The sequence below is a fragment of the Schaedlerella sp. genome, from assembly GCF_056796775.1.
The window spans coordinates 1-57671 of the sequence record NZ_JBQIKP010000020.1; the positions used below are offsets into that span (position 1 = coordinate 1).

52 protein-coding genes (1 of these 52 running past the window's edge) are annotated in these 57671 nt (G+C 51.0%); 21 read left to right on the forward strand and 31 right to left on the reverse strand.

Annotated elements, in window-relative coordinates; genetic code table 11:
• Window positions 1-148: 148 nt before the first annotated feature.
• The gene (locus tag ACTOY7_RS10540; RefSeq protein WP_482670525.1) at window positions 149-805 is read left to right on the forward strand and encodes a substrate-binding domain-containing protein; all 657 of its coding nucleotides are present in this window, start codon (window positions 149-151) and stop codon (window positions 803-805) included.
• A gap of 15 nt (window positions 806-820) precedes the next feature.
• On the opposite strand, the gene ACTOY7_RS10545 is transcribed toward ACTOY7_RS10540, so the two are convergent.
• The 3 genes from ACTOY7_RS10545 to ACTOY7_RS10555 all read right to left on the reverse strand — a co-directional run bounded on the left by ACTOY7_RS10545 (window position 821) and on the right by ACTOY7_RS10555 (window position 2118).
• A complete protein-coding gene (locus ACTOY7_RS10545) occupies window positions 821-1057 on the reverse strand; it encodes a hypothetical protein (protein ID WP_482670526.1) in 237 nt (78 codons plus the stop codon).
• A gap of 30 nt (window positions 1058-1087) precedes the next feature.
• Window positions 1088-1639, reverse strand: a complete 552-nt coding sequence (locus ACTOY7_RS10550; RefSeq protein ID WP_482670527.1) for a GNAT family N-acetyltransferase — start codon at window positions 1637-1639, stop codon at window positions 1088-1090.
• A 296-nt stretch (window positions 1640-1935) separates the two neighbouring features.
• A complete protein-coding gene (locus tag ACTOY7_RS10555; RefSeq protein ID WP_160284409.1) occupies window positions 1936-2118 on the reverse strand; it encodes a hypothetical protein in 183 nt (60 codons plus the stop codon).
• Window positions 2119-2445: 327 nt separating this feature from the next.
• Here ACTOY7_RS10555 and ACTOY7_RS10560 point away from each other — a divergent pair, with 327 nt between their 5' ends.
• The 3 genes from ACTOY7_RS10560 (at window position 2446) to ACTOY7_RS10570 (ending at window position 5866) form a co-directional block, all read left to right on the forward strand.
• The gene (locus tag ACTOY7_RS10560; protein WP_160284408.1) at window positions 2446-3741 is read left to right on the forward strand and encodes a sensor histidine kinase; all 1296 of its coding nucleotides are present in this window, start codon (window positions 2446-2448) and stop codon (window positions 3739-3741) included.
• Between the two features lie 105 nt (window positions 3742-3846).
• Window positions 3847-4566: a LytR/AlgR family response regulator transcription factor gene (locus tag ACTOY7_RS10565; RefSeq protein ID WP_160284407.1), complete on the forward strand. Its 720-nt coding sequence runs from the start codon at window positions 3847-3849 to the stop codon at window positions 4564-4566.
• 310 nt (window positions 4567-4876) lie between these two features.
• Window positions 4877-5866: a LacI family DNA-binding transcriptional regulator gene (locus ACTOY7_RS10570; protein ID WP_482670528.1), complete on the forward strand. Its 990-nt coding sequence runs from the start codon at window positions 4877-4879 to the stop codon at window positions 5864-5866.
• Between the two features lie 16 nt (window positions 5867-5882).
• On the opposite strand, the gene ACTOY7_RS10575 is transcribed toward ACTOY7_RS10570, so the two are convergent.
• Complete coding sequence (locus ACTOY7_RS10575) at window positions 5883-6275, reverse strand: SDR family oxidoreductase (RefSeq protein WP_482670529.1); 393 nt, start codon at window positions 6273-6275, stop codon at window positions 5883-5885.
• Between the two features lie 297 nt (window positions 6276-6572).
• On the opposite strand from ACTOY7_RS10575, the gene ACTOY7_RS10580 reads away from it, so the two are divergent.
• From ACTOY7_RS10580 to ACTOY7_RS10620, 9 genes are all read left to right on the forward strand, one after another.
• Window positions 6573-8405: an NAD(P)-binding protein gene (locus ACTOY7_RS10580; protein ID WP_482670530.1), complete on the forward strand. Its 1833-nt coding sequence runs from the start codon at window positions 6573-6575 to the stop codon at window positions 8403-8405.
• Window positions 8399-10135, forward strand: coding sequence for a [FeFe] hydrogenase, group A (locus ACTOY7_RS10585; RefSeq protein WP_482670531.1), 1737 nt, complete (start codon window positions 8399-8401; stop codon window positions 10133-10135). The genes ACTOY7_RS10580 and ACTOY7_RS10585 overlap by 7 nt, the downstream gene beginning before the upstream one ends.
• 171 nt (window positions 10136-10306) lie before the next feature.
• The gene (locus ACTOY7_RS10590; protein WP_157404232.1) at window positions 10307-10498 is read left to right on the forward strand and encodes a hypothetical protein; all 192 of its coding nucleotides are present in this window, start codon (window positions 10307-10309) and stop codon (window positions 10496-10498) included.
• Window positions 10499-10719: 221 nt separating this feature from the next.
• A complete protein-coding gene (gene yiaK, locus ACTOY7_RS10595) occupies window positions 10720-11724 on the forward strand; it encodes a 3-dehydro-L-gulonate 2-dehydrogenase (RefSeq protein ID WP_160284402.1) in 1005 nt (334 codons plus the stop codon).
• A gap of 129 nt (window positions 11725-11853) precedes the next feature.
• The gene (locus ACTOY7_RS10600) at window positions 11854-12891 is read left to right on the forward strand and encodes a TRAP transporter substrate-binding protein (protein WP_482670532.1); all 1038 of its coding nucleotides are present in this window, start codon (window positions 11854-11856) and stop codon (window positions 12889-12891) included.
• 2 nt (window positions 12892-12893) lie between these two features.
• Window positions 12894-13382 (forward strand): TRAP transporter small permease, encoded by a 489-nt coding sequence (locus ACTOY7_RS10605; RefSeq protein WP_160284400.1) that lies wholly within the window; start codon window positions 12894-12896, stop codon window positions 13380-13382.
• Between the two features lies 1 nt (window position 13383).
• The gene (locus tag ACTOY7_RS10610; RefSeq protein WP_482670533.1) at window positions 13384-14670 is read left to right on the forward strand and encodes a TRAP transporter large permease; all 1287 of its coding nucleotides are present in this window, start codon (window positions 13384-13386) and stop codon (window positions 14668-14670) included.
• A 151-nt stretch (window positions 14671-14821) separates the two neighbouring features.
• The gene (locus tag ACTOY7_RS10615) at window positions 14822-15277 is read left to right on the forward strand and encodes a NanQ anomerase/TabA/YiaL family protein (protein ID WP_482670534.1); all 456 of its coding nucleotides are present in this window, start codon (window positions 14822-14824) and stop codon (window positions 15275-15277) included.
• Between the two features lie 477 nt (window positions 15278-15754).
• Window positions 15755-16366 carry a YesL family protein gene (locus tag ACTOY7_RS10620; RefSeq protein ID WP_160284397.1) on the forward strand — a complete coding sequence of 204 codons (612 nt, stop codon included), beginning with the start codon at window positions 15755-15757 and terminating at the stop codon, window positions 16364-16366.
• A gap of 114 nt (window positions 16367-16480) precedes the next feature.
• On the opposite strand, the gene ACTOY7_RS10625 is transcribed toward ACTOY7_RS10620, so the two are convergent.
• Window positions 16481-17620, reverse strand: coding sequence for a phosphopentomutase (locus ACTOY7_RS10625; protein WP_482670561.1), 1140 nt, complete (start codon window positions 17618-17620; stop codon window positions 16481-16483).
• A 126-nt stretch (window positions 17621-17746) separates the two neighbouring features.
• Window positions 17747-18457, reverse strand: a complete 711-nt coding sequence (gene deoD / locus ACTOY7_RS10630; protein WP_160284395.1) for a purine-nucleoside phosphorylase — start codon at window positions 18455-18457, stop codon at window positions 17747-17749.
• A 746-nt stretch (window positions 18458-19203) separates the two neighbouring features.
• Here deoD and ACTOY7_RS10635 point away from each other — a divergent pair.
• Window positions 19204-19977 (forward strand): Crp/Fnr family transcriptional regulator, encoded by a 774-nt coding sequence (locus ACTOY7_RS10635; RefSeq protein WP_482670535.1) that lies wholly within the window; start codon window positions 19204-19206, stop codon window positions 19975-19977.
• A gap of 90 nt (window positions 19978-20067) precedes the next feature.
• Here ACTOY7_RS10635 and ACTOY7_RS10640 read toward each other — a convergent pair whose 3' ends face one another.
• The 6 genes from ACTOY7_RS10640 to ACTOY7_RS10665 form a co-directional block, all read right to left on the reverse strand.
• On the reverse strand, window positions 20068-20469 hold the full coding sequence (locus ACTOY7_RS10640) for a hypothetical protein (protein WP_482670536.1): 402 nt from the start codon (window positions 20467-20469) through the stop codon (window positions 20068-20070).
• Window positions 20470-20493: 24 nt separating this feature from the next.
• Complete coding sequence (locus ACTOY7_RS10645) at window positions 20494-21078, reverse strand: Rpn family recombination-promoting nuclease/putative transposase (RefSeq protein ID WP_482670537.1); 585 nt, start codon at window positions 21076-21078, stop codon at window positions 20494-20496.
• A 771-nt stretch (window positions 21079-21849) separates the two neighbouring features.
• Window positions 21850-22326 (reverse strand): hypothetical protein, encoded by a 477-nt coding sequence (locus tag ACTOY7_RS10650; RefSeq protein WP_300884741.1) that lies wholly within the window; start codon window positions 22324-22326, stop codon window positions 21850-21852.
• A 240-nt stretch (window positions 22327-22566) separates the two neighbouring features.
• Complete coding sequence (locus ACTOY7_RS10655; RefSeq protein WP_300884740.1) at window positions 22567-23532, reverse strand: SDR family NAD(P)-dependent oxidoreductase; 966 nt, start codon at window positions 23530-23532, stop codon at window positions 22567-22569.
• A 58-nt stretch (window positions 23533-23590) separates the two neighbouring features.
• The gene (locus ACTOY7_RS10660; protein ID WP_160282917.1) at window positions 23591-24430 is read right to left on the reverse strand and encodes an SDR family NAD(P)-dependent oxidoreductase; all 840 of its coding nucleotides are present in this window, start codon (window positions 24428-24430) and stop codon (window positions 23591-23593) included.
• 128 nt (window positions 24431-24558) lie between these two features.
• Window positions 24559-26499, reverse strand: a complete 1941-nt coding sequence (locus ACTOY7_RS10665) for an oxidoreductase (protein ID WP_160282916.1) — start codon at window positions 26497-26499, stop codon at window positions 24559-24561.
• Between the two features lie 288 nt (window positions 26500-26787).
• Between ACTOY7_RS10665 and ACTOY7_RS10670 the strand changes: the two genes are divergently transcribed.
• Window positions 26788-28338, forward strand: a complete 1551-nt coding sequence (locus ACTOY7_RS10670) for a PucR family transcriptional regulator (RefSeq protein ID WP_482670538.1) — start codon at window positions 26788-26790, stop codon at window positions 28336-28338.
• Between the two features lie 165 nt (window positions 28339-28503).
• Here the strand turns inward: ACTOY7_RS10670 and ACTOY7_RS10675 are convergent, their stop codons facing one another.
• From ACTOY7_RS10675 to ACTOY7_RS10705, 7 genes are all read right to left on the reverse strand, one after another.
• Complete coding sequence (locus tag ACTOY7_RS10675; RefSeq protein ID WP_482670539.1) at window positions 28504-29577, reverse strand: threonine aldolase family protein; 1074 nt, start codon at window positions 29575-29577, stop codon at window positions 28504-28506.
• A 28-nt stretch (window positions 29578-29605) separates the two neighbouring features.
• A complete protein-coding gene (locus ACTOY7_RS10680; protein WP_160282913.1) occupies window positions 29606-29845 on the reverse strand; it encodes a DUF433 domain-containing protein in 240 nt (79 codons plus the stop codon).
• Window positions 29806-30441 (reverse strand): hypothetical protein, encoded by a 636-nt coding sequence (locus tag ACTOY7_RS10685; RefSeq protein WP_482670540.1) that lies wholly within the window; start codon window positions 30439-30441, stop codon window positions 29806-29808. The genes ACTOY7_RS10680 and ACTOY7_RS10685 overlap by 40 nt, the downstream gene beginning before the upstream one ends.
• A 983-nt stretch (window positions 30442-31424) precedes the next feature.
• A complete protein-coding gene (locus ACTOY7_RS10690) occupies window positions 31425-32189 on the reverse strand; it encodes a sulfite exporter TauE/SafE family protein (protein ID WP_482670541.1) in 765 nt (254 codons plus the stop codon).
• Window positions 32190-32204: 15 nt separating this feature from the next.
• Window positions 32205-33509: an amidohydrolase family protein gene (locus ACTOY7_RS10695; protein ID WP_394684512.1), complete on the reverse strand. Its 1305-nt coding sequence runs from the start codon at window positions 33507-33509 to the stop codon at window positions 32205-32207.
• 99 nt (window positions 33510-33608) lie between these two features.
• On the reverse strand, window positions 33609-34055 hold the full coding sequence (locus ACTOY7_RS10700) for a hypothetical protein (protein ID WP_160282908.1): 447 nt from the start codon (window positions 34053-34055) through the stop codon (window positions 33609-33611).
• Between the two features lie 108 nt (window positions 34056-34163).
• Window positions 34164-35009, reverse strand: a complete 846-nt coding sequence (locus ACTOY7_RS10705) for a DUF3100 domain-containing protein (protein WP_160282907.1) — start codon at window positions 35007-35009, stop codon at window positions 34164-34166.
• Window positions 35010-35328: 319 nt separating this feature from the next.
• On the opposite strand from ACTOY7_RS10705, the gene ACTOY7_RS10710 reads away from it, so the two are divergent.
• Both ACTOY7_RS10710 and ACTOY7_RS10715 read left to right on the forward strand, forming a co-directional pair.
• Window positions 35329-36102 (forward strand): flagellin, encoded by a 774-nt coding sequence (locus ACTOY7_RS10710; protein ID WP_160282906.1) that lies wholly within the window; start codon window positions 35329-35331, stop codon window positions 36100-36102.
• A gap of 75 nt (window positions 36103-36177) precedes the next feature.
• On the forward strand, window positions 36178-36894 hold the full coding sequence (locus ACTOY7_RS10715; RefSeq protein WP_482670542.1) for a Crp/Fnr family transcriptional regulator: 717 nt from the start codon (window positions 36178-36180) through the stop codon (window positions 36892-36894).
• 26 nt (window positions 36895-36920) lie between these two features.
• Here the strand turns inward: ACTOY7_RS10715 and ACTOY7_RS10720 are convergent, their stop codons facing one another.
• The 8 genes from ACTOY7_RS10720 to ACTOY7_RS10755 all read right to left on the reverse strand — a co-directional run bounded on the left by ACTOY7_RS10720 (window position 36921) and on the right by ACTOY7_RS10755 (window position 47957).
• Window positions 36921-39089, reverse strand: a complete 2169-nt coding sequence (locus ACTOY7_RS10720) for an ABC transporter permease family protein (protein ID WP_482670543.1) — start codon at window positions 39087-39089, stop codon at window positions 36921-36923.
• A gap of 142 nt (window positions 39090-39231) precedes the next feature.
• Window positions 39232-39927, reverse strand: a complete 696-nt coding sequence (locus tag ACTOY7_RS10725; RefSeq protein ID WP_482670544.1) for an ABC transporter ATP-binding protein — start codon at window positions 39925-39927, stop codon at window positions 39232-39234.
• Window positions 39928-39997: 70 nt separating this feature from the next.
• On the reverse strand, window positions 39998-41323 hold the full coding sequence (locus ACTOY7_RS10730) for an ABC transporter permease family protein (RefSeq protein ID WP_482670545.1): 1326 nt from the start codon (window positions 41321-41323) through the stop codon (window positions 39998-40000).
• Between the two features lie 12 nt (window positions 41324-41335).
• Window positions 41336-44515, reverse strand: coding sequence for a M56 family metallopeptidase (locus ACTOY7_RS10735; protein WP_482670546.1), 3180 nt, complete (start codon window positions 44513-44515; stop codon window positions 41336-41338).
• 10 nt (window positions 44516-44525) lie between these two features.
• On the reverse strand, window positions 44526-44885 hold the full coding sequence (locus ACTOY7_RS10740) for a BlaI/MecI/CopY family transcriptional regulator (protein WP_482670547.1): 360 nt from the start codon (window positions 44883-44885) through the stop codon (window positions 44526-44528).
• Window positions 44886-45381: 496 nt separating this feature from the next.
• Window positions 45382-46368 carry a sugar phosphate isomerase/epimerase family protein gene (locus ACTOY7_RS10745; RefSeq protein ID WP_300885896.1) on the reverse strand — a complete coding sequence of 329 codons (987 nt, stop codon included), beginning with the start codon at window positions 46366-46368 and terminating at the stop codon, window positions 45382-45384.
• Between the two features lie 27 nt (window positions 46369-46395).
• On the reverse strand, window positions 46396-46827 hold the full coding sequence (locus tag ACTOY7_RS10750; RefSeq protein ID WP_300885897.1) for a C-glycoside deglycosidase beta subunit domain-containing protein: 432 nt from the start codon (window positions 46825-46827) through the stop codon (window positions 46396-46398).
• 26 nt (window positions 46828-46853) lie between these two features.
• A complete protein-coding gene (locus ACTOY7_RS10755) occupies window positions 46854-47957 on the reverse strand; it encodes a Gfo/Idh/MocA family protein (RefSeq protein WP_482670548.1) in 1104 nt (367 codons plus the stop codon).
• 347 nt (window positions 47958-48304) lie between these two features.
• Here ACTOY7_RS10755 and ACTOY7_RS10760 point away from each other — a divergent pair, with 347 nt between their 5' ends.
• Both ACTOY7_RS10760 and ACTOY7_RS10765 read left to right on the forward strand, forming a co-directional pair.
• Window positions 48305-48820: a sigma-70 family RNA polymerase sigma factor gene (locus ACTOY7_RS10760; RefSeq protein WP_160282925.1), complete on the forward strand. Its 516-nt coding sequence runs from the start codon at window positions 48305-48307 to the stop codon at window positions 48818-48820.
• An 88-nt stretch (window positions 48821-48908) separates the two neighbouring features.
• Window positions 48909-50054: a DUF4179 domain-containing protein gene (locus tag ACTOY7_RS10765; RefSeq protein WP_482670549.1), complete on the forward strand. Its 1146-nt coding sequence runs from the start codon at window positions 48909-48911 to the stop codon at window positions 50052-50054.
• A gap of 165 nt (window positions 50055-50219) precedes the next feature.
• On the opposite strand, the gene ACTOY7_RS10770 is transcribed toward ACTOY7_RS10765, so the two are convergent.
• The 4 genes from ACTOY7_RS10770 to ACTOY7_RS10785 all read right to left on the reverse strand — a co-directional run bounded on the left by ACTOY7_RS10770 (window position 50220) and on the right by ACTOY7_RS10785 (window position 54728).
• The gene (locus tag ACTOY7_RS10770) at window positions 50220-51515 is read right to left on the reverse strand and encodes an ABC transporter permease (protein WP_482670550.1); all 1296 of its coding nucleotides are present in this window, start codon (window positions 51513-51515) and stop codon (window positions 50220-50222) included.
• Window positions 51512-52486, reverse strand: coding sequence for an ABC transporter ATP-binding protein (locus ACTOY7_RS10775; protein WP_482670551.1), 975 nt, complete (start codon window positions 52484-52486; stop codon window positions 51512-51514). Before ACTOY7_RS10775 ends, ACTOY7_RS10770 begins: the two co-directional genes overlap by 4 nt.
• Before the next feature lie 87 nt (window positions 52487-52573).
• Entirely contained in the window at window positions 52574-53986 is a 1413-nt protein-coding gene (locus ACTOY7_RS10780) for a sensor histidine kinase (protein WP_482670552.1), read from the reverse strand.
• Window positions 53976-54728: a response regulator transcription factor gene (locus ACTOY7_RS10785; protein WP_302140857.1), complete on the reverse strand. Its 753-nt coding sequence runs from the start codon at window positions 54726-54728 to the stop codon at window positions 53976-53978. The genes ACTOY7_RS10780 and ACTOY7_RS10785 overlap by 11 nt, the downstream gene beginning before the upstream one ends.
• 332 nt (window positions 54729-55060) lie before the next feature.
• Between ACTOY7_RS10785 and ACTOY7_RS10790 the strand changes: the two genes are divergently transcribed.
• Together ACTOY7_RS10790 and ACTOY7_RS10795 are read left to right on the forward strand one after the other, a co-directional pair.
• On the forward strand, window positions 55061-56908 hold the full coding sequence (locus ACTOY7_RS10790; RefSeq protein WP_482670553.1) for an Hsp70 family protein: 1848 nt from the start codon (window positions 55061-55063) through the stop codon (window positions 56906-56908).
• Window positions 56881-57671, forward strand: partial view of a J domain-containing protein gene (locus tag ACTOY7_RS10795; protein WP_482670554.1) — the start only. The gene runs 1405 nt beyond the window's last position; the window shows 791 of its 2196 coding nt (coding positions 1-791); the start codon lies at window positions 56881-56883; the stop codon falls past the right edge of the window. The genes ACTOY7_RS10790 and ACTOY7_RS10795 overlap by 28 nt, the downstream gene beginning before the upstream one ends.

A 57671-nucleotide genomic window follows, 5' to 3' on the forward strand; every position in this document is an offset into this window, starting at 1 on the left:
AATAACCGCTTTAAAAGCCTGCCTTTTTGACAGGTCGAATACTTGTGTCCAAATTTATCCTTTGATGTTTTTTATTGATGTTCTGTTAAGAGAATATCATAAAAGCTTACAAACATCATGACAGACAGCGGCAGCGCAAATCCCACCTGTGGCAGTATCAGAGAAAAGCTGGTGTTCAGGATTCCTGTTAAGCCCGCTGCTTGACGCGGAAGAGATTGCCGGCCTGCCTGTGCCTGTTATCACGATCGAACGCTCTGGCGGAAATTTTATGCAGATCAACAGCGACAATTTCACCGGCGGAAAACTGGCCGCTGAGCTTCTGTTGGAAAATCACTGTGAAGTTTTTATCCATATCAATAACGACTACACCACCATATGGCCGTCGTTTAAACGGATCGTGGGATTTGAATGCCTGATGGAGGGGCAGACTTATGAGAGGGTCATACGGCGGGAGCTTTCCGAGCCGTTTTTACCGTCTGCCGCGCAGGCTATGAAAGAAATGGTGGAAGATTTGCTTCTGAAATATAAAGGAAAAAAATGGGGAGTTTTTTGCTCCAATGACGACATTGCCCGGCTGTTCGAACAGCAGTGCATTTTAAAACACCTGGCAGTTCCTGATGAGGCGGAGATCATCGGCTATGACAATACGCCGATTTCAGAATGTGCCACCTACCCGATCACTTCAGTGGCGCAGAATATCCGGCTGATGGCTCAGTTGGCTTTGGATGGATTTGATAATTATATCCCCTGTGAAACCATTGTCCCGAATATACTGGTTAAAAAATCTACAACGACAAATTCCTGAAAGCAGGCAGGTCTGTCAGCAGAGCGGTAATTTAGAAACCGTCCTGCTGATTTTATATGCAATCGTCTCACTGTTCAGCCGGTAATATACCTTCCCGTCCTTCTTCTCCACCGTCACAAAATGGTTGAAAAGCAGGATTCCCATATGGCGGGACGCCGTTGCCGGAGTAAAACGGAGCTCCTCCGGGATCACCTCCGCGCGTTCTCTTGTGGCGCTTAGTATAAATATATACAATGGATATACTTCCATCAAGATAAGAAGTATCCTAAAATCAATAGCCATTCAATGCAGGATTTTTACCATCCTGTATTCATCCCGATAGCTGCCGTCATCGTACTTGAGGGAACGGTAGTTTTTTCCGGTTTCCTGAAAACCGAATCGTTTATAAAGGCTTTTTGCCCGCTCGTTTCCGTCAACCACTTCCAGCTCCACCTGCTCATAGCCCATTTCCTTCGCCAGAATAAATGCGTACTCCATCAATGCGGATGCGATACCAAGTCCCCAATAGGCTTTTTTCAGTGATATCGCAAATCCGCACCGATGGGAGACGCGGCGCAGACTGCCGACGGACATGATCGCACAGTTTCCCGAAAGCTCACCGTCCACTTCTGCCGCCATCATAATTTCATGCGGATCCTCGCTTTTCGCTTTTAAAAACTGTTCTTCTGCTTCAATTGTCATTGTAACCTCATCCTCATTTCTGAGGAGAAATGGGGTTTCGGAAGAGACGATCCGAAGGCATTCGATCATTGCCTTCGAATCCTCTGCTTCCGCTGGACGCAGTACACATGTGCGGCCGTCCTTCAAATGGATCATTTTACGTTCAAATATCATGTTTCTGTTCCTCCTCGTGTTCTGATCTTATGAATGGATTCCATTATACCGCAGCAGGATTCCAAATGGAATACTTATAGATATCGGTTGCTCAAAATCTCATTTTGCACTGATTTTGTTTTCGCGGTACAATCATTTCATGAATGTTATTGGGTTTATTGTGCGCAGAAGGGAACTGCCGCTTCAGATCGAATGCGGAATCGCATGTTATAAGAAAACCTGTAAAATATCATATCGTTCAGAGGAGCCTGTCACAGGCTGACCGCTCCTCTTCTCAACTGCTATAGCCCTGGCCACTACTCACTTTTGTTATCCTTGATCCATACATTATAAAGAAGCATAGCAAACATAACTGCCACGAAAGTATTCGATATCGAATTTAAGTCAACCCCATTTATATTGCAGATCACATTGATGACTATATCAACGATCATGACTCCCACTACGACAACAACTGCTTTTAAAAGATTCTTCTTCATACTTCCCGTCTCCTTCCAAAGTAACTATGTATTCAGGATCTGTATCCATTATTTTTCTACAGCTCCTTATCACAGAACAGTATACCAGAGAAAGCACGCATTCTCTCAAAGTCGTCATAAAATGCCCCGCTTCGTGAATAAGCGCGTTTTTTTCCCGGCAAAGCATGCACTTATTCATCATTTTCGCTGAACAGCGCTTGATACAGAGAATCAAATACAGTATAATAAGCATTGCGCTGAAGCGTAAGCAGGTCATCAATTTTCTCACGAAAATTGGCGACAAATTATAATCAGGATGGAAAATCCGAACGGGAGGAATTAGTCGAAATGCTGCTGTCTTTTTTTCTGCTTTCCCTTGCCATTCGTAATGTGTGGCCCCAGCGCATGGGCCTGAAAGCATTGATTGCGCTTTATATGCTGCTGTTGCTTGCCGGAATGCCGGTTACGCTCCTGTCCTGTATCCCATATGGACTGTTCGGAATCCTGGCGGCAGCCTGTATGTTTGGACTGCTTACGTGCCGGGATACCGCGCCCCAGAATGTTTGCATGAGTATGATCGGATTTGTGCTTGCCATTGTGACAGAAGCTGTTGTGTCAGAGCTTCTGCATATGCTGATTCCCCCGGCATTCTCGGACCCACAGTATATGCGGTATATTTCCTTCGGTGTCAATCTGGTCCGCACTGTGCTGTTTTATTTGATCACACTGTTTTGCGGCAGACTGCTGAAAAAACTGCTGCTGTCCGGCAAGGGGATCCTGCGCTTTCAGCAGACGTGGTATCTGATCGACGCCGCACTGCTGCTCTTGATCACCATCTATCTGTTTGATGATCTGATCCCAGGGCAAAATGGCTCTGTAGGCAGGATGATCTATAATAATGCCTTACATATTTCAGGGTATCTGCTTGTCATGCTTTTTTTGCTTCTGGCCATGCGCCGTTTCTGGCAGGAGCAGACGCAGGCGGAGGCAAAGCAGAAAGCCATGGAGGATCTGCAGGACTATACGCACAATCTGGAAGCCATGTACAGCGGTCTGCGTTCCTTTAAGCATGATTACGTGAACATTTTGCTCTCAATGTCCGGCTATATTGAACATGGCGATATGGACGAATTGAAGAACTATTTTGAAAATAAAATCTTTCCGACGAAGAATCTGATTGACCAGGGGGATTACAAGCTGAACCAGCTTGGCAACATCGGCGTGCTGGAGATCAAAAGCCTGCTCTCCGCCAAAATAATCTATGCCCATGAGTCAGGGATTGATGTCACGATCGATATACCCGACCGGGTGGAACGTTTTATGATCGACACCGTAGATCTTGCCAGAATACTGGGAATCTTTTTGGACAATGCGGTGGAAGCCGCGCTGGAGACAGACCAGCCGCAAATGGGCTTAAATATCATTCAGAATCAGTCCGGAGTGTCCATCATCATAAGCAACTGCTTCCAGGATCACGGCCTGATGCTGAACAAGTTAAAGCAGAAAGGTGTCAGTACAAAGCTCGGCCATCAGGGGATCGGACTGTCCAATGTGCAGAAGATCCTCAGTTCTTATGACAATGTGCTGCTGGAAACCTCCATACAGCGGGGCTGTTTCATGCAGCATATGGAACTGGCGTACTGACTGTTCCTTATATTTCGATGAAATTTTCTGTCTGATTTTTCATTTCCATCGGACTGCGTTGACTCCAATTGACGATGCAGTCTGGCATGAAAGGAGTGACATCCTATGCTGGATATTTTTGTGTGCGATGATGAAGACGCGCAGAGACGGACGATCGTGCAGACCATTCAAAATGCCGTCCTGATCGAAGAACTGGATATGCGGCTCGCTTTAGATACGGGCGATCCCTACGCGCTGCTGGAAAAGATCAGGAGCAGCCGGAACACAGGCATTTATTTCCTGGATATTGACCTGAACAGCGACATAAACGGAATGAAGCTGGCTCAGCAGATCCGGTTGTTTGACCCCCGCGGTTTCATCATTTTCATAACCGCGCATTCGGAACTGAGCTACATGACCTTTCAGTACCGGGTGGAGGCAATGGACTTTGTATTAAAGGACAGCCCTGCCGAAGCGAAAGTAAAGATCCGGGAATGTCTGTTAAATGCCATGGAACGATATACGCTCCAGACCAACAAGACGCATAAAGTCTATACCGTGGAAGCGGGCGGAAGAAAGATCAGCGTGGATCATGAGGATATTTTCTTTTTTGAAACTTCCGTGAATATCCATAAAGTCATTCTTCACGCGAGAGACCGGCAGATTGAATTTTCCGGCACCATAAAAGAACTGGCAGGCACATTAGGCGGTGATTTTGTGCGCTGCCACCGGTCATTTCTGGTCAATAAAAATAATATAAAGGAAATAGACTCAAAAAAACGGATCATCTATTTTACCAATGGAGAGAGCTGCCTGATGTCCACGCGTATGATGAAAGGGTTCTGATAGAATTTCGAATCAGCTTCGCCACCTCCCTGTGGCGGCTCCTCTATGTATCCAGAAATCCTCTTGCATTGATTTTGTTTTCGCGCTACAATCACTTCAAGAAGAATCCGCAGAAAAGAAGTCCGGCGCCGGCTCCTGGCATCCAAGAAAGGGAACGCGATGGATATAAGAAGGCGGGCCGGCTGGGGATTGCATTTTTCCAGAAGAAATGTCTGGTAAAAAAGGGATGAGCAGAGGGCTGCCGGTGCTGCGTATCTTAATTTTTTGCTGATTCATTCATCTTTAACAAAACAGAAACCAGGAGAGCATCATGACAATCTACGATATCGCCGAGCTTGCCGGCGTATCCGCAAGCACCGTATCACGCGTGATCAACAACAAGCCGGGAATCCGGGAAGCCACGCGGGAAAAAGTGAAAGCCCTGCTGAAAGAGCACAACTACACCCCCGACGAGAACGCCCGGGGCCTGGTCAACAAGAACACCCGGCTGATCGGCATCCTGCTGGCTGATATCCGAAGCGCGCACCACACCGACCTGACCTATGCCGTGGAAAAATATCTCCGCGGGAAAGGCTACTGCGGCATTATATTGAACGCCGGTTCCCATGCCGGGGAAATGCTCGAAGCTATCCGCATCCTGGAGCAGCGCCGGGTGGACGGTGTCCTGATGGTAGGCTCCGTCTTTCAGAATGAGGCAGTGGAAAACGGCATCCGGGAACATTTTGCAAATATCCCCGTGGTGTTTGCCAACGGACGTTTCGACCTGCCAAACGTATACTGCGTCCTGGTAGACGAATGTGACGGTGTGGAGCACTGCGTAGACCTGCTGGTCAAAAAAGGAAAAGGAAATGCCGCGTTTATCGGAGAACTGGACACCCCCAGCAGCCGTGAAAAGCTCAAGGGCTTCAAGCGCGCCATGCTCCGCTGCGGCCGTTCCGAAGATTCCCTGGTAATCCTGGGCGGAGAGCCCTCCAGGGAAAGCGGATATGAACTGACCCGGCAGTTATTAAGCCTGCATCCGGACGTCCAGAGCGTGATCTATTCTGAAGACCTGGTCGCCGCAGGCGGGATGCGCGCCTTCTGGGACGCAGGCGTCCGGATTCCGGATGAAATGGCGGTCATCGGGATCGACAATACCATCTACGGAGAATTAAGCTGCCCCCGTTTCACCTCACTGGATAACAAGATGACGGAAATGGCATCCGAAGCGGCAAGAATCCTGATCGACGCCATCGAAGGGCGGCAGAACCCCCGGAAGATCATGCTGCTGTCAGACATTGTAGAACGCGAAAGCACATAAGGCCGGTCAGAAGACGTCACGGCTTCATCCCCACGCCGCCCTGGATAAAGAGCGTATCCCCGGTGACATATTTTGCGTCATAGCTGGAAAGGAATACGCACACCTTTCCGATGTCCTTCTGGGCGTCTCCATATCTCCCCAGAGGGATCTCATCCAGGTTTCTTTTGAACATTTCCGGGTTTTCCTTCCCCCATTGGGCCAGTTTATCCGTCATCACAAGGGGAAGCACCTTTGCCCCATAATCCTCCTCCTGCTCCCGCTTCGTCCGTTCCATCCCGTCCGGGAAAATATCGGTCAGGATCAGGCTTGCCCCCTCATCTGCAAATGCGCGGGCCACCTCTCTGGCGATCCCGCCGCCTCCTCCGGTCAGCATAACCACTCTGTCTTCCATCCTTCGTAAATGCTGCATAAAATTACCTCCATTCAATTTTTGTTTCCTGATGTCTTGCGACCGATCATATCAAATTTCAAAATTTTTGTCAACAAAATAATTTTTTATCAATCTTTATTCATTTTTCACGGATCGTTTTTTCACACTTTCGCAAAATCTCCCAAATTATGGCAAACATTTCACTAAAAAGACAGTTTATAGTTAATTATTTATCAATATTGTCTTAATAATAACAAATGTTGACAGACTATTTTTTTGTATGATAATTTATTATTACAAAAATAATTTATCGCAATAGAAAGGATGAGTAGTAAAATGAGCAGACTAGAAATCGCTTCGCCCAAGAGAGCAAGGCTTGTCATAGAAGAGCTTTACAAAGATCTGGAGCGAAGAATCGAATCCAGCCCTCCGGGACTGTGTCCGGTAGATATGGCCAGGGCGTTTCTGGAATTGTGCCATGCCCAGACCTGCGGAAAATGCACGCCCTGCCGGATCGGTCTCGGACAACTGAACCAACTGATCCGGGATGTACTGGACGGCAACGCGGCAATGGAGACTTTGGAAATCATGGAGCAGACCGCCCTTTCCATTATGGAATCCGCGGACTGCGCCATCGGTTATGAAGCCGCGAACATGGTTTACAAGGGATTGATCGGCTACCGCGACGACTATGTGGAGCACATCCAAAACGGCCGCTGCACCTGCGCCTACAGCCAGCCCGTCCCCTGTGTTTCCCTGTGTCCCGCACACGTGGACATTCCCGGGTACATTGCGCTGGTGAGCGAGGGAAGGTATGGGGACGCCATCCGGCTGATCCGGAAGGATAACCCGTTCCCCACAACCTGCGGTTTTATCTGCGAGCATCCCTGCGAAGCCAGGTGCCGCAGGAATATGATGGATGATTCCGTCAACATCTGCGGCTTGAAACGGGTTGCGGCAGATTTTGCGGGAGAGGTCGATCCGCCGGAGCGGGCGCCTTCCACCGGAAAACGGATCGCCATCCTGGGCGGCGGCCCGGGCGGATTGAGCGCGGCTTATTATTTACAGCTCATGGGGCATCAGGCCGTGATCTACGAAATGTTTCCCAAGCTGGGAGGCATGCTCCGCTACGGAATCCCCAATTACCGGCTTCCCAAAGACCGGCTCGACCAGGACATCCAGGCCGTATTAAAGACCGGAGTGGAAGTCAGGCACGGCCTGAAGATCGGCCGGGATATCACCATCCAGCAGCTCCGGGAAGAATATGACGCCGTACTGATCACCATCGGAGCGAGCACGGACAAAAAGCTGGGACTGGAAGGGGAAGACGCAGAAGGCGTCCTGTCCGCGGTTCAATTTCTCCGGGATGTGGGTAGCAGCAAAATCATGGATCTGACCGGAAAAGAAGTGGCCGTGATCGGCGGCGGAAATGTTTCCATGGACGCGGTGCGTACCGCCAAACGGTTGGGCGCAAAAAAAGTCAGCATCGTTTACAGAAGGCGGACGGCGGACATGACGGCGCTTCCCGACGAGATCGAAGGCGCGGTAGCCGAGGGCATCGAGCTGCAGACCCTGAAAGCGCCCGCATCACTGGATATTGATGATAAGAACCAAATCCGGGGAATCTATGTGACGCCCCAGATGGTCAGCTCCATCAAGAACGGGCGGGCAGGCATCCGTCCCACAGGAGAGCCGGACGTTTACATACCCTGCGACATCCTGGTCGTTGCCATCGGGCAGAACATTGAAACCCGGCATTTTGAAGAAGCCGGAATCCCGGTAGAACGGGGCAAGATCGTGACCAGAAGTACGGGAGCCTTTGAGCATATGCCCGGCGTCTTTGCAGGCGGGGACTGTGCCAGCGGCCCGGCGTCCGTGATCAAAGCTATTGCGGCCGCAAAGGTGGTAGCTGCAAATATCGACGAATACCTGGGCTTCCATCACCAGATTTCCTGCGACGTAGAGATCCCGGAAGCGAACCTCCGGGACCGTACCCCCTGCGGCCGCGTAAATCTTACGGAGCGGGAAGCCTGCGAAAGGGTTCGTGATTTTGACGGCGTGGAAAACTGCATGACGGAGCAGGAAGCAAAGCAGGAGGCATCCCGCTGCCTGCGGTGTGATCATTTTGGATATGGAATCTTCAAAGGAGGCAGAGAAAAAATATGGTAAATCTTACAATTAACGGAAAACAGATTTCGGTACAGGAGAATACCACCATCATGGAGGCTGCCGCACAAAACGGAATCCATATCCCGAAGCTGTGCTATTTGAAAGATATCAATGAGATTGCGGCCTGCCGCGTGTGCGTGGTGGAGCTGGAGGGGAAGGAAAAGCTGATCACCTCCTGCAACAACCCGGCAGAGGACGGCATGGTCATTTACACCAACAGCCCCAAGGTTCGGAAGCACAGAAAAACCACCGTGGAGCTGATCCTCTCCCAGCACGACTGCCGGTGCGTGACCTGCGCAAGAAGCGGAAACTGCAGCCTGCAGAAAACGGCCAACGACCTGAACATTTTACAGATCCCTTATAAGCAGACATTGGAACATCAGAAATGGAACCAGTCGTTCCCGCTCATCCGCGACTCCGCCAAATGTATCAAATGTATGCGCTGCGTGCAGATCTGCGAAAAAGTACAGGGGCTGGGCGTCTGGGATGTGGAGGGCACCGGCTCCCGAACCACAGTCAACGTATCTCGGCTGCGCAGCATCGAGGAGGCGGACTGCGCCCTCTGCGGCCAGTGCATTACCCATTGTCCGGTGGGCGCGCTGCGTGAACGGGACGATACGGAAACGGTGTGGGATGCCATTGCCGATCCCGACAAGATCGTGGCGGTCCAGGTAGCCCCTGCGGTGCGTGCCGCATGGGGAGAACAACTGGGACTAACGCGCGGCGAAGCCACCATCGGAAAAATCCTGGATTCTCTGAAAAAAATGGGCGTGGACTATGCCTTTGACACCACATTTTCCGCAGACCTGACGATCATGGAGGAAGGCACGGAATTTATCAAACGGTTCACATCCGGGGAGCTGAAGCATCTGCCCATGTTCACCTCCTGCTGCCCCGGCTGGATTCGTTTTATCAAAACCCAGTATCCCGGCCTGGTAAAATATCTTTCCACCGCCAAATCCCCCCAGCAGATGTTCGGGTCGGTGATGAAAACGTATTTTGCAGAACAGCTCAAAGTCGCCCCGGAACGGATTTACACCGTATCCGTAATGCCCTGCGTGGCAAAAAAGGCCGAACGGGAGATGGAACTGTTCTATGAGGAATATGCGGGACATGACGTGGACGCGGTGATTACGACAAGGGAGCTGGTGAAAATGATCCGCTCAGCCCACATCAATCCGAAGACTTTGGAGGACATCCCCGGAGACCGTCCCATGCAGGAAGGCACCGGAGCAGGCGTCATCTTCGGAGCCACCGGCGGCGTGATGGAAGCGGCCCTTCGGAGCGCCTACTTCCTGCTCAAAGGAAAGAATCCCCCGGCAGACGCATTTTCAAAAGTACGCAGCCAGGGCTTCAACCAGAACAACGGCGTGATGGAAGCGGATTTCCAGATCGACGACATCACCGTCCGAACCGCCGTGGTCAGCGGGCTTGGCAATACCCGCTCGCTGCTCGACAGAATCCTGCGAGGGGAAGTCCAGTATGATTTTGTAGAAGTGATGGCCTGCCCGGGCGGATGCGTGGGCGGCGGCGGCCAGCCCATCCACGACGGGGAAGAGCGGGCCTTTGAGCGTGGGAAAAAACTCTACGATCTGGATCAGCAGGCAGAGCTGCGCTTTTCACACGAAAATCCGGACGTCCGGACCATGTATGAACGCTTCTTTGGAAATCCAAATTCCCATAAGGCACATATGCTGCTTCATACGATCCATGAAAAAGCAGCGTACTGAGCCGGGAACCCATGCCATGAGCTGAAGCCGCCAAAGGAAACTCCGCAGTCCTCCTTATGATAACGGCCGCCGGCAATTTTACTGCCGGCGGCCGCTTTGCGCGAAACAGAATTTTCCCATCTGTACGGCTGCATTAGCAGACGCAAACGTGCGATAGCAGGGATTTTGCGAATGTATGAGCAGGTTGGAGCATCTTCAAGTGATCCAACCGTACAGGCGGGAATTTTTCCGGATTACCTGCCGGTTATCCTCACATTTGTACGACATCTCATCACTGACTTTCTTCTTTCTGCAATCAATTCACATTTTCAATCGATTGCAAAATTATTTTCTTCCGCCCCATCTAAAATCGCCCAAAAATAATCCACCCTTTTATCTTTTGTTAAATATGCACAATTTTCGCCCTGAAATAATGTAAAAAACGACGTTTAGATTCTTGTTGAAAACCATTCCCCTATGTGCTATTATAAATCCAAGTTAAGCAATCGATTGCAAAACGAGATTCATAGTAATAATAGCACAATTAAAGCAGCAAAAAAGAAACCGATTGCAAACAATCATTTTATTACAGGAGGATTTGAGATATGAAGCGTGTACCTTATGAGACCATGGTAAAGGAATTTAAACGAATACTGGTAAAGAAAGGATTCAGCGAGAAGCGTGGCGAAGCGGCGGCGGAAATCTTTGCCCAGAACAGCCTGGCGGGAGTGTATTCCCACGGACTGAACCGTTTTCCCAGAGTGGTGAGCTACCTGGAAAAAGGCGAGATTGATCCGGATATCGCAGCCACCTGCGAGCTGCAGCTGGGCGCCATGGAACGCTGGAACGGCCACAGAGGGTTCGGCCCGCTGAACGCAAAGCTGGCTATGGACAGGGCCTGCGGGCTTGCGAAGGAATACGGCATCGGAATCGTTGCCCTGGGAAATAACAACCACTGGATGCGGGGCGGCAGCTACGGCTTCCAGGCGGCGGACCAGGGATGCATCGGAATCTGCTGGTCCAACACCATGCCGAATATGCCGGCCTGGGGAGGCATGGATCGGAAGATCGGCAACAACCCCCTGATCTTCGCCGTTCCGAGAAGCGACGGCCGCCATGTAGTCATCGACTGCGCCGTTTCCCAGTTCTCCTATGGAAAGATCGAGGACTGCAGGCTGAAAGGAATCCAGCTTCCGGTGCCCGGAGGTTATGATACAAACGGCAATCTCACCACCGATCCTGCGGAGATTGAGAAGACCTGGCGGGTGCTCCCCATGGGCTACTGGAAGGGCAGCGGAATTTCCATCGCCCTGGATCTGATCGCAACCGTCCTCACAAACGGCAATTCGGTGAATAAGATCGGAACCTTTGGGGATGAGGTCGGCCTTTCCCAGGTCATGATCGCCATTGACCCCTCCAAGGCAAACAGCACGGAGCTGACCGACGGAATCGTGAATGAGATCATTGCCGACATAAAATCCTCCCAGCCCATCCAGGAAGGCAAAGACGTATTATACCCGGGCGAGATGGAGTCGCAGAACATCCTGGACAATATGAAAAACGGAATCCCGGTGATCGAGGAAGTCTGGGAATCCGTTCTGAACATGTAAGCAAAGGATATTGTTAATATAGAAAGAACATTGTTCATTTATAGAAAGGACATCGTTCATTAACAGAAAGAACATCGCTAATTAATAGAAAGGACATCGTTCATTAATAGAAAGGAAAGGTAAACCATCATGAAAAAATTCTGCTGCTTCTGTCTGGCAGCGCTGATGCTGCTGACCGGCCTGACCGGATGCGGGTCCTCCGGCGGTTCCCAGGACGGCAAGCCCGCGCCGGAGCTGAACATCATCCTGGCCCACAACCAGACCTCCCTGGAAAATCCCTATACCAAAGCGGCAATCCGCTTCAAGGAAGTGCTGGAGGAGGTTTCCGGAGGACGGGCAACGGCCACCCTGCACCACGGAACTCTCGGTGAAAATGAATCCGAACTGGTGGAAAAGCTGGAGCTGGGCGCCATCCACCTGACCGTCGCATCCCCCGGATTCATGACTCTGCTGGGCGTAAACGAGATCGATATGTTTTCCCTGCTGTATCTGTTTGACAGCTTCGACCACTGGGAAGCCTGCGTAGACGGCGAATTTGGACAGGGGATGAGCGATCTGCTGAGCGAAAAAATGAACGACCGCTTTAAGATCATGGGATACTGGACCTGCTCCGTCCGCGATTATTATGGAAAGAAACCGGTGACTGCGCCTTCCGACTTGAAAGGCATGACCATCCGTACCCAGAGCACCCCGGTGGTGCAGGAATTTTGGAAAAGCTGCCAGGCGATCCCCACCTCTGTGGCATGGGGCGAGCTGTACCAGGCGCTGAGCCAGGGCGTCGTGGACTCCGCGGAAAATGACTACACCAGCTTTCGTTTAAAGGAGCACCACAAGACGGACAACGGAAAATATGTCAGCGAAACGCATCACGACTACACCACCCGTTTATTCCTGACCACAGGACCGTTTTACGATGCATTGACCGAGGAGCAAAGGGGCTGGTTTGACGAAGCCTGCCGCGTTGCCACCGAGGAAAACCGTCAGGTGACCTATGATATGTACGAGGAATCCAAGGCCCAGGTGGCGGCTGACGGCGCGGACATTACAGAATTTGAGGACGTGGATATCAAAGCATTTCAGGAGATTGCCATCCCGATCCAGGATCAATTTGCAGAAAAATACGGAATGCAGGGGTATCTGGATATGGTGCGCAAGGAAGGAGAGTAACAATGAAGAAAGCATTGAGTTATCTGCAGAAAATCCAAATTGCAGTGGGCGGAATCTTTTTGTGTATCTTTTTGGGAAGCATTGTGATCCAAATGGGCTGCCGGTACGCAGGCATCGCCGCCATCTGGACCGAAGATGTGTCCATGTACGCATTTATCTGGGCGGCATTCATGGGGGCCGCGGCCATGGTCTATGAAAAACAGCATTTTGCGTTTACATCGGTCAGCGACAAGCTCACCAACGAAAAGCTGAAAAAGATCCTGGGAATCGTGATCGCGCTTATCATGCTGGTGGTGTCAATCCTGATGTTCTATTACGGATTCCGGGTTACGATCCAGTTCTGGAATTACCGGTGGGTAAGCATCCCGGATTTCAAACGGGGTCCGACCTGGCTGTGTATTCCGGTCTGCGGAGCGACCTCCGCTCTGTACCTGATCGGACAGATCGTCGAGGATGTGAAAGCTTTGCTGAATAAACAGGGAGGAAAATAGTATGCAGATTTTATTGATCGTTCTTTTTGTAATATTTGTGTTGATCGGTGTTCCCATTTCCTATGCCCTCGGCTTCGTGTCCTTCGCGGGAATCGCGGCCCTTCCGATCATCCCCAACAGTGTCGTATTTACAAAAATGTTCAACGGACTGAACAGCTTCACCCTGCTGGCCGTGCCGCTGTTTATCCTGGCGGCCAACCTGATGAACGAAGGTTCCATTTCCGACCGTCTGATCGACGTGTGCAAGTCCTCTGTAGGCCACGTGCGGGGCGGCCTGGCCCATGCAAATATCCTGGTATCCATGATATTTGCCGGAATCTCCGGATCTTCCCAGGCGGACACTGCGGGTATCGGAAAAATCCTGATTCCTGCCATGGAAAAACAGGGCTATGACAAAGGAACGGCCGTGGGCGTCACCGCCGCGTCCTCCACCCTGGGCTCCATCATCCCGCCCAGCATTACCATGGTGGTCTATGCGGGAATTGCCAACGTTGGCACCGGCGCCCTGTTCATGACCGGACTGATCCCCGGAATCATGCTGGGCCTGGCCATGATGCTTGTGGTTGTATTGTACTCTAAGAAAAAGAATTTCCCAAAAGGGGAAAAGGTACCCACCAAAGAAGTGCTGAAACAGATCTGGACCTCGCTCCCGGCGCTTCTGACCCCCATCATCCTGATCGGCGGTATCGTGTCCGGGCTGTTTACCCCCACGGAATCTGCGGCGGTTGCCTGTGTCTACGCACTGATCATCGGAATCTTTTTCTACCACACCATCAAGATCAGCCGCATCCCGGCGATCCTGATCGAGACCATGAAGCTTTCCTCCCTATCCCTCTTCGCCCTGGCCGCCGCCAATGCCCTGGGAGAGCTGATGAGCTACTACCAGCTCAATGAAAAGGTACAGGGAATCTTCGTCGGAATGCCCGGCGGAAAGCTGGTATTCCTGATCGTGGTGGTATTGTTCTTCATGTTCGTGGGAACCTTTATGGACGCGGTTCCGACCATGATCCTGTTTGTGCCGATCATCCTGCCCTCCGCCACCGCCCTGGGCGTCAGCCCCATCATCCTTGGGCTGATCGTAGTCGTGACACTGGCCCTTGGACTGGTCACACCGCCCTACGGCCTGTGCCTGCTGCTGGCCGGGTCTATCAGCGGGATCAGTATTGAGGATTCGTTCAAAGGAGTACTGCCCTACTTCCTGTCATCTATTGCGGTGCTGGCGCTGATGATCGTATTCTCCGATGTATTTCTGGCAATACCGACGGCGTTGTTTCCGAATCTGTTCTAAGTACGGCCGCCGCCAAAGATGGATATTCTAAGCACGGCCGCCGCAGATGGATATTCAGGCTGGCAAACTGTGAATCGTAACAGAACGAGCGGCGGCTGATAACAAGAATCTAACAGAAATGAACTTTTGCGGAATAAACGGAGGAAAAATCATGCTCACAACAAATCTGAAACTTGCTGACAAATACAACTACCTGTCAGAAAAATTTACAAAGGCATATCATTTTTTAAGGACGGAAGATTTGGAAGCCCTTCCGGTGGGAATTACGCAGATCGACGGAAACGAGGTTTTCGCGAATGTCCAGGAATATACCACGATGCCGTGGGAGGAGTGTGCGTTCGAAGCGCATGACCGGTACTTCGATATCCAGTACGTGGTCTATGGAAGGGAAATGTTTGGATATGTGAAACGGGAGGGCCTGAAAGAAAAGGCCCCCTATGATCAGGAAAAAGATCTGGTATTTTTTGATGATCCCGGAGACAGCGGGCAGATTCTTCTGGAAGCCGGCGACCTTGCCGTCGTGCCTCCGGAGGATGCCCACAAGCCCCGGTGTATCGCCTGGGAGAAATGCCGGGTGAAAAAAATTGTGGTGAAGGTGAAACGATAAATATATTCCAAGTGTACGGTTGGAAATCTTTCAGGCCGCGTCAGATTATACCTGGCGCGGCCTGTGGTATATCCCGGGGCTGACAGAATGCCTGTTTTCGATTTTCTGAAATGTACCTGTTTTCTGAATCCTTGTCTCTTTTCTTATGTTTTTTTATCAGGACCGCAAAATGATTAGTAAAAAGTGAAATATCGTGCTATAATCTTAAGAAGTTCTTTTTTGAGGAAGGAGGACTCACACTGAATCAATTATTTAAAGAACATGTGGTCAGTCAAATACCCCGCAGCAAGCTGACGGGGCATCAAAATTCCAGCGCGGCAAGCTGCGGGGTATTTGGTCTACACTCCGTTTCGGTCGTTGCTGAACAAGTGCCACTGGCACTTAGCAACCCTCGCGGCAGTCGCCAAATATCCATGCAAGCATGGCTACTTGGCTCGTTGCTTCGCGGGCATAAATAAAGCTCAAGGAGGCCTACCAATGAAATTTTTTAATTACGACAGTCCGATCATGCAGTTTTTATCCAGGTTAACCGACCTGTTTATCCTGAATTTCCTCTTTCTGATCTGCTCAATCCCCATTGTCACCATCGGGGCATCTGCAACCGCCCTGTATTCCGTGACTCTGAAAATGGCGAAGAATGAGGAAAGCTACATTTTCTCGTCCTTTTTCCGGGCTTTTAAAAATAATTTCAGGCACAGTACCATTTCCTGGATGATCCTGCTGCTCGCAGGCATCGTCCTCTGGATGGATTACCGTGCCGTTGGAATGATGGGAGGCTCCTTTCAGCAGATTTTTTCCTTTCTTCTGATTGCCGTGAGTATTCTGTTATTATTTCCCGCAATTTACATTTTCCCGTATATTGCCCGGTTTGAAAATACCATCAAAAACTCGCTGAAAAACGCGTTTATCATCAGTATCGCGCAGCTTCCCTATACCCTCCTGCTCCTGGTCGTCCTGTCGCTGGCCGGCGCGTTTACCATATTTATTGATTTCAGGATTGTCGGGTTTACGTGGTTTGTCATCGGATTTTCGGGGGTTGCTTTGCTGAATTCTTTTTTGCTGCGGAGGGCGTTCCGCAGGTTTGAATAAGGAACTGTTCGGAACAGGATAGCGCTTTACCGCGCTATCCCCTCCCGTGTCTGCATATCCATGAGAACAAATCCGAACTTTTATATGCACAATTTCTTGTTTATCTCGTATGCTTTAATAATCCGCTATTTTTCCCAGCAGCGATTCCCCGATCGTCCCCTCGGGCATCTGCAGTCCGAAGTTCTCCGCAATCGTCGCCCCTGTCACAGCGAAGCTCTTCTGATCCTCAAGTCCTCCGCTTTCCTTCATGGACGGCGAATACATCAGCAGCGGAACGATCTCTTTTGTATGGTCTGTGCCCTTGAAGGTGGGGTCGGTTCCGTGGTCTGCGGTGATCATCAGCAGGTCGGTATCCTTCATGCGGCTTAAAAATTTCCCCAGGTTTACGTCGAATTTTTCCAGCTCTCTGCCGTAGCCCACCGGATCTCTCCGGTGTCCCCAGAGGGCGTCAAAATCCACCAGATTCGTGAAGCAGAGCCCATGGAAGTCCTTATCCTGCAGCTCAATGGTCTGCTCCATCCCGTGAACGCTGCTCTTGGATTTGTGTGTTTCTGTGATACCTTCCCCATCGAAAATGTCCCGGATCTTGCCGACGCCGATCACGTCCAGGCCGTTTTCCTTCATCACGTCGAGTATCGTGCGGCCATAGGGCTTCAGCGCGTAATCGTGGCGGTTGGCGGTCCGCTTGAACTCTCCCTTTTTCTTTCCGATATAGGGGCGCGCGATCACCCGGCCCACCTTCCATTCGTCCCGCATAGTCAGCTCCCGTGCGATTTCGCAGCAGCGGTACAGCTCATCCAGGCCGAAGGTTTCTTCGTTTCCGCAGATCTGCAGCACGGAATCCGCGGATGTATAGACGATCATATTTCCGGTGGCGATCTCCTGCTCCGCAAGCTCCTCCAGGATCTCTGTACCGCTGGCGGACTTGTTGCCGATGATCTTGCGGCCGGTCCGTTTTTCCAGCTCCTGGATCAGATCATCCGGAAAGCCGGTTTCCGTAAATGTCTGAAATGGCTTTGTAATATAGAGGCCCATCATCTCCCAGTGGCCAGTCATGGTGTCTTTTCCCACACTGGCCTCAAACAGTCTTGCCCAGTGGCCAATCAGATGGTCAGGAGTCTTTACATTAGTCAGGGGATGCAGCCTGGTCAGCCCCATTTTCGCCAGGTTCGGGATCTGAAATCCCGGCATATGCGGGTCAATGTGCCCCAGTGTATCGCAGCCCTCATCACCGTAGAGGCGCGCATTTGGCATGGCTCCGATTCCTAGGGAATCTAAAACGATCACAAAGATACGGTTATATTTCAAGTCAGTTTCCTCCTTTTTTGCTGTAAATACTTTATTTGTTGATACAAGCGTCAAAAGGTCATGCTCTGCCGATCAGCGGCATGCCTCCAGCGCAATGCGCATCATCCCGGTAAAGGATTTCTGACGTTCCTCCGAGGAAATTTTTTCGTTTGTAACGAAAGAGTCGGAAATAGTCAGCAGGCAGGCAGCTTTTTTATGAAGGACGGATGCATTGTGGAAGAGGGCGAAGCTCTCCATCTCTACACAGGTGCAGCCATGCTTGTCATGGATTTCCTTGTAATCCGGCATACTGCTCTCGCAGTAAAATACATCGCTGGAATGGATCTTTGTCGGAGTGAGCGGAATCTGCAGGCTCTCCGCCGCGTCTTTGATCCTCTGGTTCAGTTCCGGATCCGGGAGGATCACATCCCCGATGAATCCGTTCTGGGTTCTGGCGAAGCTGGATTCGCTCCATACGCTGTCCGCCAGCACGATGTCGTATACGTTCAGTTCCCCGCTGTATGCGCCCGCCGACCCGACGCGGATGATGCTCTCCACATCGTATTGTGTAAACAGCTCATAGGAATAGATTCCGATGGACGGCATGCCCATGCCGCTGGCCATAACAGTGACCGGGCTTCCCTGATAGGTTCCTGTATAGCCCAGTATATTTCTGACTTCATTGATCAGCTTCGGGTTTTCCAGAAAATTCTCCGCTATAAATTTTGCCCTCAGCGGATCTCCGGGCATGATCACGGATTTTGCGATTTCCCCCTTTTGGGCCTGAATATGTGGTGTTGGCATTTTGTTTTCCTCCTTTGATTTTGTGTAACTATTCAGAACGACAGCAATATAGAAAAACAGAAGGCTGCGTAAGCAGTGGACAGTCTGTGGCCCGCCGTTGTAAACAGTTACGATTTAGCTTTTTCATATCATAGCATATATTGCCGCGCAAAAAAATGACAGGTGTCCTCTTTTTTCAAATTTATAATTTACGTCCTGACCAGCCGGGAATCGTTAACCATAAGCTACCATTTTACCCCCGGGGGTGTCACACAGCCCGATGGGGCCGAATGAAGAAGCCAGAATCAGTCAAGATTCTCTGTATTGGTTTCAAAACGCACGAAAGAATAAAGGGTTGGTCTCGGAGAAAAAGAAATATTGCAGTGACTGCCAGACAGATCGGAATGATGCAGGAGCTTTTTTAAAGAGGGATATATTATGAACCACGCCTTGGTCAGGCACAGATTATGACGCACCCTGTCTATGCAGGAAATCCGGTGGAAGTCTTAATATAATCCGCGCCTGCGTCAGCACGGTTTTTGCGAATGGATAAGTGGGCTGGATGCCGTTACTGTGAGCGCCCGGTCAGGGTGTGAGCAGAAACCCAACAGGAACGGTTTTATATATACTCTCAAATCTCTCTTGCTATTTTATTCATATTATCATACACTGATTGCAGTCGTTTCAATCAGGCAATTAACAACGAAGTCTTGCGCATTTTGGCAAAAGTTTGGTTCCGGCTTGTCCGGGTCAGGAGGGATTGGGTTATGAAGCTTTCCGACAGCTTTACAAAAAAACTAAATCAGGAGCAGCTCGCTTTTCTGCAGGATTTTTTTCTGCATTGTCCGGATTCCTTTCTTTCCAATCTGATGCTGAAATCTTATCCTGCAAATGTGACGCTGATGAGTACAGACGACTCCTGCTCCCACATTTATATCTTGTTGAATGGGCGGCTCCAGGGTATTGAGGAACAGGCTTCCGATACAGAGTTCCGGTTTGCGGAAATTTCCGCTATTGAGATCATCGGGGATTTTGAATTATTTTCCCAGGCTTCAGCCAGGTTCATTACCCTTACCACATTGGAGCGCTCCTTATGCGTTATGATTCCCGCCAAGGCTTATCTGGCATGGATCAAAGAGGATGCCCACGCCCTTTTTATCCGCATTCAGATGCTGGTCACGCAATGGATGGCGCAGACCCGTTCCGACCGAAAGAACTTTTTTCTCGACAACAGGACCCGGCTGCTGCAGCTTTTATATCATGAATGTTCCCTTGCCCATATGCCGGAAGACCGCGGCGCGTCGGGCAAAGACTGTCCGCCCCGCGGGGCAATGCAAAGCGGAACGCCCTTTGAGTATAAGATCCGGGATACCCGCGGTACGATCGCGGCGCGGATGGGCTGCTCCGTCCGGACCGTCAACCGGGTGGCGGCGCAGCTGTGCGATGAAGGGTACATTTCCCTCGTCCACGGAAAAATCCGTGTCAGTCAGACACAGTTTGCAGAGATAGAGGCAGAACTGCGGGATTGCATGATGCTATAGCAGGATTGTTCAATTCCTCCCCGGATGTCCTTTTCCATTTCTTTTGGAATAAGATAGGTGGGACATCTTGGGAATTGCAGCAAAACGATGCTATTCCAGAATCTCCCGTACCTCCTCTTCCGTGATACCGCATTTCACCGCAATTTCCTTCTCCGGCTTTCCCTGAGCATGCAGTCTGAACACACTCTTTGCCAAAGCGATTCCTTCCTTTCTTCCAGTTTCTTTACCGCGTTTCTCACCACGTTTCTCACCACGTTTCTCTCCACGTTTCTCGCCACGTTTCTCACCACGTTTTTCACCACGTTTTTCACCACGTTTTTCACCGATCTTTCTTCCGCGTTCCTCTGCCCGTCTCTGCGCACCGATGACAAATGTATTATAGTCTTTCAGTGCCTTTTCCCGCTCTTCATATTCCAGGCGTTTGATCTCGTCCGCACTTAACTTCTGCAGCGCCTCGTACGCCTCTCCCAGATATTCGCTCGTGTTTGCCATACGTTCAAAATCCTCCTTGCTCTTTCATTTCAAAAAACGCATCCAATTGACGATGTCTTCTCCTGTCTTTATCTCCTTCGGCAGCTTTTTCAGCTCCAGGATCTGTAATTCCAGCTTGTCACTGTAAAGCGCATTCGTCTTTCTGTTCAGAAGCTCAATCGTCCGATAGCAGTCCGTATCTTCCGGAAAATGAATAAAGTCCAGGATACTGACATGGATACATTTCTTCAATTTTTCATAGGAATCTCCAGTCCTGAGCTGTTCCGCAAACATTTTACAAAGGTAGAAAAGCGCCCGCTCATCCCAAAATTCAAAATACTTCACCTGCATTTCCATGTTGATCTGCAGACCGTCCAGCAGCCGAACCCGCACATCCAGAATCCCGAGCTTATCATCTGCGTAGTCCCGGTGCAGATGGGTCGGCAGCAGCTCCGTATCTTTGATCTTGTCGGGGGAAACCCGCAGGATAGCCGCGCAGAACCCCTTTCTCACCTTTGTGTTTTCCATCAGGCTGGCGAAGCATACATCTACCGTCGGACGCATGATAAAGTCATTGTTCGTTGTTGGGATTGTCTTCTTTGTTTGCGTTGTTTTCATTGTTTCATTCATTCAGATTCTCCTCTCTTCCGCAAAGCTTTTCGGCTGTCTGCATATCAGCGAAATGCATTCTGTCAGAATCCGGAAGAATCTTTTGCCATGAACACTTTTCGGCCTTATCCGAGCCGGATATGTCCCATGTATAAAGCATAATAAACAATATACACATGATCAGGATACAGCCTGTAACAACAAGATAGGATCAGGTTTACTATGTTTCATTTCCATTAGAATAAGATAATCATAACATGAAATATCCGTTCAAGAAAGCAAAATTCCATCAGAAAATGACATCTATGCATTTTTTATAACAAGATTGCAGCCATAAAGCCCGCCTAAAACATGTTGTTGAGTAATCCGGTGATACGCCGGCAAGAATAAAAAAGATGAATATCTTTTCGAATTCTTCCTGTAGAGTATAACACAGCCCAGGAAGATGTACAATCCCCAAAATACAGAAAAACCGTTCCTGCGCATTCTCACTGTGACAGGTCACACCCCGACTGGACGTGCCCTTTAATTCCTCTCGGCCAATCAGTTCGGTGATTGGCTGAGGAGTGAACTGTAACTGTGCTACGTTACTGTTCGTATTGGAAGGTAAAATACCGTTAAAGCAATATAGAATGCTGTCCACCAATCTGCGCTCGAACGAATGCGCGGTGCGCAGGCAGGAGGTGACTGCGCCTAAAGCAACAGCCTTCTCCTGCCACAAAACTATAGCAGAAAAAAGCTGTTAAAAAATTGCAACCATACAGGTGGAAAACTTTCCAGGTTATTTCTAATCTATTTCTGAAATACCACTTTCTTCACCATACTCATGATCAGCAGACATCCTCCGTTGAAGATCAGGCTTCCGGCCACAAACGTGCCGAGGAACAGCCCGATATGCGATGCAAATGCTTCCGTATCGATGCAGGCGCAGGTGAGATACGCGAATCCCACGTTGTTCAGGATCTTCGGCGCATACGGGTGGATCACGATCAGTACGAACAATACTGCTGCCAGCGGGATCAAGAAACCAAGCAGATCCCCCAGGACCGGGGTCAAAGCCGTGACAGCCAGCAGCGTGAGCACCGTCAGAACCAGCCCTACAAAGCCGCCCACCTCCACGGAAATAAAGCGGTCTTTTACATCCCCCTCCATGGTAAACAGCATGATATTGCTGATGAAGATCAGCCAGCTGTATTCAAAATGGATCAAATGGAGAAATGCATTTGCGATCAGGATCCACACAAGCAGGGAAAGCCGAAAATACAGCAAAAATTTTTCCACCTGTACGGTTGCAATCCATAATCTCAGTTTTATGCAATTCATTGCAATAAAACTGAGATTATGGATTAGCAACCTACTCTTGAATGAGCAAAAAACGGCTGCGTTAGCAGACGTAAGAGTGCGTCAGCACGGTTTTTGCGAATGGATGAGTAGGTTGGAGGCTCTTTAGAGCATCCAACCGTACAGGTGGAAATTTTTTCTGAGTCTCTTCCATAACTCTCTTTCCTTTCATTTCAAAAGCGACGGGTCAATGGGCCGCACCATATCGGCCTGGTATACACCCTGTTCACGCAGCAAACGATCATACTGATCATGGGTCAGGATAAAGAACTGATCATTTTCAAGCTCTTCGAATACCTTTTCAATCGTCGGGATCAGCGGCGCCCCGTTATCCAGGATCTGTTTGTTGTAGGCAATGAATTTCCGGTAAGCCTCGGAATTGTAGTATGGGTCTTCCGGGTCGATGGCGTAACGTTTGGGACGATGCCGATCTGTCAGGTGCATTTCCGTCTGCACGAATCCCGGACAGAATACGGACACGTCGATATCATCACCTGCTGCCCTCAGAGATTTGTAAACCACCTCCGACAGCGCCACCGCCGCGTGCTTGGTGCTGAAATACGCCGGCGCGGAGCCCAGTGTGATCAGCCCTGCAATGGAGCATACATTTAAGATCTGGCAGTGGGTTCCCTGTTTTCTCATCTGAGGCACAAAGCGTTTCATCATATACCAGTGGGAATACACATTTACCTCGGTCACCCACTTGATATCGTCCTCCTTGATATCCCACACGTCGGCGCCTGTACTGACTCCCGCATTATTGATCAGCATATCGCAGCGGCCGAAAGCCTCCATCGCGCGGTCAAATATTTTCTGGCATTCCTCTGGAAGGGAGACATCCGCCTGCAGCGCGATCCCCTCACGGCCAAGCGCTTTGATCTCCGCAGCCACGGCATCCGCCTCATCCCCGTGGATATCCACCGCCAGCACATCTGCGCCCCGCTTTGCGCAGCCCAGCGCCAGCTCCCGTCCGATCCCGTTTGCGGCACCGGTCACTACCACTTTTTTATCTTTATAATCCTTGATCATCGTACTAACCTCCTTTTTCGGCCCATTTACCATTCCATTGAAGGCGGATCCGAACCGCTTGTTATTCCGTTCACTGCGGTCTGATCCGCCTGTCGTTCCGTTCACTGCGGTCCGAACCGCCTGTTATTCCGTTCACTGCGGTCTGATCCGCCTGTCATTCCGTTCACTGCGGATTCAGCCCGTTTACCATATTCTGCACCCGTGCCCCGGCTACCACCTGGGACTCCGGATGGGTATAGATATAGAACTTCTGATCCTCCACCGCGGTAAATACGCATTTACCCACATAGTCAATGGGCATGCTGGAAACCACCTGGCGCTCGCTGCGGATATATCCGGACTTGAACTCCTGCCCCTGGTAATAGGGATCGTCATTGATGGCATAGCGCTCCGGACGGCGGTCGTCCGACTTGTGGATCAGGGTCTGCACGAACGCCGGAACCAGGCAGTGCACCTGGATCCGCTCCAATCCCCTCTGCTTCAAGGCCAGATAGCAGCTCTCGCTTGCCGCCAGGTCCGCATGCTTGGTGGTATGGTACATGATCGCGTTTCCGGAGGTCATCAGGCCTGCGGTGGAAGCCGTATTCACGATCACAGCCTCCGTCCCCTGCCGGATCATCTGCGGGATAAAGATATGCATGCCGTAAAGGTGGCTCATCAGATTTACTTCCGTGATCCAGTGGATATCCTGTACAGGTATCTCCCAGATTGGTCCGGATACCGCAACGCCCGCATTGTTCACCAACATATCCACACGCCCGAATTTTTCCATGGCCAGGTCAAACAATGCCTGTACATTTTCCAGTCTGGAGATGTCGGCAAGCTGGCTTACCACCTCGGCACCCATCGCTTTTAATTCGGCCTCCGCCGCTTCCACATGTTCCTTCGTGATCCCGTTGATCACAATTTTCATACCACGGAGCGCGCCCTCCCGGGCAATGGCTTTTCCAATGCCGCTGCTTCCGCCGGTCACAACCAGAACCTTATCTTTAAAATCTTTCATCCTTCCATTCTCCTTTTATATGTAACCAAATTCCATGATTTTTTCACACCGGCTCAGAACGGCACACAGAGACTTAGCCTTCTATTCTGAACCGTTATATTTTCTCAAACCATATCTTTCACTTTCGATCAATCCAGAAATACAAATGCCTTATCATACGCCGCATGCATCGCGTCCCGGATGGTTCCGCCGGCAGAGGCGTCCCCGATCAGGATCACATGCTCAAATTCCTTCTCAAACTCAGCCGCCAGAGCCCGGTTCGGCCTGACTCCGAGAGCCAGCACCACCGCATCAGCCTTCATGCTGGTGTCAAATGCAGTCGCGGATATACTCAGCTTGATCTCTCCGTCCCCGATCGCTTTCAACGCATGGCCAGTCATGATTTTTCCGCCGTTGTCCGCGATCCGTTTCAGCATTAATTTGGAAACGCTGGGATAAAGCGTCGTTCCCACGGCATTTAACATTTCCACCACGGTCACCTCATTGTCCCCGCTCAAGAACTCTGCCGTCTCAAGCCCGGTCACCCCGCCGCCGATGACAGCAACCTTTTTGCCGGAAAGAGTGACCCTGCCGGTCAGCACGTCCTCTGCGCCAACTGCCTTTTCAACGCCCGGAAGCTGCGGCACAATGGGATTGCCGCCCACTGCAGCGAATACGCCTACCGCACCGATCTCCCTGCAGGCTTCCACGGTAGCTTCAGTATTCAGACGGATTTCTACATTCAGCTCCTTCAGCTCTTCCTCCTGGGCTTTGATCAATTCGGTGATCAATTTCTTATGGGGCGGTTTGTCCGCCAGGTTCAGGCTGCCGCCGAGGACTCCGCTCTTTTCAAACAGGACCGGCTTAAATCCGCGTTTTGCCAATACTGCCGCTGCCTGCATCCCTGCCGGTCCGCCGCCTGCGACCGCCACCGTACGGCCCGCTCCGTTTTTCTTAAGCTGCCCGTCGCCAAAATGCAGCTCCCGGCCCAGGATGGGATTCACGGTACACTCAATGGGACGGCCCATATTCGCGATACGGAAGCATTCCATACAGCCAATACATTTCCTGATGGAATCGTCTTTTCCTTCCTTCGCCTTTTTGCCCCATTCCGGGTCTGCCAGGAAGCCCCGGCCGATCCCTACAAAGTCGGATACTCCTTCTTCCAGCAGGGATTCCGCAAATGCCGGATGCTTCACGGTATTGACCGCGATCACCGGGATCTTTACATTTGCCTTGATATTTTTTGCCAAATGCTTCTTCCAGCCTTCTGCGTAGCAGGCCGGTTCAATGACCGTAGCGCCGGATTCGTAGGTTCCGCAGCTGATATTCAGACAGGTGATCCCCAGGCTTTCCAGATACCTGGCAATGTGGATGCACTCCTCCTCGGTCAGTCCGTCCGGGATAAACTCATTGCCGTCCATCCGGACAGAGATCGGAAATCTGGGTCCGCAGGTAAACTGGATCCCTTTGATGATCTCCGTGATGAACCGCATGCGGTTGAAGAAATCCCCACCGTATTTGTCGGTGCGCTTATTGGTGTGAGGTGATAAGAACTGGTTCACCAGGTATCCGTGGGCCGCATGGATCTCCACCCCGTCAATACCTGCCGCCATTGCGATGTACGCGCCCTTTACAAACTTCTGCGCCATGGCCCCCACCTCTTCCGTGGTCAGGGCACGGGGTTTCTCACCGATGGTCGCGCAGACCACCTCCGACGCCGATACGATCTGCTTCCCCTTCAGCAGACGGCCCGGAGTCTCATTTCCCGGATGATGGAGCTGTAAAAAAATCTTGGAATCATAGGCATGAACCGCTTCCGCAAGGCGCACCAGCCGCGGAATATGCTTGCTGTCTGTGGCACAAAGCTGATTGCTCGTCCCGATCCCGGTTTCCTCATCAATCCTGGTGATCTCCGTGATGATCAGCCCGGCGCCTCCCCTTGCCCGGTCTGCATAATAACGGATAATCTCGTCCGAAGCCTCCCCCGTGGAGCTGGCAAATCCAGTTCCCATGGCAGGCATCACCAGCCGGTTCTTCAATTCCAGATGGCCGATCCTGCCCTTTTCAAATAATTTTGGATAACTCATAACATTTTTTCTCCTTTCTTCGCCCGTGCGTTCCTGCATCCGAAACGCTTCGTTTACAGTAAATGATAATACAGGCGGCTTTGGTTTAACATGTGTGAGAGGAATGAAAAAGATCGTGATTTTTGTTCATGATGCATATATCAGAGTTGCATTTATGTGGTATATTAGTAATAAAGCACAAACTTGTAATCTTTTAAACAAGAAAATCAGCCCGCGGAGATAAATCTGTACAGACTGATTTTTGATGCTGTTATTGTAATGAATCACACAGATATCGGAGGAAATGCTATGAATTTTTCAGAATTTTTGAGCCGGCTGTCGGAAGATTATCCTGTGCCGGATTCCCATATCGCAGAAAACGCAGATATCTTTCATGTGCAGGAGCTGCCCGGTCCGCACCCGGAGCCAAAAGCCCCGGTGCAGAATGTCCTTTATTTTGCCGATACGGATACCTGTGACGAGGCCGCATTTTCCGGGCTTTCGGAAAACGGGCTGAATCTGGTCTGGACGGGAGGCAGGAAGCCTTCTGTGTGTGAAAATGCCTTTGTGAACTGGGCACAAATTGAAACTGGCGAACCTGGTGCGATCCTGCAGTGCATCCGGGATATCCTCGTGGAATCCTGTCAGGCGCAGGCTCTTTATATTTCGCTGCTGCAGGCCCTTTTGAGCGGCCAGAATATTTCCAATGTGCTCAGCGACATCGCGGAAAAAGCGGAAAGCACCCTTGTGATCATCGACATGAGCGGAAAGCTTTTGGCAAATTCTGTCCCGGTCCGCCTACAGAACAGCCTGTGGCTGGAAAGTGTGGAGCAGGGCTTCTGTCCTCCGGACTTTATCGAGCATATCCGGGATATCCGGCGCAGCAGCGGCTTTTCCAATCAGCAGGGCCCGCAGATACACCGCTGTGAGGATGAGGACCTTTACTACCTGCTGAGCCGCATCATCGTGGACAATGCTCTGTTCGGCTATGTCTTCATGATACAGGAGTCCCCGAATTTTGCCTCCCAATACCGGAAATTCCTGCCGCTGATCGGCCGGATCGTGGCGGATTCCGCCCTGCGCAGCCAGGACAGCCTGACACTGCGTTCCCGGCTCCAGGACAATACTCTCACCGATATCCTGGACGGCATCCCCGCAGAGCAGGCCGGCGCGCGGATCCATACCAGCGGGATCCATTTTCCGGACCATATGTGCGTGATGGTCGTGCGGCCCCTGTATTATCATGGGAAAACCTATCTAAAATCCACACTGCTGCCCATGCTCACCCGCATTTTCCCGACCAGCCTGTATGTCCTCTACCACCACAACGCGGTGGTGATCCTTCCCCAGGATACCGCCCTGACGCTGACCGAGGAGCTGTCCCGCTTTCAGGAGGCCTGCGGCCGGGAGCGGCTTCTGGCCGGAATCAGCAACCCGTTCACCAATCCGGCCAGGCTGCGGGAATATTATCTCCAGGCGGCGAAGGCCTGCAGCCTGTCCCAGCAGATGGATGTGAAGGGGTATATCCATTATTACAAGGATCTGGCGTTTTATGATATGATGGAGAGGCTCTCCAAGGAACAGCGCCTGCCCCAGTTCTGCCATCCTGCGCTGGCGGTGCTGCGGGAATACGACCAGCAGAAGGGGACCCGGCTTTATGATACGCTGAGAGCCTATACGATGTGCGGGTTCAATCAGAATATCGCGTCAGAGCAGTTGTTTCTGCATCGGAACACAATGAATTACCGGAGGCAGAAGATTGAGGACCTGACCGGGCTGAACTTTGAAAATCCGGATACCAGATTTTTGCTGCAGTACTCGTTTTTGATCGATCATTATCTGGAGCATTCGCTGGTGTAGAATGGGGAAACATAAGAAAAAGGGGTGTCAGGAAACGGCGGTATGTGAACAGCCCGCATTTCCCGGCACCCCTGCGCCTGCGGCGGTTAACGGCTCAAGAGTTCCCGTGAGTATCGCGTCAGCCGCAGCCGCGAAGCGGCATAATTCCTCATGCGGCTGTGTGCATCATGTTATACTGTGCGGCAGATTTATCTGGCGCGCAGTATAAACACGCTCTAATGCCCGGTCCAGCGCCTCCAGATCTTCCCTGGTGGTGGCCCAGCTTGTCACAAAACGAATCACGGTATGGGTCTCATCGTATTTCTCCCAAAAGCTGAACATCACCTCTTTTTTCAGCTTTTCGATCCGGTCATTTTCCAGGATCACAAACTGCTGGTTGGTAGGAGATTTCAAGTAGAACTCGATCTGCCTGCCTTCCAGAATCTTCTTCAATTCCTCCGCCATCTCAATGGCGTGATGGCTAATCTCAAAGTACAGGCTGTCTGTAAAAAGGGTATCGAACTGGATTCCCAGTAGCCTGCCCTTTGCCAGCAGCGCCCCTCTCTTTTTGATGGAATTGATAAAATGAGGCGGGCGGTTCTGCTTCGTAAATACCACCGCCTCCCCGCATAACGCGCCGACCTTCGTCCCTCCGATGTAAAATACGTCGCAAAGCCGGGCGATGTCCTGCAGCGTCACATCTGTATGGCGGCTCATCAGGCCGTAGCCGAGACGGGCCCCGTCCAGAAACAGCGGGATATGGTAAGAACGGCAGACCTCCGCAAGGGCTTCCAGCTCTGCTTTCGTGTATAGCGTACCGTATTCCGTTGGATGGGAAATGTAGACCATGCCCGGAAATACCATGTGTTCATAGGTTTCATCGGCGTAGAAGCCGGCTATGTAGGAGCATAAGGTTTCCGCGGAAAGCTTTCCGTCCCTGTGGGGCAGCGCCAGAACCTTGTGTCCGGTATATTCGATGGCCCCGGCCTCATGGACATTCACATGGCCTGTCGCCGCCGCGATCACGCCTTCGTAATCCTTCAGCATGGTGGAAATGACCGCGGCATTGGTCTGGGTGCCTCCGACCAGAAATTCCACGTCTGCGTCCGGGCATCCGCAGGCTTCGCGGATCTTGTTCTTCGCGCTTTCGCAGTAGTGATCCGCGCCGTAGCCGGTGAGGGGCTCCAGGTTGGTCTCCATAAGGCGCGCCAGGATACGGGGGTGGGCGCCTGTGTTGTAGTCGTTTTCAAAAGAAATCATGGGGGTGTCCTCCTGTTTCATTTTATCATCAGAGCTTTGGAAAGCGACGTATTATTTCGTAAGAGTCTCCTTTTTTCTTGACAGCATAATAAGTATTTTTTATGCTGTCACCTTTACTTTTTAAAAAATTACCGATAGCTTCCATAACCTTTTCTACATCTTCCGGAGCAATTTTATATTCCTCGCAGATTTCCTGAAAAGTCATTTCATCTTTTAAGCAGGCAACAATTAAGCTGACAGGAATCCTGGTGTTTTTGACTGTCGGCATTCCGCCCAATTTTTTTGTGTCTGTGGATAGTTTTTTTCACCATCTTCCGGCAGCTGTTCCATATACTCTTCCGCCATGCGGCTGTCAGACTGGGTATTTGCCCCCACAGATGCATGGACAACGATTCCGTTTCCTTTTCCGTCTATCACTTCCGCTACATTCAGCACATGCCCATGGTGCTGCCTGCGTTTATAGCGGTATGTCATGGTTGCGTCAAATGGGTTCTGGACACTGTCTGCTGGGATCTCCTTTTTGTCTTTTGGCACACGGTTCCCTGCGTCATCCAGCCGCGTCTGTTCCTCAAGTACCCTCTGGAAGATTTGATATTCCGGCAGTCCGCTGAGAAACGAAGGGGTGAAGTTCCTTCCCAACGCCTCCTGGAGCAGCAGCATCTCACGGATGGTTTCCGCAACGCGGGTATCCTGCACACCTGCCTTCTTGTCCTGGGAAACACGGTAATACAGAACCTGATTGTGGTCCCCCTCTTCAAAATAGTGGGACAGTTCTTTCGGAATCATGTTTTCAAACCCTTTTTTTAACAGATACCGGAGGAGGATCACATTTGCGGTATGGAGGATGCCCATCTCTACTGCCATCTGTTTGGAGATCCGTTCAAACTCCTCTTTGATCAGGTCGCAGTGGTGTGTTTCATTATATGCTTCAAGCCTCCTTCGGAAACAGCGCAGGGAACTTTCAGATAAGGGTTATTTTTCTTCCTGCGTGGTATGGAGGGCGTACTGGAAATTCAGCGCGCCGCAGCGGAGAAATTCGATCAGGACTTCATCCGTCATACGGTACATACGTTTCAGGACGAGCGCGGCTACATATTGCCGTACAAGGATGTTAGGACGGATCCTACTTCGCTGAATAATCCGGAAAACCTGTTTTCGTCTACATTTGGATAAATGATATCTCCGACAAGCTTAGCTCTTGATAAGTCGACCGCTTTCCGGGTCTGATCATTCGCATAAAGCATACGGTCATCAAGCGTGATCTGAACATCCTGGCTTTCTCGAAACATGGGAGCCTCCTAATATGATAAGTAATTTCTCTTATTGTAACATATTTAGATGATAAATGGTACTTTTGACTGGTAAATCATATATGAATATTTAAATTTTTATAAAGACTTTACTCCTAAATTTCTTATTGATATAATGAAGGTATCCTGTAAATGTTTTTTGTGAAATCTATTCAAAAAGAGAGGTGAGAACATGCCGTCTGCAGCAGATATAATTAAAGACTCTGTCAGTGAGTTTTCAAGATTACAAAAATGGATGATATCGGTGAAAGATAAGGATCCTGATACGTACAATTCTATGCATGACAGATACATTGAATTGAAGGTAACTCTTTCCAGTTTAGGTGTGAATCTGAGTGAGCTTGATAGAATAAAAGAATAGCTTCGTGAACGAAACTCATACCTGCGGAGGGACCGTCGGAGAATACTGTTTATCCGCAATATATTGTTGTAAAGCACAGGAATCAAAAACATATATTGTTAGGTATACAGTCATTTTCCGGCAGCCCCCTGTTTGAAAGCATACACGTCCTGATTTCAAAATCCCATCCTTTTTTCCTACAGAATCCCGCTCAGCTTACACCCCGCGATCACGATCGAGAACACCGCCACTCCCTTTTTCAGTATCCCCTGATTGATCCGTCCCGCATTTTTACTTCCATAATAAACTCCCACCGCATGGGCCGCCAAAGCCGTCAGCAGTATAGGCAGGAGCCGCATCAGGTCGCACTGCGCCAGATACCCCGCCACAGCCGGGAGCCCGATGAAAATGGAGTTGAACAGCGCCACACCCACCGCTGTCCGGATGGAAATGCCGAACACCACCAGCAGCGGCATGACCAGCACCGGGCCTCCCGCACCGGACATGGAGCAGACCGCGCCGGTCAAAAAGCCCAGCAAAAGAGTCACAGGCAGATTTTTTTCAATGGAAAATCTTTCCGCCCCGGATTCATTTTCTTTTCCCTTATCCTTCCGCAGTAAAATGGATATCCCGGACAGCAACACCACCAGATACAGCAGCATTTTCACCTGCTCTTCGGGAATGATCAGGTTCAGCTTGACTCCCAGGACCGCTCCCGCAAGGCTCCCTGCGCTCAGCCGCAGCCCGAAAGCCAGATCCAGGTTTCCTGCTTTTTTATAATTCCAGGAGCCCAGCGCCCCCGACACGATAAATGCGGCGAAGCTGAGCGCCAGCCCTTCGGAAACATTCATTCCCAGGCTGGCCGTGTAGAACATGGGGAGCAGAAACCCCGCCACGCCGCACAGCCCCACCAGGGCGCCGACCGCCAGATTGGCCGCCGCAGTCAACAAACAGATTATCATAATAAAATTTCCTTCCTACATCCGCTCCATATACGCCTTCACCTCGAACAGAATCCGTTCTTCGTCCAACGTCCGGACCTCCCGGTCTTCCATCAGGATCTTCCCGCCCACGATCATATCCCGCACATCGCCGGACTCCGCGCACTCGAACATGGTATGCAGCAGGTTTCCGCTGGGGATCAGTCTTCCGGCATCCAGATAAATGCTGACAAGATCCGCTTTGCAGCCTTCTGCGATCCTTCCGCACTGCCCGGTCTCGTCGATCGCCGCCGCGCCGCCTTCGAAAAGCATCCGGAACAGCAGCTCCGCCGGCATGACCTTGGGATTGCGGTTGGGAACACCGTGGTAAATGTTCATCAGGGAACGGAAAATGCGCGTCTCGTTCCACAGGCTTAGCCCGCCATGTGCCGCTCCGTCCGTTCCGAAGCCCGGAATGATCCCCCGCTCCACTAGGTCCGGCGTATCCGGCACGGCCTTTCCGCAGTTGCTGAACGGGCAATGACAGACCTTCGCGCCCCGCTCCCGGATAATCTCTTTTTCTTCCTCAGATAAAATCAGGCTGTGCGCTCCCAAAAACCGGTCCGAAAGCACGCCCATTTTTTCCAGATATTCATAAGGCCGCATGCCTTCCCTGGCTATGATCCCGTCTACCTCTCCCTGGTACTCGTTCATGTGCGCCTGCAGCATGGCTCCCCGCTCCCGGGCATGGCCTGCCGCCAGCTCAGTCAGCTCATGGGAACATGAATTTAAGGCACGCAGGGAATAATACACCTTCAAATTGCCCCTTCCGTTCCAATTCTCATATAAGCGGTCCGTTTCCCGCACCGCCTGCCCCGCGTTCATGGCAATACTTTCCGGAAGCCCTTCCTCGTCCATCGTAGAATAGGAAATGCAGCCTCTCAAGCCGCTTTCCTCATAAACTGCCGCCGCCGCGTCCATATGGTAGCTGCCTGCGTCTATAAATGCTGTGGTGCCGGATTTCATCATTTCCAGAGCAGCCACCTGGGCGGACAGCCTCATTTTCTCCGGGGTCAGTGTGCTCTCAAAGGGAAGCATGACCCGGGTCCAGATGATCGGCTTCGCGTCCAGCACAAGCCCTTTTAAGAGCTGCTGGCCGGTATGCATATGGCTGTCGATCAGCCCCGGCATGAACAGCTTGCCTTCCCCGGAAATGGTTTTGTCCGCGTGAAATTCCCTGGTACCGGTTTCTGTTACTGCCCCGATCCTGCCGCCCGACACTGCAATGTCCATCCCACTTTTTACCGTTTCATAGTCCGTCATAACAACTGCATTCTTTATCAGTAAATTACATTTTTCCATGTCCGTGATCTCCTTCTTCCAAATATTTATTCCGCCTTTTGCGGGCACGCCCGCACACTCCGTATCCGTATGTTCCTGCCTGACTTCGGACAGCAGACCTCAGATCGCCCCTGTTAATTTTAAGATCAGGGAATCCCACATGCAGGACCCCAGGAATGTTCCGGTCATGACCAGCAGACCCACAACCAATATCTTCGGTCCCTGCTTGATAAATGCTTTCAGCTGGTCGCCGATGGCCAGGCCTGCGTATGCCCCGACCATGGTAAACGGCGCCGTAAAGTTGATCTTTGCCGCCGCGTCGATCACGAAGGTCCGAATCGGGGACAGCGGGCAGGCGAGGAGCAGGCCGATGATCGCGCAGTACGCCACGATGGGAAGCTTCAAAGGGATCAGCTTGATGCAGACAACTGCCAGCATAGAGATCGCCACGAGGACCACCAGTCCCGGAAGGGACTCCAGGACCCCCACATCATGTCCGATAAAATTTGCCAGGCCCGTTCCACACGCGCCGATCACCAGTAAAAATAACCATTCTATGTATCTCATTCTAAATCCTCCTTCATATCGTCCTTATACCGCAAGTTAAATATTGCCACCTGTCGGATCAACAACCGCACAGCTGGAAATATTGTGATTCTGATTTTTCTTTTGTCACTATTTTGTTTCTTTTGCTTTTATAAACCTTCCCAGTTTCGGCTCCAATATACAGTACAGCCGGTCACAGAGCGGGATTGCCAGAAACATGTTGATGTAGATCCCGGTGATCCCCGCCATGGTCTCTCCCACGCTTGCCAGTGTCTTGATGGTCTCCGCCGATTCCGGATACATGGCGCAAAGTGACGCACTGGAGCTTGCCATCATAATCCCTGCGCCCACGCCTGATGCCAGCCCCAGGGCTTCCGGATGAAACAATCCTGTCATTGCCACTGCGGAAGCCAGTATCCCGAAGTAAATGGTTCCGATCATCCCACCTACGATATAAATAGAAAGGCTTCCTCTCGCCTCCGCCGAATCCGACCCGTAAATGTTGTTGATCAATGCCATATGGTACTCGCGGTTGATGGAAAAGCAGGCTCCTACCGCTTCCCGCTTCATCCCCAGCAGGATCGCTACCGGCAGCGCCAGTATGATGGCAAATAAATTTCCAAAGCCATGGAGCAGTACCGCCGGGCCCGCGCTCAGGATTGTCTCGATATTTGCCCCGGCTGTGATCCCCAGCTTTGCGATAAACGGCGCGATCCCGACTACCACCAGCTTTGACGCTGCCTTGACCTGCTCATTTTTTACGATCTTGAGCACCTCCGGCCCGCTGAGCACGCCTAAGATAATGGCGTAAAATATCGGAAATAGAATAAACATTCCTTTTCCCACCGGAATCTGGATCTGCCCGATACTGTCCGCGATCAGTATAAATACAAACGCCAGCAGATACACCTTCCATTCCACCCTGATCCTCTGTCCCAATGATTCGTAGGCAAAGCTCTCCTTTTGTTTCTTCATCTTTGATTACCTCCCGTTCCCGTAACCGGCTCCCCTCCGTGCTCCAGATCTCTCTTTTTCCTGCACGGCTGCGTGAGCCAGGTTTGTAATTAAATGTACGTTTTTTGTTGTTAAAATGATTCTATCGAATTTTAATTTTTAAAAACAGGACAAATGAGGAGTTTTTGGAAATTTTTTGAAAAAAACAGTAAACATTTTTTAAGTTTGAACGATATGATATATAGGAGTCACTAAACGTTGTGGATCTTAACGATTACAAGTCCTGCTTGACCGCAGGTCTTATCAGAATATTATCATTTTAAATAAGGAGGAATCCAATATGAGCGCAATTTCTGGAATTAGTACTACATCCCCATATTTATATGGGCATATCGCAAGCGGAAACCGGCTGATGTCCGCGGCTGACGGCGCTGCCGAGCTGGCCATCACCGAGAAGGAGAATGCGCAGATCACTGGTATCAACACCGGAACTAAGAATCTCAGCGACGGGCTCAGTCTGTTAAAGACCTCTGATTCCGCCCTGGGCAGTATCACCAGCTCCCTGCAGAGGATGCGTGAGCTGGCAGTTCGTGCTTCCAGCGGTATTTTGAATGACGCGAACCGCGCGGATATCCAGAGAGAGGTCGATCAGTTAAAGGATCAGATCAACCTGGTTGCGCGGCAGACCAACTTTAACGGACACAGCCTGCTGGACGGCAGCCAGAAGAACGGCATTGAGCTGGTCGGAGATGCGGACGGCAGCTCCATCAATGTCAACAATTCCATCAATTCCACACTGGACGCTCTCGGTCTCAAGGATTTTGATGTCACGAAGAATTTCAATATCCAGGATATTGACCGGGCTCTGGAAAAGGTGACCGGAGACCGCAGCACCCTGGGAGCTCAGTACAATAAGCTGGAATATGCGATTGATTATAACGGATATGCATCTGAAAACCTGACGGCAGCCAAAAGCCGCATGGGAGATACCGATGTTGCGAAGGCATTGATGCAGCTGCAGCATCAGCAGACACTGCAGAGCGTTTCCATGATGCTGCAGAAGCGGAACATGGCACAGAAGGGACAGCAGACCATGGGGCTGCTGCAGTTCTGAATCTTTATATGATTTTCCTGGTTCTTTCTGAACATAAAACATGCTCGGAAGGGCATACGCGGGAGGTACCATTTCATGACGTTGAGTGAACTGGAGAAAGAAGTGCCGGAGTTAACAGACTATACAAAAAACATGCCTGATGAACTCCGGCTGCTTGCCCGTGTCAAGGTACATCCACCGGGCGGACTGATCCATCAGAAGGACAGTGTGCTCCCATACCTGGGGATTGTCGCCAAGGGTGAGAACCGGGTGATCAACGAATTTGAAAACGGCAAGATCTATATGATCGAGACCAACAAAGCCATTGATTTTATCGGGGAGGTCGCATTGCTGGCCAACAAGCCGGAGGCTTCCGTCACCATCGAAGCCCTGACCGCCAATACCGTGGTCTATATCCCGCGGAAGGATGCGGAAAGGTGGATTGATTCCGATACGCACATCCTTCGAAAAATGGCGGAACGCACTGCATTCAAGCTGTACCGTTCCTCCTACAATAACGGTTTAAAGCTTTACTATCCGCCCATGTTCCTTGTGGCGGATTATCTTGTGCGGCTTTATGAGCAGGTATTTCCGCAGGACTCCCCGGAAATGCAGAAAAATCCCCGTCCGGTCACGCTCCAGAAGACCCGCGAACGACTTGGGGAAGAGCTGGGCATGAATATCAAGACGCTGGATCGGACTATCCGCTCCATGCATAAGGATGGGTATTTTTCTCTGGCCAAGGGGAAGATCACATTTGGGATAGAAGAATATCTGCAGATGAAGGAATATCTGAGTACGGCGAAGAGATGAACCTTCGCCATATTTTACTGTAAAAGCTATTCCTCCTCTTTCGCCGACAGAACCAGGATCGGCGCCGCGCGGAGATTCCTGTTTATGCAGAAGAGTGCCAGGAGCCATACCAGCCCCGTTTCGTAGACAGCGATCAGGAAGGCTGTTATCCACTTATTTTCACTGTTGTCAGTCTGCAGAAGATCATGTTCCGTACCGCTTTGATTCTGCCGGATCTCTTTTTCTGTACTGCTTCCATCCGACGGGTTCTCTTTTTCCATACCGCTTCCATCCGCCTTGTCCGACAGATTCTCTTTTTTCGCGATATCCTCGCCCACCGTAGAAATTCTTCTTTCCTCATCCTCATCGCCTGCCAGGGACATTCTTCCTCCCTCATCCACCGCCGAAGACGTTCCTTCCCCTGCGCGCCCCTCTTCCTCCAAGATTCCCTTGGTATAAGCCGTACTGAACTCCTCTTCCCCGCTGACGGCTGCCTTCTGCACCGCACGGTCCATCTGCATCCCGACAGCCGCGCCGGCGGTTCCGCAGACGGCCGTCAGCAGCACGATCCCGCTCAGCAGAGACACGGCGCACTGTCTGTTTGTCATGCCAAGGGCGCGTTCCACGGCGGTGCGCCTTTTCTGTTTCCATATCATAAAATACATGAGAAATGCGATCGTCGCAAGCAGCAGCGCGAATCCGGCAAAAAACAGCACTGCCGCCACGATCCGGGTATTTTTCATTTTGGAGGCAAAGGCTTCGTATCCCCCGTCGTCAAATTCGATCTCCAGAAGGCTGCTTTCCGGCAGTCTGGAAAATTCCTCCAGAAATTTTTCTGCGGAGCCGTTTTTGATACGGAAGGAGGTGTTGTATGCCTGCATCGGCCCGCGTCCCACCACATGATTCTGAAAATCCTCTGTAATAGAATTTTCCGGGACGAAGATCTGATTATTCACGAACGCATGCGGATCGCTGGTAAGGACAACCGGATACGAGTAGATGCCGATGATCTCGTATTCACTCTCCTGAAAGGGCTCCAGTACATTTCCGTCGGCATCCAGCGCCTCCATATCCAGGCCGCCATTTCCAAGGCCCACCTGACACAGAGGATATTGATAGTCTGCGAAATAAAATTGCAGCGGAAAATGGTCTCCCGTCCGGAGATCATTCTGCTTCGCAAATTTCTGCGGAACCAGACACACCTTCGCGCCGCTTTCATATTCTGACGGATCGATCTCACGGCCTTCCTCAAGCACCGCGTCACCGTCATGAAACGGACGGAGAAGCTGCAGATCGCTGACCGGCGTTACCGGAAGCATGCTTTCATAACATAGTTTCAGCATGCCCGCAATTTTCTCCCATCGTATGCCTTCTTCCGTCCCGTAAAAGTCTTCGGTCACTTCATACCAGAGCCGGGCCTGATTTTCGTAAAGCCGCAGCGGCATATATTCCGTTCCTTCAAAGTCCTTATGCTTATCCGCATTGACCGGATTCATGCTGAGAAATGTGAGATATGTTTTTTCTGCTTCCATGGGTTCCGGCTGCTCTGTCCTGTGATCACAGAAGTAGATCTTTTTTCCTGAAAATGATTCGGATCCCCAGAGCACACGGGTGACTTCCACAGGAATCGGATGATCCGGCACGCAGGCACCGGGTACATCCGGCTCCGGCACATCCGACTCCGGCACATCTGTCTCCGATGCATCTGCTTTCCGTACATCTGTCCCCGATGCATCTGCCTTCTGTACATCTGTCCCCGGTGCATCTGCTTTTGCCGCAAACTCTGATACTGCATCCTCCAATACACGGATTTCCGCCAGGAAAATGCCGGTGAAGCTTTCATCCGTCAATTCGCCTCCGGTTCGGAGCCCCTCGGAATATGCGCCGAAATACGGGCGCTGCCGGGGCGCGGTGATAAAATCAATATCCAGTTTTTCCAGAAGATCCGTTGTCAGGAAATCTCCGTATGTCTCTGTTTCCTGATAAATGTAATCCTGCAGGCCGGCATCCCACCACTGCTCCATCACGGTACTCTGCTCTTTTTGCTCCACCGTTCCGATGGTGACGAAGGTTTCGTCGGCCGCCTTTATTTTTTCCGATATCTCGATCCACAGGTTCAGACCTGCCGTAAAAAGCATTGTGCCAAAGAGAAATATCAGGCAAAAAAGTCCTGTTTTTACAGGTGTTCGAAAGATTTGTTTCAGACTGTTTTTCATATGAGCTCCACCATCCTCATGCGGCTGTGCGCATACAGAAAGCCTGTCACTGGCAGCCTTTCTGCATACGTTGGTATACAGAAAACCTGCCGCCGACAGCTTTTCTGCATACGTTGGTATCAAATTATACTGAGCGGCAGATTTATCTGGTGCTCAGTATATCTTCGGGACGGCTGAGGATCTGCCCGTCCTGTACCTGATATACGACATCCGCCTGCTCCGCGATTCCCCTGTCATGGGTGACCAAGATCACACAGTAGCTTTCCTTTTCCACAAGATTTTTTAAAATGCGGATGATGTTTTCTCCGTTTTCAAAATCCAGGTTTCCGGTGGGCTCGTCCGCAAGGATTATCCTTGGGGCGGAGGCGAGAGCCCTTGCGATGGCCACGCGCTGCTGCTCGCCGCCGCTCAACATGGCGGGATATTTTTTCCGAAGTTCTTTTGGAAGGCCCACCGCTTCCAGGAGCTGCACGGCCCGCTCCCGGGCCTGTGCTGTTTTTACCCTGGAAAACTCCATGGGGTATGTGATATTTTCCTCAATGGTCAGCAACGGAAAGAGCTGGAAATTCTGGAAAACAATGGACAGCTTTTCCCGCCGGAGCTTTGCGGTGTCCAGCTCTGCATACGGCGTTCCGTCATAGAAAATCTCCCCCTGAGTGGGGCGGTCGAGGCCTGCCAGCAGGGAAAGCAGGGTGGTTTTCCCGCTTCCGGAACGGCCGGTCACCGCGTAAAATCTTCCGGGGGCAAATGTACAGCTGACGTCCCGCAGCGCATGAACCTTCTGATATTTTCCCTGATATGTGTAGCTTACATGATCTGCTTTTAAAATTTCACTCATTGTTTCTCCTCGATTCAAAAGAGTTTCCGGCTGTGCGGTTGGATGCTCCTTGGTGCATCCAACCACACAGCTAGAAGATTTTCATCGGATTTTCCCGGCTGATCCAGATTGCCGGTGCCAGTGTTGTCACGATCCGGATTCCCAGAAATACCGCCAAAATAAGCAGCCTGCAGCCCCCTCCATGCAAAAAGCCTGCTGCCGGAAGTGTTTCTGCATACGATGGTATGAACAGCACAGCCGCCGCGCCGCCCAGAAGGGACAGCACCGTATTTTCGCCGACCAGCTCCGCCGCGATCTGCGACTTCTTCCTGCCCATACAACGCTCCAGGTAGATTTCCTGCTTCCGGTGGCACATGGCGAAAAAAGAGACCATAGCCGAGATTCCTATGACCAGCACGAGCAGCGGTGCCATGAACAGTTTCAGCAGATGAATGCTGCTTTTCAGCTGGGAGGCCGTCTGTATAAAAAATCGGTCGTCGATCACCAGCGTATTTCCCGGACGGCCTCCTATGGACTGCAAATTCGTCTGCGAAAATTTTGCTTTTTCTGCTTTGATTTTCAGGTCATTGAGCGCCAGAGGATCCGCTACGGTTCCTTTTGCCGATGAATAAAGCAGCTCGGAGCCTGCCTGACGGTATTGTTTGGCCAGCCAGGACAGGGGACACACCAGGTCCGCCGCTTCCAGCGCACTCTCTGGCGCAGTCTGATAAAAGCCGGCAATCTCCAGCTCTGCGGATGTGATCTCCACGAATCCGGCGACTCCGTCAAATTCATCATACAGAGCACGGTATAGATTGATATCGATCACATCCCCTACCTGCCAGGAAAGTCCCTTCTCTTGAATGTAGCTTTCATTCAGCAGGCACCGCCCGGTACGTTTCACATCCCGGCCGGATGTACTCTCCTCTGCTGTGTTGGACAGATTCTGCGGGGCAGTTCCACGCTCCAAGAGCGGCCCCTGGCCTGTCTCCTCCGAAAGGATTTCCTCCACCTGCGCCCGTTCCAGGGAAAATTCCGGCTTCCAGGCATCCATGGACGCCGCCGTATTGGTTCCTGTCAAATAGATGCTGGCTCTTTGTTCCGTATTTTCCGGGCCGAATCCGATATTTCCATAACTCTCCGCAGTGACCGTGTAATCCTTCAGTCCAAGCTCCAGAAATAATTCCACCCGTTTTTCTGTAATGTCAAGTCCTGTCAGCCGGTCCCCGGTGGAATTGGCAATGGAGGCGGACACAGGGATCTTTTCCCCGAGCGCGGACAGCAGGCCTTCATTCTGTTCCAGATTTCCAAAATAGATCCCCACGAAAAATACCGTCAGAAAGGAAAAGACTGCCAGGATCGCGCTTCTTCCCCGGTTCCTTATCATGTTTAAGAACATCTTTTTTGCTGTGAACATGGCGGGCCTTCCTTATTCCTCATCAAACAATTTCTGCATTTCCTTCTTCGTGATTTCCTTTAGTTCGATCACACGGTCTTTTTTATCCCGCACGACTTCCAGATACACAGCTTTCTTTTCCGGGATCGTGTCGTTGGCGTAGACCCAGTGATCCTTATCGTAAATGACGGCGACTCCTTTGCCTTGATACGTCCACTCGTTATTTTTTTCGTTGGAAATCTTTACGCCGAGCTTTTCATATTCCTTAGGCAGGCTGGTCTTTTCGGCATTTGGGTTCCCCTCGGAATATGCGGTTTTGCCTGACATGGCTTCGGTTTTCGATCCGTCCTCAGAAGAGACCGCTGTGCCTGACGCTGCTTCGGCTTTATCCGCATTTTCCTGCTCCGCGGCATAGGCTTCCAGGCTGCCCCGCTCCTTGGTTGGAAATGAGACGATGCTGACGATATCCCCGGAATCGTCCCACCTGATGATACCGGAGCCTTCTTTTACCGCAGTGTCCTCGCTTACAGAGGAATCCGGCAGGCTGCTTTCATTGAACGGGAATACGGAAAAGTCCGTGATCTTCCCGGATTTGTCCCGGTTCACGGTGATTCCCAGATCCCCGGATCCCTCTACCAGCCTGGTGTATACGCCTGGTTTTGTCTCGTCTTTAAAATATCCTATGGTCTGGTCCTTATACATCAGAAAATCCGATTTTTTGTCATAGGACAAGCCGAATTTTTCGTATTCCTCAAATTCCTCACCGATAGAGATCATATAAGCGGCGCTGTGGTATGGATTGCCTGTGGTGTATTCCGTACCGCTTCCGGCTGCGATCTCAGCGCTGTTCTCCTTGCTTCCGCCGGCGGCGGATTTTGATGCGCCTGCTTCTCCTGCTTCCTTTTCAGTCGCTTTTTCTGCTTCGTTTTCAGTCGCTTCTGCTACTCTTTCTGCTTCCTTTTCAGCCGCTTCTGCTTCCTTTTCAGCCGCTTCTGCTTCCTTTTCAGCCGCTTCTGCTGCTTTTTCTGATGCCTTTTCAGCCGCTTCTGCAGATGCTTTCTTTTCCACTTCCTTTTTAGCCGCCTCTGCGGCCTTCTTTTCTACTTCCTTTTCAACGGCTTCCGCAGCCTTTTCCCTCGTTTCCGCTTCTGTTTTTTCCGGGTCTTCCGCAATATGCACTCCGATCCGGCTGTCCTCTGCCTTTTTCACAGATACTCCGGTCAGCTTTCCTTCCTCGCTGTAGACGGCCCGGACGACAGATTCACCTTCATTGTCAGCCCACAGGACTCCCCCTTCCTTTTCGTCTATGAAGAAACGTACCGGGGTCCTGCCTTTGTAGAGCCTGCCTTCCGATAGATCAAAGCGGATCCCGTATCTCCCATAGTGTTCCTCAAAAAATGTTTCCAGATCCAGTTCGGATTCCATCCACTGCAGGCTCTCCTTCTCCTCCTGCATCCGCTCGATCTCCCGGGTCAGGGCGTCTGCGTCGGTGTAAAACTGATCCATTTCCTGTTCTTTTTCCCGAAGCATTTCCTCAGTTTCCTGGATCCTGGCCACATTCTGCTCCCTCTCCTGGATCAGCTGATCCTTGTCTGTGTACTTCCCTGCGTTTTCTACCCTGTCCTGGATTTCCTGATTACGCTCTGTGAGTGAATCCAGATACAGTTTGTCGCCCTGAATAGCCAGATACATCTCTTCAACCTGTTCAAGTGTCTTTTCTTTTTCCTCAATGACCTGGTCTATAGCCGCAATCTGATCTTCAAGTTCTTTTTTGCTGTATCCGACTATGCTTACATCCGCCGCAGAAGCCTCCTGAGACCGCAGGGTCGGACTGTACTGTCCTGACTCCTTCAGCGCAGCGGACAGTGATTTTGTTTCCACGATGCTGTTTATCTTTGCTTCCTCCGCATCCACGGCCTCTGTCCGGGGGCCGGCTTCCATAGTCTGTTCCGCTTCCCCATATGATCCGCAGGATGTAGCGAACAGCAGGGCAATGCCGCACACCAGAGCCGCCGACAGCCCGTGGACCAGCGGGGAGATCTTCTTTATTTTCATGATCGCACCAATCCTTTCCTCGATCGCATTTTTACTGAAACTATTGCCAAGCGGGAGCAGGCCGCTCTTCTCCTCTTCCATCTCGATCAGCGCCATGGCGTATGCGGACTTTTCCTCTTCACCGAATCGGCGCACCACCGCTTCGTCGCAGGCCAGCTCCAGATCCCGGTTGAAGAAAATGTACATCAGATACACACAGGGGTTAAACCAGTGTATGCACAGAGCCGCCGCCATCAGCAGCTTCACCGCCGCATCAAAATACCGGATATGCACATATTCGTGCTCCAGAACATATCGGAGTTGAAATCTGTCCCCGCATTTTGTGGATTTTGGCAGTAAAATGACCGGGCGCCAGAATCCGTATGACAATGGGGACAGGATCTGGTCCGACTGGCGGATGGACAGTCTTCTCCGCAAAGGATGTGTGCGCTGCCAGTTTTCCAGGAAGCAGTCCTCCATGGGCAGCGACATCTGAAATTCCCGGCAGCACCGGAAGTAAATCCATGCAAAGGCGATCGTGCAGAGCAGGAAGCCTGCTGCCCAGATTCCCCTTAAAATGGGAAGCAGATCTGCGAAACGTTCCGCAAACGATAGTTTTTCCTCTGATACGGAATCCGAAGCTATGGAGGAAGCCTGCTGCCCTCCTGACTGTATGCCAGATGCGGAATCCGGCTGTGATTCCTCCCCGGACTTTGACTGAGGATCCTGAGCAGCGTTCATCTGTGCTCCGCTTCCTGCACCGGATCTTGACTGCGGTTTCCAGGCAGGATCCATCTGCGCTCCGCTTCCCGATCCGGACTGCATTCCGGTTCCCTCCCCGAATCCATCCTCCCGGCCCGGCAGGTCCCCGGCACCTCCGGCTGTATCTGTACCGTACAGCCAAGATGCGCTGCCAAAACGTGCCGCTCCGCCGGACGGATTTCCTGCGATCATATCTGTAAAATAGCGTACCTGCTCCGTTTCAGGAACCGCATTCTGAAGCAGGGTGTATGCGCTCCACGAAGAGGGCACGGAAAATGGGATCAGCAGACGGATCAGGGCGACCATCCACAGCACCGCAAATGTTCTTTTCGGCAGCCAGCCCTTCAAGCCTGCCCGCATTGCCAGGATCACCAGGATCAATACCGCGCCGGATATACTCATTGCCATCAGACTCATATCTATCACCTCACTCCAGTTCGCCTACGATCTGTTTCAGCTTTGCGATCTGCTCGGGGGAGAGCTTCTTCCTGCCCAGCAGGGCCGCAAACAGCTTATCCGCCGAGCCGTCATAAATCTTGTTGATCAGCTCATTGGTCTCCGCCTCCTGCACCTCCTCCTTTGGGATCAGCGCATGGCACATAAAATTCGGCTCCGAACGCCGGATCGCGCCTTTCTTGATGCAGCGCTTGATCAGCGTGTAGGTGGTGTTCATATTCCAGCCGACTTCTTCCTTTAATACATCGGAAATATGCTTGGCTGTGGAATCTCTCTCCCGCCACAGCACGTCCATTACCTTCAATTCCGAATCAAATAATTTTACAGTCATATCCGCGGCTCCTTTCACACTACTGTAGTAGTTTTCTTATATACTACCACAGTAGTGTGTACTTGTCAATAAAAAGTATGAGTCCTGACGCACACTCGCGCCGAAGTTTCCTAATCGGGCAAAAAAGGACGGCTCCAGCCATCCTTTTTTAATTTCAACTATTCATTTAATTCACCCAATTTTCCCCGCAAGTTCTTTTTTTAAACGTTCTATCTCCTGAAGCTGTTGTCTATACTGCTGAGATAACAGTTCATTTTCCTGAAATAACCGACCAATTCGTTCATCCTTCTGGGTCAACTGCTCATCCTTCTGAGTTAACTGTTCATCCTTTTGAGTTACCTATTCATTCGCACTCAAAAATGTCGGCCATGCATCCAGTTCGTTATTGATCCCTTTATTTTGGAGGTTTGCCCGGAAAATGCCAAGCGGGATTAGCAGCTGCTCCTACTGTTGTCCGTGGGAAGGACACACTATTTTCGCACGTTTTGAGCCGCTGTTATTTTACCTCGTTCAGCAATTTCTTGACCATGGCGACATGCCTTCTGGTTTGCTCCACCGCATCGTATCCGCCTTCATCTTCATATTCCGTGACAATGAATCCGTCATAGTCCGTAGCTGCGATCACCGGAATGATCTCCTCATACGGGATTGCGGATTCATGCAGATTCTCATCCACGTAATGGCATTTTCCGTGCATTTCAAAGCAGTACGGCATGATCCGCTTTAGGCCTTCCAGCTCTGCCCTGCAGCTCTTCCTGAACTGTACGAATCCATACATACTGTTCAGCGTTGCGCCCAATGCAGGGCATTTCGCCATATCAGGGCCCATAATCTTCATTGCCTCATCCATGGGGACCTCATCGTAGCGGAGCCGCGCGCATTTCTCAAGCTGTTCTATGGTAGCTCCTGCTGCCAGCGCCCGGTCCCAGTACGGCTTATTGGGCTTTGTGGCAAAGCATCCGAAGTCCGGGACGAACCCGATATACTTACTTCCGGTCTTTTCGATCACTTCCAGATAATCCAGTATGGGCCGCGTGATGGGGCTGTCCGGATTGTGGATCTCGATCCCTACATGTACATTGTACGCTTCCGCATAGGGCGCGATCCTTGCCAGACCATTGGGCGACAGAAGATACTGCTCCCGCATGACCGTACATCCCAGCTTGTTTGCCGAGACAATATCCGTGATCGCGCGCGCGACCATCTCGTCCTCGGTCAGATCCCGGTCTTTTAACATTCCCCGGTCCATATTTGCCGCATAGCAGATGGGGCCGATCCCATACTTTTCCGTACATTGACGGATAAACTCTGCAAATTCATCTGTGACATATGGATAGGAAGGGATCATCTGTGCCGCAACGATCTCGTACCCTTGTGCTCCAAGCTCCGCTGCCGCGCGGATGACGCCTTCCAGATCCAGTTCTCCCTTCAGATAAGGAGTTCCCAATGAAAATAGTGTGATACCTGTTTTTACGTTTGTCATAATGTCTTCCCTCCAAATCTGTAATTTTTAGTCTGTAACCGCCATTGTTTTTGTTCCGCAGCTGTCAACCGGCATATACATATGATCCGGCCCGATCGGCATATACGGGGAACGGAAGAATAATGTCACATCAATCTTATGCTCTCCCTCCGGAAGTCCGCCCGGATAAAATACCCGGATCGTTGCCGGTTCCCTGATCTGCCAGAATTCGGTATAGCACTTGTCAAACTCCGCGGGACTGAATTCCTTCCCGTTGATACAGAACTTGATCCGCTCAGCGGGCACTTCAAAATCATCTACCTTTACCCCAAACTCATCAATCACGGACAGGAAATGTCCCCGGTAGTAACTGAGCCGGATGTCAAACTGATACCCCATTTTTTTCCCGTTCACATCGTAATTCTTAAAACTGTCATCCACGATGACATCCACAAAATTCATCCGCATTGCAAATCCCATTTTTGCGCCTCCTTTTTTAAACAAGTCTAAAACTTGATCTCTTTGTTTTCCGCGGCGGATCTGTAGATCGCATCCAGAACCTTTGTGACTGCCAGTGCTTCCTCCGGCCTCACAAGAGGCTGTGTTCCATTCTGTACCGCCTCTAGCCACTGCCTGCAGTCAGTGGTTCCTTCCTCACCGCCGCCTCCGCCGAAGTAAGCGACTCCGCCTACCGGGGATATGGTTTCTTCCATAAGCTGTCCGTTTCTTCCGCGGTTATAGATCAGTTCATTTTTTCCATAGCTCATGCCGGAATGGATCTCCGCGCCGGCCAGTGTTCCGCAGAGTGTGGTGGAAGCCTCTCTTGACTCCAGCATATTCAACGCCCAGCTTGCTTCCAGCGCGATGGTCGCTCCGTTTTTCATTTTTACAAATCCGACTGCGGAGTCTTCTACCTCGTAGGTCTTGGGATCCCATGGTCCGAATAAATTTCCATCCGTTGCCTGCTCAAGCCCGCCGAGCTTGTAGAATACGGAGCCGGACACACTTTCAATCTCATAGTTGTCCATGCACCACAGCGTGATATCCAATGCATGTGTGCCGATATCGATCAGCGGGCCGCCGCCCTGGGCTTCCTTGTCCATGAATACGCCCCATGTGGGAACGCCCCTTCTCCTTACCGCATGGGCCTTGGCATAATAGATGTCGCCCAATTCACCTTTCCTGCATGCGCTGTGCAGATTCTGCACCTCTGCCCGGAAACGGTTCTGGTAGCCTACCGTAAACTGCATTCCCGACTTCTTCCACGCATCCACCATCTTCTGCGCCTCTTCCGTGCTGTGGGACATGGGTTTCTCGCAGTATACATGCTTCTTCGCCTCGAAAGCCGCAATTGCGATCTCACTGTGGGAAACATTCGGCGTGCAGATATGTACCACCTCTACATCCGGATTGGCAAGCACCTCTTTATAATCCGCAGTCACCTGCGCCCCTTGCGCGCCGTATTCCTTTGCCGCTGCCTCTGCGCGCTCGATCCTGATATCACAGAACGACACGATCTCACCCAGATCCGCATTGTTCTTTAATGCCGGAAAATGTTTCTGGTTTGCAATACCGCCGCATCCGATTACCGCAATTTTCAATTTACTCATGTTTGATTCCTCCGATTTCTATTATTTTTTGATGAGTTTAGTTTACCAGAAGCTGCATAAAGCCGCTTCCTCCCCCGCAACTTTTTCAGCGTCCGATTTTGACTTCGGATGCTGACATACACTTTTCCTTATTTTAAAAAGGGTCAAAAATCTGATGTTATTTCTGATCTGACGTCTTTTCTGACAGGCCAAAAAAAATAAAATCTCTGAAACTTTTCCCCAGTTTTTTTTATCTAATAAGTATCAATCGATTGAAGAGGAAGATGAAATACCATTTTCAAATTCCGTTAAATGAATTGCACAGATATGCATAATGAAATACGAAAGGACGTGGGGACGTGGCAGATATGGCAGGCCTTGTGAGAAATGCACAGGCAGGGGATAAAGAAGCTTTTGTAGATTTGATCGAAAGCTGCAAGCAGGGATTATATAAAACAGCGATCGCGATGCTGCGCAATGACGCGGACGCGGCGGATGCGATCCAGGATGCAGTGCTGAACAGCTATGAAAATTTACAATCCTTAAAGAAACCGCAGTTTTTCAAGACATGGATCACAAGAATATTGATCAATCAGTGCAACCGCATCTTAAAGAGGCGCGGAAACATCGTTCCGATCCATGAGCATCCGGAACTGGAATACACCGCTCCGGACACATCCGGAAGGGCGTTTATAGAATTGTTGAACAAATTGGAGGAGCAGTACCGTATCGTATTATATCTGTTCTACGTAGAAGAATTCAGCATCAAGGAGATCAGTTCGATCCTGGAAATGAATGAAAATACGGTAAAAACCAGGTTATCCAGAGGGCGGGGTAATTTCAGGAAGCTCTATATGAGAGAAAATCAGATCTCCTGCTGCTGAACAAAACGAAGGTTCAGCGAAAGACTGGAATCAGACGGAAGTATGCTGCTCTGGAACAGAAATTGATTTGGAAAGAAGAGGTGTAAGGATGGGCAATTATGAACGAGATTTTATTGAAAAAATGAGAGAAGAGATCCAGATTCCGGATCTTGTAAATGATAAACTGAACGAAAGCTATGAAAAAATACGTCAGGATGAGGTGAAGATGAAGATGAAACAAACCGGTTTATTAAAAAACAGAAACAGATTTTACAGAAGCCTTACAGCGGCCGCTGCTGCGGCGTGCACCATTGCCGCATTATCCGGAATATTTTATATGAATCCTGCATTGGCGCAGGATATCCCGATCCTGGGAAATGTGTTCGGGCGGCTGCAGGAAGTGAGGGAGAACAGCGAATATCCGGACAAGGACAAAACCGCGTATGAAAATATCAGCGAACACTCCGATCCGGTTCAGGAGGCCGGAAATACTGCTGAAAACGAAATCGGGACGATGACAGTCTCCGACGCCTACTGCGACGGATATGATATGTATTTTACACTTTCCCTCCGGGTAGAGGATGAAGAGCTGAAAACAGCCGATTATCTTTTGCCCATGCATCAGAATGAAGGGGAGGATACCCTTTATGACGGAGGAACTTTCATGATCAACCAGAAGCAGGCATGGCCGTCAGAAATCACACCGCTTCGTAAGTCAGAAGACGGGGTATATGTAGGATTATGCCGGATCGCATCTGTGAGCCAGGAGGACATCTCTTTTGAAGGGCAGATGACCGTGAATGTAGACATTCACGGTCTGAGCGCGAGCAAAGCCATTGAGACCGGAGGTGTGGGAGAGGCGTTCCAGCAAACGAAAGCAGATTGGAGCATGCAGTTTGACGTTGAAACAGATACCTCCTCTAACCGTACAGCCGAGCCCAATGCGCAGAGCAACGGGGTCATCGTGCAGAAGGCGGTCCAGACCCCCAGCAATATGCATGTGACCTGTTATCTTCCTGCAGAGCTGGCAGAGAAGAATCCGGCACTTGTCCTGTCAGATGGAAATGGAAACCGCATTCTGATGGAATGTGCAAAGATGAATACGCAGGACGACGGCAGCCAGATCCAGGAAATGGTATTCAACACATCCCAGGCGGATCAGTTTGTGATGCAGGTCTTCGACAAGAATGCCGGAACCGATGAAAACGGCGGAGTTCCGTTGATCGCAGAGATTCCATTTTCCATGGGTGAATAAATTTCCGGCTGTGCGGCTGCGTTAGCAGACGCAAGAGTGGGTCAGCACGGTTTTTGCGGATGGATGCGCAGGTTGGATGATCTAAAGATTATCCAACCGTACCGTTAGATAAATTTTATAGATTAAAAACACTTTGGCCCGGCGGAGAGACACCGCCGGACTGACTCATCCGGCAGTCTCATGCCTCTGAAATCCACCCCTCGCAAGCAGCAGCATAACCGCCGTGAATACTGCGTACAATATCGCCCTTGCCGAAAATGCATCGAAGACCAGACCGCCTGCCTGATAGGAAATATATTTTCCAAATTCCGGCATGACCGCCTGATACGGCAGCAAGAACAGCATCAGGTTATACGCCCCTGCCGTTCCGTTCGGCGAGAGAAGCATGGGAATGAAAAGAACCGGAACCAGTACGATCAGCACAAGATAGGGGCTTTTCATCCTGGAGGACAGAAAGAGTGTCAGCCCGATCATGCCCAGCAGTACCAGATAAAGGATCCCGATATTGCGCATGGTTCCCTGCAGAAATGTCAGCGGATACGGGATTGCCGTGTTTGCGATCTGCATCGGCAGATTCCAGCCCGACACGCCGAACGCCGCAAGCGGTATTGCGCAGGCGGTCACCATATGGAAGGCAAATGCAATGGTTCCGAACAGCAGGGAGGCCGCAAGCTTGGCCGTGATCAGTTTTGTCCTGCCGTATTTTGCGGATAAGATCACCGCGTCGGTTCCCGCCTGATATTCGCCTGAAAAAACCGGCGCAATCACAATGCAGATTGCCAGTACCGCAAACAACAGCAGTCCGAAGCTACTTATGATGACCTCCCAGCCTTCATAATAACCATATTGCAGGGGCGTATCGATTTTGCCCGCCATGCCGCTCCAATATGCCTTCTGCTCATTCGATAACGCACGGCCCGACTCGTTCAGTATGGCTTCCCTTTTGGCCTGGACCGCCTGATAAAAATCCGCGCCGTCCGAAGCATCCAGATCCGGAAAGCTATTGTAACCCCTGCTCTCATTTGGTGCGGCATAGGTCCTTGCGATCAGATTCAAAAAATTTTCCCGGGGCGCGATCTCATTCCAATACGCATCCCCGATCAAAAACCGTTCATTTCCGTCATATCCCACATTTGCGGGATCCTCAAAGAGCCCCTGCACTTCCCGGATGGTCTTCGTAATATACTCCTCCGTCAGCGGAACTGACAGATCCGCATATTGTTCCCTGTCATACGCAATCCCCTTTGTCCCTTTCATGACTCCGTTCTGATCATAGATCTGATATTGTATCACCGGCAGTCCGAAAAGAAATGCCGTTAAGAGCAGGCTCACCGCCATGATCGTGAGCGTTGATCTTTTCCGGACGATTTTCAGAAATTCAAATCTGATCAGAGAAAGTCCGTCTGCCCTGTGCGGGTGTGTACGGTTGGGCGTTCTCTGATTTTGTTTTGCTGACATCATCTTTTTCCTCCTCTGCTTTTTTTGCTGCTATTTATAGGAACATGATTCTTCCGCTTTTTTCGATCTGTGCTTGACGGATCCGGCTGCGGATTTTCATGCGGATCGTAATCGTTCTCTCCAAAATGGTACAAAAACAGGTCTTCCAGGCTCGGCTCCGCAGCCTCCGCCTCCTCTGCCGGCCGGGCTTCGTCTACGATCCGCAGCCTGACCTGATCTCCCTCGTGATGCAGATTCACGACAGAAAATTTCCTGCTGTACTGGTCTGCGTCCCGCTCATCCACCAGCATTTCCCATACCTTGCCCTTCATGCTGTCCGTAACCGCGGCCATCGGTTCCTGCAGCAGTAAGCTGCCGTTTTTCATCAGCAAAATGATATCTGCAATGTAGGAAACATCCGAAACGATATGGGTGGAAAGGATCACGATCTTTTCCTTTGCAAAATCGGAGATCAGGTTTCGGAAGCGCACACGCTCTTTGGGGTCGAGCCCTGCGGTTGGTTCGTCTAAGATCAGGATAGCCGGGCTGTTCAATTCCGCCTGCGCAATACCCAGACGCTGTTTCATGCCGCCGGAAAAGGATTTGATCTTTTTGTCCGCCGCATCTTGGAGATTGACCATTTGAAGCAGATTTTCCGTCCTGGCTTCTGCCCGTTTTTTATCCAGTCCCTTGACGGCTGCCATATACAGCATAAATTCACGGGCCGTAAAGCCGGGATAAAATCCGAAGTCCTGCGGCATGTAGCCTAAATGGGTGTAATACCGCTCGCCAAGCTCTCCGATCGTTTTCCCGTTGAACCGGATGCTGCCTGCGGTGGGCTTCAAGACACCGCTGATCATCCGCATCAGTGTCGTCTTTCCCGCGCCGTTTGCGCCAAGCAGCCCGTAAACACCCGGCACTAATGTAGCGTTTATATGACTGACCGCATAATTGGTTCCATACTGCCTGCTCAGATCCTGCAGCTGTAATTCCATATCCAAAACCCTCCTATTAAAAAAAGATGACCTATGCTTTACAGCATAAATCATCCGTCTTAGGGTGGTCTTTATTGCATCTTAAGTTCACCTTAATTCAGGTATCGAAACCCGAAACTCTGTCCCTTCATTTCGCTTACTTTTTACCGTAATGTCGCCGCCGTGGAGTATAACAATCTGCTTTGCGATCGCCAGGCCGAGGCCGCTACCCTCCGGTTTTTCTTTCGTATTTGTCCCTCTGTAATACCGTTCGAACAGCTCTGCCTGCTCCTCCTCGTCCATCCCCGTTCCGTTATCCCGCAGGAGGATTGATACCCGGCCCTGTCCGCTTCTTTCGATACGGATAAATACCTTTGTTTCCGGCGGATTATGCGTAAGCGCGTTGATGATCAGATTTCCCACCGCACGGCGGAACAGCCTGCTGTCGATCCGGACAACCACCTCATCTTCCGCGCTTTCAAACTCAATCTCACGTTTTGAAAAAGCCGGATCATTGATCAGATCTATGACCAGTTCCCTGATATAGCGCACGAGATGTATTTCCTGCAAAGACAGGGGGATCACGCCCGCTTCGAACTGATAGGTCAGTTTCAGGTCATTGATCAGATTCTCCGTATAGACCGCATTTTTCAAAATGATCTTTCCGTATTCCTGTACCTCGCCGCTTTCCGAAATCTGATTTTCCGCAAGCAGCTCCGCATATCCCTTGATGGGAGACAGGGGTGTTTTTACATCATGTGTAATATTCGTGATCCATTCTCTGCGGACTCTCTCCGTATCTATCCGCAACTGATCACTGCGGCGGAGCTCCGTGTCCATTTCACTCAGAGCCGCATAGATCTCGCCGAATACGCCGCCCGCTGAGCATGGCGTATAGGCGCGCCGGCTGACATCCCGGATGCCCTTTGTGATCTTTCCCAGATGCCTGGAAAGCCAGAATACATAAGCTAATGTAAACAAAAATACGGCGCAGGAAACGCATGCGATCCCTGTACGGATCACGGGGGAAAGCCGGCTGACATGTTCTCCGTTGTAGTAGAGCATATGCTTTCCGACCGCATAGGGAAAACCGATAAAGTAACCGTAGGTTTTCTCTGCCCCTTCATAATTTCCCGCAAAAACCCTGTTATCATTATCGTAAACGTTCGTACCGAATGCCAGAAGCTCGGAGGCCGTATAGCTGTTGGGACAGTTCTCCGGCTTATTGTGTGAAAAAACCTCCTGTCCGTTTTCATCGATCACCTGCAGCCATAAGCCATACCGGTCCAGATCTTCAATCCCGAATTCTTTTACTTTAAGCTCTCCCTGTTCTTCTTCAAGCTGAATGGAAAAATTGTCTGTATACACGTCTGGCCATGAGGCCAGGCTGAGTCCCTCCCGCGCCGGAATCGCGAACACATAATAAAACAGGCCGATCCCCGCTGCAATGGCCGCGAAGATCACAATCACGACAATGCCGAACGAACGAAAAAACAGATTGAGATCGCTTTTATTCTTCATAAGGATCCACCAGCTTATAGCCTAATCCTTTCATCGTGATGATGTATCGGGGCGCCGCGGGATCGTCCTCTATTTTTTCACGCAGATGCCGGATATGCACCATGACCGTATTGTCGCACCCGAAGCTGTCCTCGCCCCAGATGGTTTCATATAAGCGTTCGCGGCTGATGACCCGGCCTTGATTTTCCGCCAGATACCGCAGGATTTCAAATTCCCGCGCGGTCAGTTCTATGGGGCTGCCGCCTTTTGTGACCCTGCAGCCCTCCACGTCAATTTCCAATTCCCCTGTTTTTATGAGCTCCTTCTCCGACGGGTCTTGCTGATACGCGGCCCGCCGGAGCTGCGCCTTGACCCGATACGCGATCTCCTTCGGGCTGAACGGCTTTGCCACGTAATCATCCCCGCCCACCGAAAGACCCAGGATCTTGTCCAGTTCGTCATTTTTGGAAGATAAAAATAAGATCGGGCAATGGGAAAAGGCGCGGATCTGTCTGCAGACCTCATATCCGTCCAGATCGGGAAGCATCACGTCTAAAATGATGATGTCCGGGGAGGTCCTGCGGCAGAGCTGGACTGCGGTCTGTCCGTCTTCTATTTTGATAATGTTGTAGTAGCCTTCTATGTTGAGAGCCTTCTCGAGCAGGTCCAGGATGTCGGGTTCATCATCCACAAGCATGATTTTATAATCTGTTTTTTGTGCGGGGATCGGGTTCATTTTGCACCTCCGTATCTCTATGAGCATTCCCAAAAACTCCTTGCGCCAGATTTGTGAGATGGGCGCAGGAGAGTTTTCCAATCTATATTATATTTCTTACAGAGAGCGGATACAAGCGGGGGCGGGCTTAATTTTAGCTTAAGTTTACATTTTTGGGCCAGGCCATAGATTTTAGCAATCCATTGAACATGCCGCGCAAAAAAGAGACCTTCATTGTTTTCGTATTTGGTTTATGCTATGATGAAGGCAATCTATATTTTATAATAAGGAACTGTAGGAACATTACTTATGTGTCTTGCTTGTCTGCACAGTTTTTTTCCTGCAGTTCTCAAAGAAAGCATAAGGACAGAAGTATCGCTATGGAAAGGATCATTGGGATCGATCTCGGTACTACCAACAGCCTGGTTTCCGTCTGGCAGGATGGGCGGAGCCGGCTGATCCCGAATTCATTGGGGGAATATCTGACACCGAGTATCGTAAGTATTGATGAGGAAGGGCATGTATACGTCGGGAAGATCGCGAAGGAACGGCTGACCTCCCATCCGGAGCACACGGCTGCGTTGTTCAAACGGTTTATGGGGACGGAAAAGACCTATGCTCTCGGCGGCAGGGAGTATCGTCCGGAAGAGCTCTCGGCATTGGTGCTCCGCAGGCTGAAGGAGGACGCGGAGCGGTATCTGGGTACGGAGATCAAAGAAGCAGTCATCAGTGTGCCGGCATATTTTAATGATATGGCGAGAAAGGCCACCAAGGATGCGGGGGCTCTGGCGGGGCTTCATGTAGAAAGGATCGTAAATGAACCCTCCGCCGCCGCGCTGGCATGCCGGAGCACCGGAGGAAAGGGGCAGGCTGAGGAGGATGAGACTCTGCTGGTCTTCGATTTCGGCGGCGGGACTCTGGATGTGTCGCTGGTGGACTGCTTTGACAACGTGGTCGAGATCGTGTCGGTAAGCGGCGATAACCGCCTTGGGGGAAGTGATTTTGACCGTGCCGTCGCAGAGCAGTTCTGCAAGGAACATGGCCTCTGCTTCGATGCGCTGTCCCCCCAGAGACAGAATGTGATCTTAAGGCGCGCGGCACAGGCAAAGTGCATGCTGTCCGAAACAGAGCAGACGGTCATGACCGTTACGGACGGGGAGTTCCAGGGGCAGATGGAACTGACGAACCAGAAGCTGATCCAGATCTCCATGCCTCTGTTCCACAGGATGCTTGTTCCCGTAAGAGCCGTGCTGAATGACGGGCAGAAGGAACGGCTGGAGATCTCCAAGGTCGTACTGGCAGGCGGCTCCTGCAAGATGCCGACGGTCCAGCAATACCTGCGGCATTTCTTGCCCTACGGACAGATGACGGTGATGGACCCGGATCATATGATCGCCGCGGGAGTGGGCGTGTATGCCGGGATCAAAGAGCGTAGGGAGGAGGTAAAGGACCTTCTCCTGACCGATATCTGTCCCTTTACCCTGGGCACCGGAGTCTATAATGAGGCGGATGCCCGGCGCTCCATCATGGCGCCCATTATTGACCGCAACAGTGTGCTGCCCTGCAGAAAGGAACAGCGTTTTCAGACTGCGAAGGATTTTCAGAAGTCTGTGAAGATCGATGTGTATCAGGGAGAAGCCTATTATGCAGACGAAAATATTTATCTGGGGGAGCTCTGTGTGGATGTTCCCATGGCCCTGAAAGGACAGGAATCCATAGCGGTATGCTATACCTATGATATCAATGGGATCCTGATCGTAGATGTGAAGGTGGATTCCACCGGAAAGCAGGCGAGGCAGGTGATCACCACCGGAACGTATACCCTTGATCCGGCAGAGCTGGAACAGTATCTGGGGGATCTGGAGCAGCTTCATTCTCTTCCCGCGAATGAGGAGGAGAACCAGATGCTGATCGCCTGGGGAGAACGGCTTTTTGCCCAGACTACCGGGGAGCTGCGGGAAGAGATCGGAAGGCGGATCCAGTATTTTCAATATCTGGTGAACCAGGAGCAGGATCCGTATAAAATCCGGAAGCAGCGAAAGTATATCGCGGATTTTTTTGAACGCGCGAACCGGTATCTGGATACATTTGCGGATGCATGGCAGTGCCTGGAGAATGACAGTTCCTGGTATGAACCAGATTCAGGAGCAGATCCGTTTGGGGAAGGAGCAGATTCTATGGCTGAGGAGGAAGATCTGAAATGGTACGACGGGCATTTGACATCTTAGGAATCGAGGCGACAAAGGACACGAGGGCGATCAAGAAAGCATATGCCCTGATGGCGAAGCAGTACCACCCGGAGGAGCATCCGGCGGAATGGGAGAAACTCTATGGGGCATACCAGACGGCCCTGGAGTATGCGCAGACGGCAGAGGCGCTTCTGGAAAATGAATACGGCAGCGGCAGAGTTGGAAAAGGAGGAGCCGCTATGGGAGCGGCTGGTGATGGCTTTGCGGGCGGAGGCGGCTCTGGAGCTGCAGGAGAGACCTACTTCGATGAAAACGTAACCGAAGCGGAAGGAGATGCTTTCTCCGACGGAGACGCAGCAGGATCGGCTGATGATGCTTTCTCCGGCGGAGACGCGCCCGGGGCGGCGGCGGAAACAGAGACGTCGGCAGGAGAACCGTTCTCTGTGTCCTCCAACGCGGCATACGGTACATTTTTTCAGGAAGCGCAGGAACAATGGCTGCGGAAGAAGCATCTGCATGAACAGTTCATGCGCCAAAAGCTCCGGGAGCTTGTCAGCCTGCGGTGGCCAAAGGCGGTAAAGGCGTGGCAACAGTTTTTTGACACAGATCTCACGATGGACGAGGATGAGGACGAGGATGAGGAGATTCTGCTGATCCTGCTGGAAGTGATCCGGGAGAACGCGCTTTCCGAAAAAGTATTCTATCTGATCATGACGAACATGAATTCCCGGTTAAGATTCTATGCCGAGATGGGGGACAGCGACCGGGCGCTGGCGGCCATGGAGATCGTAAAATATTGTTC

Coding starts and splice junctions, on each gene's coding strand:
- ACTOY7_RS10550 (WP_482670527.1), bottom strand. CDS start 1,639: ATGATATTTGAACGTAAAATGATCCATTTGAAGGACGGCCGCACATGT.
- ACTOY7_RS10555 (WP_160284409.1), bottom strand. CDS start 2,118: ATGAAGAAGAATCTTTTAAAAGCAGTTGTTGTCGTAGTGGGAGTCATG.
- ACTOY7_RS10560 (WP_160284408.1), top strand. CDS start 2,446: ATGCTGCTGTCTTTTTTTCTGCTTTCCCTTGCCATTCGTAATGTGTGG.
- ACTOY7_RS10565 (WP_160284407.1), top strand. CDS start 3,847: ATGCTGGATATTTTTGTGTGCGATGATGAAGACGCGCAGAGACGGACG.
- ACTOY7_RS10570 (WP_482670528.1), top strand. CDS start 4,877: ATGACAATCTACGATATCGCCGAGCTTGCCGGCGTATCCGCAAGCACC.
- ACTOY7_RS10575 (WP_482670529.1), bottom strand. CDS start 6,275: ATGCAGCATTTACGAAGGATGGAAGACAGAGTGGTTATGCTGACCGGA.
- ACTOY7_RS10580 (WP_482670530.1), top strand. CDS start 6,573: ATGAGCAGACTAGAAATCGCTTCGCCCAAGAGAGCAAGGCTTGTCATA.
- ACTOY7_RS10585 (WP_482670531.1), top strand. CDS start 8,399: ATGGTAAATCTTACAATTAACGGAAAACAGATTTCGGTACAGGAGAAT.
- ACTOY7_RS10590 (WP_157404232.1), top strand. CDS start 10,307: ATGTATGAGCAGGTTGGAGCATCTTCAAGTGATCCAACCGTACAGGCG.
- yiaK (WP_160284402.1), top strand. CDS start 10,720: ATGAAGCGTGTACCTTATGAGACCATGGTAAAGGAATTTAAACGAATA.
- ACTOY7_RS10600 (WP_482670532.1), top strand. CDS start 11,854: ATGAAAAAATTCTGCTGCTTCTGTCTGGCAGCGCTGATGCTGCTGACC.
- ACTOY7_RS10605 (WP_160284400.1), top strand. CDS start 12,894: ATGAAGAAAGCATTGAGTTATCTGCAGAAAATCCAAATTGCAGTGGGC.
- ACTOY7_RS10610 (WP_482670533.1), top strand. CDS start 13,384: ATGCAGATTTTATTGATCGTTCTTTTTGTAATATTTGTGTTGATCGGT.
- ACTOY7_RS10615 (WP_482670534.1), top strand. CDS start 14,822: ATGCTCACAACAAATCTGAAACTTGCTGACAAATACAACTACCTGTCA.
- ACTOY7_RS10620 (WP_160284397.1), top strand. CDS start 15,755: ATGAAATTTTTTAATTACGACAGTCCGATCATGCAGTTTTTATCCAGG.
- ACTOY7_RS10625 (WP_482670561.1), bottom strand. CDS start 17,620: ATGCCAAATGCGCGCCTCTACGGTGATGAGGGCTGCGATACACTGGGG.
- deoD (WP_160284395.1), bottom strand. CDS start 18,457: ATGCCAACACCACATATTCAGGCCCAAAAGGGGGAAATCGCAAAATCC.
- ACTOY7_RS10635 (WP_482670535.1), top strand. CDS start 19,204: ATGAAGCTTTCCGACAGCTTTACAAAAAAACTAAATCAGGAGCAGCTC.
- ACTOY7_RS10640 (WP_482670536.1), bottom strand. CDS start 20,469: ATGGCAAACACGAGCGAATATCTGGGAGAGGCGTACGAGGCGCTGCAG.
- ACTOY7_RS10645 (WP_482670537.1), bottom strand. CDS start 21,078: ATGAATGAAACAATGAAAACAACGCAAACAAAGAAGACAATCCCAACA.
- ACTOY7_RS10660 (WP_160282917.1), bottom strand. CDS start 24,430: ATGAAAGATTTTAAAGATAAGGTTCTGGTTGTGACCGGCGGAAGCAGC.
- ACTOY7_RS10665 (WP_160282916.1), bottom strand. CDS start 26,499: ATGAGTTATCCAAAATTATTTGAAAAGGGCAGGATCGGCCATCTGGAA.
- ACTOY7_RS10670 (WP_482670538.1), top strand. CDS start 26,788: ATGAATTTTTCAGAATTTTTGAGCCGGCTGTCGGAAGATTATCCTGTG.
- ACTOY7_RS10675 (WP_482670539.1), bottom strand. CDS start 29,577: ATGATTTCTTTTGAAAACGACTACAACACAGGCGCCCACCCCCGTATC.
- ACTOY7_RS10680 (WP_160282913.1), bottom strand. CDS start 29,845: ATGCCGACAGTCAAAAACACCAGGATTCCTGTCAGCTTAATTGTTGCC.
- ACTOY7_RS10685 (WP_482670540.1), bottom strand. CDS start 30,441: ATGGCAGTAGAGATGGGCATCCTCCATACCGCAAATGTGATCCTCCTC.
- ACTOY7_RS10690 (WP_482670541.1), bottom strand. CDS start 32,189: ATGATAATCTGTTTGTTGACTGCGGCGGCCAATCTGGCGGTCGGCGCC.
- ACTOY7_RS10695 (WP_394684512.1), bottom strand. CDS start 33,509: ATGGAAAAATGTAATTTACTGATAAAGAATGCAGTTGTTATGACGGAC.
- ACTOY7_RS10700 (WP_160282908.1), bottom strand. CDS start 34,055: ATGAGATACATAGAATGGTTATTTTTACTGGTGATCGGCGCGTGTGGA.
- ACTOY7_RS10705 (WP_160282907.1), bottom strand. CDS start 35,009: ATGAAGAAACAAAAGGAGAGCTTTGCCTACGAATCATTGGGACAGAGG.
- ACTOY7_RS10710 (WP_160282906.1), top strand. CDS start 35,329: ATGAGCGCAATTTCTGGAATTAGTACTACATCCCCATATTTATATGGG.
- ACTOY7_RS10715 (WP_482670542.1), top strand. CDS start 36,178: ATGACGTTGAGTGAACTGGAGAAAGAAGTGCCGGAGTTAACAGACTAT.
- ACTOY7_RS10720 (WP_482670543.1), bottom strand. CDS start 39,089: ATGAAAAACAGTCTGAAACAAATCTTTCGAACACCTGTAAAAACAGGA.
- ACTOY7_RS10725 (WP_482670544.1), bottom strand. CDS start 39,927: ATGAGTGAAATTTTAAAAGCAGATCATGTAAGCTACACATATCAGGGA.
- ACTOY7_RS10730 (WP_482670545.1), bottom strand. CDS start 41,323: ATGTTCACAGCAAAAAAGATGTTCTTAAACATGATAAGGAACCGGGGA.
- ACTOY7_RS10735 (WP_482670546.1), bottom strand. CDS start 44,515: ATGAGTCTGATGGCAATGAGTATATCCGGCGCGGTATTGATCCTGGTG.
- ACTOY7_RS10740 (WP_482670547.1), bottom strand. CDS start 44,885: ATGACTGTAAAATTATTTGATTCGGAATTGAAGGTAATGGACGTGCTG.
- ACTOY7_RS10745 (WP_300885896.1), bottom strand. CDS start 46,368: ATGACAAACGTAAAAACAGGTATCACACTATTTTCATTGGGAACTCCT.
- ACTOY7_RS10750 (WP_300885897.1), bottom strand. CDS start 46,827: ATGGGATTTGCAATGCGGATGAATTTTGTGGATGTCATCGTGGATGAC.
- ACTOY7_RS10755 (WP_482670548.1), bottom strand. CDS start 47,957: ATGAGTAAATTGAAAATTGCGGTAATCGGATGCGGCGGTATTGCAAAC.
- ACTOY7_RS10760 (WP_160282925.1), top strand. CDS start 48,305: ATGGCAGGCCTTGTGAGAAATGCACAGGCAGGGGATAAAGAAGCTTTT.
- ACTOY7_RS10765 (WP_482670549.1), top strand. CDS start 48,909: ATGGGCAATTATGAACGAGATTTTATTGAAAAAATGAGAGAAGAGATC.
- ACTOY7_RS10770 (WP_482670550.1), bottom strand. CDS start 51,515: ATGATGTCAGCAAAACAAAATCAGAGAACGCCCAACCGTACACACCCG.
- ACTOY7_RS10775 (WP_482670551.1), bottom strand. CDS start 52,486: ATGGAATTACAGCTGCAGGATCTGAGCAGGCAGTATGGAACCAATTAT.
- ACTOY7_RS10780 (WP_482670552.1), bottom strand. CDS start 53,986: ATGAAGAATAAAAGCGATCTCAATCTGTTTTTTCGTTCGTTCGGCATT.
- ACTOY7_RS10785 (WP_302140857.1), bottom strand. CDS start 54,728: ATGCTCATAGAGATACGGAGGTGCAAAATGAACCCGATCCCCGCACAA.
- ACTOY7_RS10790 (WP_482670553.1), top strand. CDS start 55,061: ATGGAAAGGATCATTGGGATCGATCTCGGTACTACCAACAGCCTGGTT.